Annotated in this window: 54 protein-coding genes and 1 pseudogene (1 of these 55 only partly in view); 46 read left to right on the forward strand and 9 right to left on the reverse strand. The window is 36.8% G+C overall.

Features of this window, described 5'->3' with window-relative positions; translation table 11 throughout:
- The 39 genes and pseudogenes from KQI21_RS14500 to KQI21_RS14690 form a co-directional block, all read left to right on the forward strand.
- Positions 1-504, forward strand: partial view of a TIGR01440 family protein gene (locus KQI21_RS14500; protein WP_216484952.1) — the 3' portion only. 45 nt of this gene lie to the left of the window's left edge; 504 of the gene's 549 nt are visible here — the last part of the coding sequence; its start codon lies off the left edge, out of view; the stop codon is at positions 502-504.
- A gap of 367 nt (positions 505-871) precedes the next feature.
- On the forward strand, positions 872-2,116 hold the full coding sequence (glyA, locus tag KQI21_RS14505) for a serine hydroxymethyltransferase (protein ID WP_216484953.1): 1,245 nt from the start codon (positions 872-874) through the stop codon (positions 2,114-2,116).
- A gap of 462 nt (positions 2,117-2,578) precedes the next feature.
- Positions 2,579-3,208, forward strand: a complete 630-nt coding sequence (gene upp / locus KQI21_RS14510) for a uracil phosphoribosyltransferase (RefSeq protein WP_216484954.1) — start codon at positions 2,579-2,581, stop codon at positions 3,206-3,208.
- Between the two features lie 168 nt (positions 3,209-3,376).
- Entirely contained in the window at positions 3,377-4,495 is a 1,119-nt protein-coding gene (wecB, locus tag KQI21_RS14515) for a non-hydrolyzing UDP-N-acetylglucosamine 2-epimerase (RefSeq protein WP_216484955.1), read from the forward strand.
- A gap of 570 nt (positions 4,496-5,065) precedes the next feature.
- A complete protein-coding gene (locus KQI21_RS14520) occupies positions 5,066-7,273 on the forward strand; it encodes a S8 family serine peptidase (protein ID WP_301281760.1) in 2,208 nt (735 codons plus the stop codon).
- Positions 7,274-7,731: 458 nt separating this feature from the next.
- A complete protein-coding gene (locus KQI21_RS14525) occupies positions 7,732-8,118 on the forward strand; it encodes an ATP synthase subunit I (protein WP_216484956.1) in 387 nt (128 codons plus the stop codon).
- A 5-nt stretch (positions 8,119-8,123) separates the two neighbouring features.
- Complete coding sequence (gene atpB, locus KQI21_RS14530) at positions 8,124-8,846, forward strand: F0F1 ATP synthase subunit A (RefSeq protein ID WP_216484957.1); 723 nt, start codon at positions 8,124-8,126, stop codon at positions 8,844-8,846.
- Between the two features lie 50 nt (positions 8,847-8,896).
- A complete protein-coding gene (atpE, locus tag KQI21_RS14535; RefSeq protein WP_216484958.1) occupies positions 8,897-9,109 on the forward strand; it encodes a F0F1 ATP synthase subunit C in 213 nt (70 codons plus the stop codon).
- A gap of 113 nt (positions 9,110-9,222) precedes the next feature.
- Positions 9,223-9,750, forward strand: coding sequence for a F0F1 ATP synthase subunit B (gene atpF, locus KQI21_RS14540; RefSeq protein WP_216484959.1), 528 nt, complete (start codon positions 9,223-9,225; stop codon positions 9,748-9,750).
- The gene (locus KQI21_RS14545; protein WP_216484960.1) at positions 9,747-10,292 is read left to right on the forward strand and encodes a F0F1 ATP synthase subunit delta; all 546 of its coding nucleotides are present in this window, start codon (positions 9,747-9,749) and stop codon (positions 10,290-10,292) included. Before atpF ends, KQI21_RS14545 begins: the two co-directional genes overlap by 4 nt.
- An 18-nt stretch (positions 10,293-10,310) precedes the next feature.
- Positions 10,311-11,825, forward strand: a complete 1,515-nt coding sequence (atpA, locus tag KQI21_RS14550; RefSeq protein ID WP_216484961.1) for a F0F1 ATP synthase subunit alpha — start codon at positions 10,311-10,313, stop codon at positions 11,823-11,825.
- A gap of 50 nt (positions 11,826-11,875) precedes the next feature.
- The gene (atpG, locus tag KQI21_RS14555; protein ID WP_216484962.1) at positions 11,876-12,745 is read left to right on the forward strand and encodes an ATP synthase F1 subunit gamma; all 870 of its coding nucleotides are present in this window, start codon (positions 11,876-11,878) and stop codon (positions 12,743-12,745) included.
- 44 nt (positions 12,746-12,789) lie between these two features.
- Positions 12,790-14,199, forward strand: a complete 1,410-nt coding sequence (gene atpD / locus KQI21_RS14560) for a F0F1 ATP synthase subunit beta (protein ID WP_216484963.1) — start codon at positions 12,790-12,792, stop codon at positions 14,197-14,199.
- A 101-nt stretch (positions 14,200-14,300) separates the two neighbouring features.
- Positions 14,301-14,705, forward strand: a complete 405-nt coding sequence (locus tag KQI21_RS14565; protein ID WP_216484964.1) for a F0F1 ATP synthase subunit epsilon — start codon at positions 14,301-14,303, stop codon at positions 14,703-14,705.
- A 484-nt stretch (positions 14,706-15,189) separates the two neighbouring features.
- On the forward strand, positions 15,190-15,429 hold the full coding sequence (locus tag KQI21_RS14570; protein ID WP_216484965.1) for a hypothetical protein: 240 nt from the start codon (positions 15,190-15,192) through the stop codon (positions 15,427-15,429).
- Positions 15,430-15,990: 561 nt separating this feature from the next.
- Positions 15,991-16,221, forward strand: a complete 231-nt coding sequence (locus KQI21_RS14575) for a DUF1146 family protein (RefSeq protein WP_216484966.1) — start codon at positions 15,991-15,993, stop codon at positions 16,219-16,221.
- A gap of 93 nt (positions 16,222-16,314) precedes the next feature.
- Positions 16,315-17,034: a YwmB family TATA-box binding protein gene (locus tag KQI21_RS14580; protein WP_216484967.1), complete on the forward strand. Its 720-nt coding sequence runs from the start codon at positions 16,315-16,317 to the stop codon at positions 17,032-17,034.
- Positions 17,035-17,068: 34 nt separating this feature from the next.
- Positions 17,069-18,397 (forward strand): UDP-N-acetylglucosamine 1-carboxyvinyltransferase, encoded by a 1,329-nt coding sequence (murA, locus tag KQI21_RS14585; protein ID WP_216484968.1) that lies wholly within the window; start codon positions 17,069-17,071, stop codon positions 18,395-18,397.
- Between the two features lie 959 nt (positions 18,398-19,356).
- Complete coding sequence (dppA, locus tag KQI21_RS14590) at positions 19,357-20,181, forward strand: D-aminopeptidase DppA (protein ID WP_216484969.1); 825 nt, start codon at positions 19,357-19,359, stop codon at positions 20,179-20,181.
- A gap of 12 nt (positions 20,182-20,193) precedes the next feature.
- Positions 20,194-21,126, forward strand: coding sequence for an ABC transporter permease (locus KQI21_RS14595; protein ID WP_216484970.1), 933 nt, complete (start codon positions 20,194-20,196; stop codon positions 21,124-21,126).
- A gap of 1 nt (position 21,127) precedes the next feature.
- On the forward strand, positions 21,128-22,087 hold the full coding sequence (locus KQI21_RS14600) for an ABC transporter permease (protein WP_216484971.1): 960 nt from the start codon (positions 21,128-21,130) through the stop codon (positions 22,085-22,087).
- Positions 22,088-22,095: 8 nt separating this feature from the next.
- The gene (locus tag KQI21_RS14605) at positions 22,096-23,100 is read left to right on the forward strand and encodes an ABC transporter ATP-binding protein (protein ID WP_216484972.1); all 1,005 of its coding nucleotides are present in this window, start codon (positions 22,096-22,098) and stop codon (positions 23,098-23,100) included.
- Positions 23,101-23,119: 19 nt separating this feature from the next.
- A complete protein-coding gene (locus tag KQI21_RS14610) occupies positions 23,120-24,757 on the forward strand; it encodes a peptide ABC transporter substrate-binding protein (protein WP_216484973.1) in 1,638 nt (545 codons plus the stop codon).
- A 51-nt stretch (positions 24,758-24,808) separates the two neighbouring features.
- Positions 24,809-25,726, forward strand: coding sequence for a S66 peptidase family protein (locus KQI21_RS14615; RefSeq protein WP_216484974.1), 918 nt, complete (start codon positions 24,809-24,811; stop codon positions 25,724-25,726).
- An 18-nt stretch (positions 25,727-25,744) separates the two neighbouring features.
- On the forward strand, positions 25,745-26,836 hold the full coding sequence (locus KQI21_RS14620; protein ID WP_216484975.1) for a dipeptide epimerase: 1,092 nt from the start codon (positions 25,745-25,747) through the stop codon (positions 26,834-26,836).
- Positions 26,837-27,301: 465 nt separating this feature from the next.
- A complete protein-coding gene (locus KQI21_RS14625) occupies positions 27,302-28,258 on the forward strand; it encodes a C40 family peptidase (RefSeq protein ID WP_216484976.1) in 957 nt (318 codons plus the stop codon).
- Entirely contained in the window at positions 28,255-29,214 is a 960-nt protein-coding gene (locus KQI21_RS14630) for an ABC transporter ATP-binding protein (protein WP_216484977.1), read from the forward strand. Before KQI21_RS14625 ends, KQI21_RS14630 begins: the two co-directional genes overlap by 4 nt.
- Before the next feature lie 697 nt (positions 29,215-29,911).
- A complete protein-coding gene (spoIID, locus tag KQI21_RS14635) occupies positions 29,912-31,129 on the forward strand; it encodes a stage II sporulation protein D (protein ID WP_216484978.1) in 1,218 nt (405 codons plus the stop codon).
- Positions 31,130-31,433: 304 nt separating this feature from the next.
- Positions 31,434-32,315, forward strand: a complete 882-nt coding sequence (gene spoIIQ, locus KQI21_RS14640) for a stage II sporulation protein SpoIIQ (RefSeq protein ID WP_216484979.1) — start codon at positions 31,434-31,436, stop codon at positions 32,313-32,315.
- 432 nt (positions 32,316-32,747) lie between these two features.
- Entirely contained in the window at positions 32,748-33,029 is a 282-nt protein-coding gene (gene spoIIID, locus KQI21_RS16290; protein WP_309245563.1) for a sporulation transcriptional regulator SpoIIID, read from the forward strand.
- A gap of 561 nt (positions 33,030-33,590) precedes the next feature.
- Positions 33,591-34,592: a rod shape-determining protein gene (locus tag KQI21_RS14650; protein ID WP_077318492.1), complete on the forward strand. Its 1,002-nt coding sequence runs from the start codon at positions 33,591-33,593 to the stop codon at positions 34,590-34,592.
- 416 nt (positions 34,593-35,008) lie between these two features.
- Positions 35,009-35,812 carry a flagellar hook-basal body protein gene (locus KQI21_RS14655; RefSeq protein WP_216484981.1) on the forward strand — a complete coding sequence of 268 codons (804 nt, stop codon included), beginning with the start codon at positions 35,009-35,011 and terminating at the stop codon, positions 35,810-35,812.
- 13 nt (positions 35,813-35,825) lie between these two features.
- On the forward strand, positions 35,826-36,656 hold the full coding sequence (locus tag KQI21_RS14660) for a flagellar hook-basal body protein (RefSeq protein WP_216484982.1): 831 nt from the start codon (positions 35,826-35,828) through the stop codon (positions 36,654-36,656).
- A 694-nt stretch (positions 36,657-37,350) separates the two neighbouring features.
- Entirely contained in the window at positions 37,351-37,701 is a 351-nt protein-coding gene (locus tag KQI21_RS14665) for a DNA-directed RNA polymerase subunit beta (RefSeq protein WP_216484983.1), read from the forward strand.
- Between the two features lie 266 nt (positions 37,702-37,967).
- Positions 37,968-38,387, forward strand: a complete 420-nt coding sequence (gene fabZ / locus KQI21_RS14670) for a 3-hydroxyacyl-ACP dehydratase FabZ (protein ID WP_216484984.1) — start codon at positions 37,968-37,970, stop codon at positions 38,385-38,387.
- A 111-nt stretch (positions 38,388-38,498) separates the two neighbouring features.
- On the forward strand, positions 38,499-38,843 hold the full coding sequence (locus tag KQI21_RS14675) for a protein rep (protein ID WP_216484985.1): 345 nt from the start codon (positions 38,499-38,501) through the stop codon (positions 38,841-38,843).
- Position 38,844: 1 nt separating this feature from the next.
- A complete protein-coding gene (locus KQI21_RS14680; protein WP_216484986.1) occupies positions 38,845-39,081 on the forward strand; it encodes a hypothetical protein in 237 nt (78 codons plus the stop codon).
- A 61-nt stretch (positions 39,082-39,142) separates the two neighbouring features.
- A pseudogene (locus KQI21_RS14685) lies at positions 39,143-39,310 on the forward strand (protein rep); the annotation flags it as partial.
- 216 nt (positions 39,311-39,526) lie between these two features.
- A complete protein-coding gene (locus KQI21_RS14690) occupies positions 39,527-39,790 on the forward strand; it encodes a hypothetical protein (RefSeq protein WP_216484988.1) in 264 nt (87 codons plus the stop codon).
- Between the two features lie 212 nt (positions 39,791-40,002).
- Here KQI21_RS14690 and KQI21_RS14695 read toward each other — a convergent pair whose 3' ends face one another.
- The gene (locus KQI21_RS14695; protein WP_216484989.1) at positions 40,003-40,194 is read right to left on the reverse strand and encodes a YjfB family protein; all 192 of its coding nucleotides are present in this window, start codon (positions 40,192-40,194) and stop codon (positions 40,003-40,005) included.
- A 315-nt stretch (positions 40,195-40,509) separates the two neighbouring features.
- Between KQI21_RS14695 and KQI21_RS14700 the strand changes: the two genes are divergently transcribed.
- The 6 genes from KQI21_RS14700 to KQI21_RS17105 all read left to right on the forward strand — a co-directional run bounded on the left by KQI21_RS14700 (position 40,510) and on the right by KQI21_RS17105 (position 47,920).
- A complete protein-coding gene (locus KQI21_RS14700) occupies positions 40,510-41,022 on the forward strand; it encodes a competence protein ComK (protein WP_216484990.1) in 513 nt (170 codons plus the stop codon).
- Positions 41,023-42,768: 1,746 nt separating this feature from the next.
- Positions 42,769-43,626: an efflux RND transporter periplasmic adaptor subunit gene (locus tag KQI21_RS14705; protein ID WP_216484991.1), complete on the forward strand. Its 858-nt coding sequence runs from the start codon at positions 42,769-42,771 to the stop codon at positions 43,624-43,626.
- Positions 43,627-43,629: 3 nt separating this feature from the next.
- Positions 43,630-46,707, forward strand: coding sequence for an efflux RND transporter permease subunit (locus KQI21_RS14710; RefSeq protein ID WP_216484992.1), 3,078 nt, complete (start codon positions 43,630-43,632; stop codon positions 46,705-46,707).
- A 77-nt stretch (positions 46,708-46,784) separates the two neighbouring features.
- Positions 46,785-47,189: a helix-turn-helix domain-containing protein gene (locus KQI21_RS17095; protein WP_301281761.1), complete on the forward strand. Its 405-nt coding sequence runs from the start codon at positions 46,785-46,787 to the stop codon at positions 47,187-47,189.
- Positions 47,186-47,308: a helix-turn-helix domain-containing protein gene (locus KQI21_RS17100; RefSeq protein WP_309245565.1), complete on the forward strand. Its 123-nt coding sequence runs from the start codon at positions 47,186-47,188 to the stop codon at positions 47,306-47,308. The genes KQI21_RS17095 and KQI21_RS17100 overlap by 4 nt, the downstream gene beginning before the upstream one ends.
- A gap of 402 nt (positions 47,309-47,710) precedes the next feature.
- Positions 47,711-47,920 (forward strand): IS3 family transposase, encoded by a 210-nt coding sequence (locus KQI21_RS17105; protein ID WP_444972198.1) that lies wholly within the window; start codon positions 47,711-47,713, stop codon positions 47,918-47,920.
- Between the two features lie 220 nt (positions 47,921-48,140).
- Here the strand turns inward: KQI21_RS17105 and KQI21_RS14720 are convergent, their stop codons facing one another.
- From KQI21_RS14720 to KQI21_RS14730, 3 genes are all read right to left on the reverse strand, one after another.
- Positions 48,141-49,133 (reverse strand): metal ABC transporter solute-binding protein, Zn/Mn family, encoded by a 993-nt coding sequence (locus KQI21_RS14720; RefSeq protein WP_253291535.1) that lies wholly within the window; start codon positions 49,131-49,133, stop codon positions 48,141-48,143.
- 534 nt (positions 49,134-49,667) lie between these two features.
- Positions 49,668-50,507: a metal ABC transporter permease gene (locus tag KQI21_RS14725; protein WP_216485107.1), complete on the reverse strand. Its 840-nt coding sequence runs from the start codon at positions 50,505-50,507 to the stop codon at positions 49,668-49,670.
- A gap of 20 nt (positions 50,508-50,527) precedes the next feature.
- On the reverse strand, positions 50,528-51,271 hold the full coding sequence (locus KQI21_RS14730; protein ID WP_216484993.1) for a metal ABC transporter ATP-binding protein: 744 nt from the start codon (positions 51,269-51,271) through the stop codon (positions 50,528-50,530).
- Between the two features lie 985 nt (positions 51,272-52,256).
- Here KQI21_RS14730 and KQI21_RS14735 point away from each other — a divergent pair.
- Positions 52,257-52,562 carry a hypothetical protein gene (locus KQI21_RS14735; protein ID WP_216484994.1) on the forward strand — a complete coding sequence of 102 codons (306 nt, stop codon included), beginning with the start codon at positions 52,257-52,259 and terminating at the stop codon, positions 52,560-52,562.
- A 625-nt stretch (positions 52,563-53,187) separates the two neighbouring features.
- On the opposite strand, the gene zwf is transcribed toward KQI21_RS14735, so the two are convergent.
- The 5 genes from zwf to KQI21_RS14760 form a co-directional block, all read right to left on the reverse strand.
- Positions 53,188-54,660 carry a glucose-6-phosphate dehydrogenase gene (gene zwf, locus KQI21_RS14740; RefSeq protein ID WP_253291537.1) on the reverse strand — a complete coding sequence of 491 codons (1,473 nt, stop codon included), beginning with the start codon at positions 54,658-54,660 and terminating at the stop codon, positions 53,188-53,190.
- Positions 54,661-54,725: 65 nt separating this feature from the next.
- Positions 54,726-55,169 (reverse strand): threonine/serine exporter family protein, encoded by a 444-nt coding sequence (locus KQI21_RS14745; RefSeq protein WP_216484995.1) that lies wholly within the window; start codon positions 55,167-55,169, stop codon positions 54,726-54,728.
- A 138-nt stretch (positions 55,170-55,307) separates the two neighbouring features.
- Positions 55,308-56,054: a threonine/serine exporter family protein gene (locus KQI21_RS14750; protein ID WP_216484996.1), complete on the reverse strand. Its 747-nt coding sequence runs from the start codon at positions 56,052-56,054 to the stop codon at positions 55,308-55,310.
- Positions 56,055-56,092: 38 nt separating this feature from the next.
- Positions 56,093-56,794: a chitin disaccharide deacetylase gene (chbG, locus tag KQI21_RS14755; RefSeq protein ID WP_216484997.1), complete on the reverse strand. Its 702-nt coding sequence runs from the start codon at positions 56,792-56,794 to the stop codon at positions 56,093-56,095.
- A gap of 126 nt (positions 56,795-56,920) precedes the next feature.
- Positions 56,921-57,643, reverse strand: a complete 723-nt coding sequence (locus KQI21_RS14760; protein WP_216484998.1) for a GntR family transcriptional regulator — start codon at positions 57,641-57,643, stop codon at positions 56,921-56,923.
- Positions 57,644-57,671: the final 28 nt, after the last annotated feature.

The following is a 57,671-nucleotide window of genomic DNA, read 5'->3' on the forward strand; positions in this document are numbered from 1 at the left end:
GAATGGCTGCAATCTAATTACTTAAAACAAGGAGAACTATTTATAGTTGGCTGTTCCACAAGTGAGGTAGCTGGAGAGAGAATTGGGACAGCTGGTAGTGAAGAAATCGCAGCAGTAATTTATAATGAATTAATGAAGCTGCAAAAAAAATCTGGTATTCAGCTTTGCTTTCAATGCTGTGAACATTTAAATCGAGCAATTGTAATGGAAAGAAGTATGATGGAGCAGTTTCATTTAGAAGAGGTGACGGTTATTCCCGTTCCAAATGCTGGGGGAGCAATGGCAGCTTATGCCTTTAAACAACTTGAGAATCCAGTTGTAGTCGAATCGGTAGTTGCCCATGCAGGTATGGATATTGGTGAAACAATGATTGGTATGCATTTAAAATCAGTAGCCGTCCCCCTCAGATTTACGGAACGTTTTATTGGAAACGCCCGAATTACTGCAGCCTATACACGACCTAAACGAATTGGCGGAGCTCGTGCTGTTTATCCTAAAGCTTAATTTGAATTATTTCTAGAGGGTGTTCAAAAAAATCGTTCAAAATCATAGAGCTCAATTGAAAGAAAAAACACTTTTCCTACGTGGGGTAGGGTTTCGAGGAAGCCAACTTAATAGCTCATTTATCTAATAACATACATACACTTGCTACTCGACACTACGCTGCTTAAAACTTCGACTCGACAGGACGTGCTAGTCTCGGCGTTGCAATTAGACGGATTAAGCAGTAATCTCAATTTTTCAAGGAAGTTGATCATAGTTGACCTCGGTCTAGTAATCCTTTTTTTGAATACACCCGGGAACGAATAAATTTGTCCTTAAAACGAAATAACGATAAAATGAAATTATTACATACGAGGAGGTATTAACGATGGAACATGTAAAGCGGACAGATGTTGAATTATACCAAGCAATCCAAGCAGAAAAAAAGCGGCAGCAAGATAAGATTGAATTAATTGCCTCGGAGAATTTTGTCTCTGAAGCAGTTATGGAAGCAATGGGCTCCGTACTGACGAATAAATATGCAGAAGGTTATCCTGGAAAACGATATTATGGTGGCTGTGAGCATGTAGATGTTGCAGAGAATTTAGCTCGAGATCGTGCAAAGCAGCTATTTGGTGCTGATCACGCTAATGTACAGCCTCATTCAGGGGCACAAGCAAATATGGCTGTCTACTTTACCGTATTAGAACCTGGTGATACGGTGCTAGGTATGAATCTTAGTCATGGTGGTCATTTAACTCATGGCAGCCCTGTTAACTTCAGTGGTACACTTTATAATTTTGTTGATTATGGCGTAGATGAAAAAACAGAAAAGTTAGACTATGATGCTGTTTTACAAAAAGCTAAGGAAGTAAAGCCAAAATTAATAGTTGCAGGAGCTAGTGCCTATTCACGAATTATTGATTTTGCAAAATTTAAAGATATTGCCGATCAAGTAGGAGCCTATCTAATGGTTGATATGGCGCATATTGCTGGTTTAGTCGCAGCTGGTTTACATCCTAATCCAGTACCATATTCAGACTTTGTAACAACAACTACCCATAAAACATTACGTGGTCCACGCGGTGGTATGATTTTATGTAAAGAAGAATATGCAAAAAAAATCGATAAAGCAGTATTTCCTGGTATGCAAGGCGGACCACTTATGCACATTATTGCAGCGAAGGCTGTTTCTTTCAAAGAAGCTTTATCGGATTCATTCAAAACGTATTGTAAGAAGATTATTGAAAATGCTGATGCTTTAGCTAAAGCTTTACAAGCAGAAGGAATTCGTATTGTCTCTGGCGGAACGGATAACCATCTTTTATTACTCGATGTTACTCCACTTGGATTAACTGGCAAGATAGCCGAGCAAGTACTTGATGATATCGGAATTACTGCGAATAAAAATACGATTCCTTTTGATAAAGAAAGTCCATTCATCACTAGTGGTCTTCGTATTGGAACGGCAGCAGTAACCACTCGCGGTTTTGGAAAAGAAGAAATGAAGGAAATAGCAAACATTATTTCACTTACATTAAAAAATCATGAAGATGAAAATATGTTAACAACAGCTGAACAACGTGTAAAAGCATTGACAGAAAAGTTTCCGCTTTATACCGTATATGCTTAAAAAACAGAGATGCTCAGGACAAGGGCATCTCTTCTTGCGTACAATTAACAGGAGAACCTAATTTAACATATCATAGAATACGCATGTAACCGGCAGTAAGACCGCTATTTCAATGCTGCGGAGTGAAAACGAGGAGGATAAGTTGGGGAACTGCAAGGCAAATACCCGATTCTGTTTAGAGACCTTTAGGTCATACCCTTCGCGGTACTACCAATTAGTAGAGATAAAAGAAAACCCCACTGATTGAAGATTCAGTTCTAAATATAGTTTTTTGCACTATAGGAAAGTATAAAACTTTATGGTTTATAGTATAAGAAAAACGATAGCTTTCGTCATAAAGACTTGGCGACAAGCCAAGTTTTTCTAATATCTATTCTCGAGATTTCGGCATAACTTGCAAGCAAGTCTAATATTGAGTACAATTTTAAAGATGCAACTTAAATTAAAGGAGTGAACGGCAACATGGGAAAAGTTTTCGTACTAGACCATCCATTAATTCAGCATAAACTAACGTACATAAGAGATATAAATACTGGCACGAAGGAGTTTCGTGAGTTAGTTGATGAGGTTTCTATGCTGATGGCGTTTGAAATTACTAGAGATTTACCACTTCAAGAAAAAACAATTGAAACACCAGTTACGAAAACGACCTCGAATGTACTGGCTGGTAAAAAAATAGGATTAGTTCCTATTCTTCGGGCTGGGTTAGGTATGGTAGATGGGATGCTGGATTTAATTCCTGCAGCAAAAGTGGGACATGTCGGTCTTTATCGTGATCCCGAAACACTGAAACCAGTAGAATATTATATTAAATTACCTTCAGATATCCATGAACGTGAATTAATTGTGCTTGATCCAATGTTAGCTACAGGAGGATCGGCGAATGATGCGATTCACTCATTAAAAAACAGAGGCGCTAAGCATGTTCGCTTAATGTGTTTAATTGCAGCTCCTGAAGGTGTAGAGGTAATTAAAAAAGAGCATCCGGATGTTGATATCTATTTGGGAGCATTAGATGAAAAACTAAATGAAAAAGGATATATTGTTCCCGGTTTAGGTGATGCTGGAGACAGGCTTTTTGGTACAAAATAACGTTATTTTCATTAATGAAGAAACTACCAGTTTAACAAACCGGCTGATACGTGTGTGAAATAAATTTTTAAAGGTATTTATACTTTTAAAACAATCGACTTACGATTGGTAGCTTATTTCCCCGAAGTTAGGGACAAAGTAAAAATTATGGGTCCTGGAGTGAAAAAAATGAGTAAACGAATTAAAGTAATGACGATTTTTGGTACACGACCGGAAGCAATTAAAATGGCTCCACTTGTACTTGAATTAAAGAAACGCTCAGAGGAATTTGCATCGATTGTTACCGTTACGGCACAACATCGTGAAATGTTAGATCAAGTGTTGCAAATATTTAACATTACTCCGGACTATGATTTAAATATTATGAAAAAGCAGCAGACTTTAGCACAAATTACCACTCGTGCTTTAGAAGGCTTAGACGATGTAATGAAGGAAACGAAACCAGATATTGTGCTAGTTCATGGAGATACAACGACAACTTTCGCTGCTTCCCTTGCCGCTTATTATAATCAAATTGCGGTTGGACATGTAGAAGCTGGACTAAGAACCTGGAATAAGTATTCGCCTTTTCCTGAAGAAATGAATCGGCAGTTAACAGGGATAATCGCTGACTTGCATTTCTCTCCTACTGAAAAATCGAAACAAAATTTATTGCAGGAGAACAAGGCAGAAGAAACAATTTATGTAACGGGTAATACGGCGATAGATGCACTAAAAACAACTGTGGATTCCTCCTATAATAACCCTATTCTAGAACGGTTAGGTTCAAAGCGATTAGTTTTAATGACTGCTCATCGGAGAGAAAACTTGGGAAATAATATGCAACAAATGTTTCGTGCCATTAAACGCTTAGTTGAGACACATCATGATATTCATGTTATTTACCCTGTTCATCTCAACCCAGTTGTTCAGCAGGCGGCTCAAGAAATTTTAGGAAATCACGATCGTATTGATTTAATTGAACCTCTAGGGGTTGTAGATTTTCACAATTTCGCCTCACATGCATATTTAATTTTAACAGATTCTGGCGGGGTGCAAGAAGAGGCGCCTTCATTAGGAGTTCCTGTTCTGGTATTAAGAGATACAACAGAACGACCAGAAGGTATTGAGGCCGGAACATTAAAATTAGCTGGTACGGATGAAGAGACAATTTACAATTTAGCAAATGAATTATTATCAGATAAAGCTGCGTATGAAAAAATGGCAAAAGCGTCTAATCCCTATGGTGATGGACAAGCGTCCCGTAGGATTGCCGATGCGATTATCGATTATTTTAGACTTGACTAATCGTAGGAAAGAGGCTTGGACAAAAGTGTTTTAGTCAAAGAAAAATCCGAACGCTGATTCAAAATTCTTCAGTTAGAATTCGAATTAGTTCGGATTCTCTTTTTATACTATAGGAAAGTATAAAATTTTAGGGTTTATAGTATAAGAAAAACTACAGCTTTCGCTAAAGACTTGGCGACAAGCCAAGTCTTTCTAATAAGCTTCCTTATACCGGTAAAAATTCGTATTTAGAGTTGATCTTTTTAATAATGTCCCACTCTCTTTTATTGTCTAGGAGATTTGTTCATCAAGTTTAGTATGTATTTATCCACATCCCGTTTCAGCGTCTAGCTAGCCCCTCGAGGTCGCTTCACTCTTCTACAGCCTTTTTGTCGAGAAGCTTTTCGCTTTTTGTAGTGAAATAGGTGATCAAAGTTTTCTGCTTGTAGAATTACATCTGGAACCATAAGAAGCTAGAACTAAAGCCATAATGAAATTAGATGAGATATTTTTTGCTTTGAACATCTTTTTATAAGGTGTATATTTTTTCCTTCACCTTCAAAAGCTAGTTGGAGAAAGGGGGACAATGTTATGCGTACCCGTACTTGCCTTCTGTTTTTTATATTGCTAGCAGTTATCATGATCCCATCTCACGTTCCTAGCTTAGCCTTGCAGCATATGAAAGATAATGACGAGCTTCATTCGTTAATTATTGAAGTAGAAGGAGATCCGAAAAAGCATAAAGACTATCTGGAACAGTATCATCCTTACATTGAAGTTGTAGCAGTTTATACGAAACTATTTCAAGGACTTGCGTTACAAGGTGAACCAAAGCGGTTAGAGCGTTTGGAAAACTTAGAGTTTGTGAAAAATGTTCATCAAGTACAAACCTATCAAACCCCTAGTTTTCACCATGTAAAACGTATTGAAGATAATTCAAATATCGTGTTTCCTTCAGAGTTGAATAAAACAGATTACACAGGAAAAGGTGTAAAAGTTGCAGTGATTGATACAGGGGTCGATTACCGACATCCAGATTTAGAAAAAAATTACCAAGCTGGCCGAGATTTAGTCGACTTGGATAATGATCCAATGGAAACAAAGCCTGAGGAAGGATTACCTACAATTCATGGTTCACATGTTGCAGGGATTATTGCAGCCAATGGTCAGTTAAAGGGTGTTGCTCCTGACGCAGAACTTTACGCATATCGTGCTTTAGGGCCAGGGGGTACAGGTACTTCTATTCAAGTGATTGCAGCGATGGAGCAAGCCATCAAGGATGAGGTAGATGTAATTAACCTTTCTCTAGGTAATCGTGTCAATGGACCTGATTATCCTACAAGTGTTGCTGTAAACAAAGCAGTAGAAATGGGAGTAGCGGTTGTTATCGCAAATGGAAATGATGGTCCCGGTGATTGGACAGTTGGTGCACCGGCAACAGCAAATAAGGCTTTATCTGTAGGAGCTGTAAGTAATGAACAAAAAGTGCCTTACTTATATGAACGGTGGGCTGATAAAAAAATTGAAATGGTAAACATGGCCGGTTCTATTCCTTGGGAGCTAGATACGTTTTATCCAGTCGTAAACGCAACAGAAACCATGGACCTGAAAGGAAGTATAGCACTATATCAACGTGATGAAATACCATTTATTGAAAAGGCCAAACAAGCTCAAGAAAATGGTGCAAAAGCAGTAATCATTGCTAATAATGAGGATAAACTTTTTCAGGGAGATATTTCCTCCGTTAACGAACAACTTGATATTCCGGTTGCATCGATTTCCGAAGATGATGGACAATGGCTAATAAATAAATTAAAAAATGAGGAACAATTGTTGTTGGAAACAATATACGAGCACCAAGAAGAAGCGGTTGCAAAGTTTAGCTCTAGAGGGCCAGTGACTGTAAACTGGAATATTAAACCGGATCTTGTAGCACCAGGGACACGAATTATTAGTACAGTACCTGGTGGCTATCAGGTTCTTCAAGGAACTAGTATGGCGGCTCCTCATGTTGCCGGTGTGATTGCTTTAATAAAAGAAGCAAGGCCAAATTGGTCTAATCAGCAAATATATGGAGCTTTGAAAACAACAGCTCTACGTATGGAGTTAGACGGTAAGCCTATAAAGTCGACAGATCAAGGTATGGGAATGGTTCGACCACAAGAAGCGATTCAAACGGATACGATTATTAATGATCCTAAGTTAACATTTGGTTTAGTTGATTCATATAGCAGCACGAAAGAAAAAGAGATTACGATTGAAAATATGAGTGATCACACACAGACGTATTATTTTGATATTCCTTCTATACAAAAAGGGGTAAGCTGGCAATTACCAAGATCATTTACTTTAGCCCCACATGAAAAAAAGAAACTAACGATAGGAGTAAAACTAAACGCTCAACAATTAGATAAAGGCGTGCATCAGGGTTGGATGACTCTCCATCAAAAAGATAAAACATATTATTTGCCTTATTTATTTATCAATGAATCTGCAGATAATCCAAAAGCAATGGGATTAGAATTTGTTCTTAAACCACTTTCAGACCGCATATTTAATTATCGGTTTTACATGGCAGAGCCAGCGAAGAAAGTAGAAGTGGATCTATATAATCCAGATACGTTAGTTTTTGAACGCAATTTATTCCTCAATAAGGATGTAAAGCGAGGAGTAAACGAAGGAGAAATAGAACGGAGCGAAGCTGGTTCTCCGGGGGTTTATTTAGCTATTATTACAGCTCACTTAGAAAACGGGGAGATAGTTAGTTATGAATCAATGATCCATATTCCCCCAGTTTAAAAACGTAATTCACAAAAACATAGACTATCCTTTGTTCACAAAGTTGTCGTGATTTGGACAAGAAAAATCCACTATACCATTAATTAGTGTTTTTCTTGTCCATTTCCATATGAAATTTTATTTTTTAATTTGGTAAATCATTCCTTAAAATCATGCTAATTATGCATGAAATCAATTGACATTAAATGTTTGCTAATGTAAACTTGCTTAGTGTGGAATAGTAGTGGTTTGTATCATATTTTAAAATTAACTTCATTATGATAACTACCTGTTCATTTGTTCACATAATCTTCATAGTAAAGTTAAAACGATTATTATATACTAAGAAGATAGAGCTTTTTTACTATATACGGACTCCACGATTACTTTCTTTTTTTAGGCATGGTTATTACCTAAAGGCATGTCGGTTCTTGTCTAAGTGTATACATGCTTTATCATTTACAAGGGAAGAGGGAATTATGGCGGAATATAAAAAAATGGTCGATCGCCAACGGAAATGGATGTTCTATCTTCTTGCGGTTTTTGTTTTAGGAGCTGGATTTACACCGTATGATCGAATTTTTCTTGGATTGTTACTGGGGGCCACTATCAGTTTTTATAACTTATATTTACTCCAGAAGAAGGTGACTCTATTTGGGGATTTAGCAGCAAACCAACAGAAGATAAAAACGTTGGGAACGCTATCACGAATAGCGGCTGCTGTCCTGGCAGTGTTAATTGCAATTCGATTTGAAAATTATTTTCATCTCATTGCTGTAATTTGTGGATTAATGACATCTTATATCGTCATTATGATAGATTTTGCTCTAAGTAACTTTATACAATCGAGCAAGAAAGAGGGGTGAATAACGTGGAACATACTGCACCGATAGTGGAAGACATATTTGGTATTTCCTGGTTAGATGTCAATTTAGCAAATCTCCTTATGATAGCTGTTGCTTCAGCCATCGTGTTTATACTTAGTGTCATAGCAAGTCGCAATTTGAAAATGAAGCCAACAGGATTACAGAACTTCATGGAATGGATTGTCGAATTTGTTAGAGGTATTATTAGCGATACGATGGACTGGAAAACTGGTAAAATCTTTCTGCCGCTTGGTTTGACCCTGATAACGTATATACTTGTAAGTAATTTATTAGGTGTAGCAACTGTGGGGGTAGTTGGACATGATTTATGGTGGAAATCTCCAACAGCTGATGCGACACTAACATTGACGTTATCTGGTATGATTATTTTATTAACTCACTTTTATGGGATTAAAGTTCAAGGGATGAAGAATTATTTAAAAGGATATATAAGCCCTGCACCAATTATGCTCCCATTTAAAATTATTGAAGAGTTTACGAATACATTAACGTTAGGTCTTCGTCTATTTGGTAATATTTATGCAGGAGAAGTGTTGCTCGGGTTACTTGTATCCCTTGCAGGTTCAAATCCATTTGGCTTTATTGGAGCAGCTATACCAATGCTCGCATGGCAAGGTTTCAGTTTATTTATTGGTGGTATCCAGGCATTTGTATTTACGATGTTGACAATGGTGTATCTGTCTCATAAAGTGAGCAGTGACCATTAAATAAAAAACATAAATTAAAAGGTTTATTATAAAAAAGGAGGAAGTATTAAATGGAAGCTTTAGCAGCAGCAATAGCAATTGGATTGGCAGCGTTAGGCGCTGGTTTTGGTAACGGAATGATCGTTAGTAAAACGGTGGAAGGAATTGCTCGTCAACCAGAATTAAAAGGTTCACTACAAGGTACTATGTTTATTGGGGTAGCACTAGTTGAAGCGATTCCAATCATCGCAGCCGTTATTGCATTTATGGCTATTTTTATGTAAACCTTCATAAGTTAAGATGGCGAGGATCAGCTTTAGAGTCTTCGCCATTACTTTATGTGATTAAATAACAATTTAATTTCAGCATGTTAACGATCACGAAAGGAGTGAAGTTCATGTATTCATACATCGACGTATTAACAGTTGGTGCAAGCGTTGGTGGGTTAAGAGTAGGCGACATGTTAATCCAACTCTTCTTTTTCCTACTTTTATTATATTTAGTAAAAAAGTTCGCTTGGGGCCCTGTCATCAATATGATGCAAAAACGTGAAGAATATGTTGCTGATGAAATAGAAGCAGCAGAAAAAAGTCGGGCGGATGCAGAAAAGGCATCAAAAGAGGCCGCAGAACGGTTGAAGCAAACGAAACAGGAAGCACAAAAAATCATTGAGGATGCGAAAGAAGCGGGGCAAAAACAAGAACAGTTAATTATTAAAACAGCTCGTGAAGAGGCTGAGCGCTTGAAAGAATCCGCTCAAGCTGACATTCAAAATGAAAAAGAAAAAGCGTTACAGGCATTACAGGATAAAGTTGCTTCACTATCGGTATTAATTGCAACGAAAGTAATTGAAAAAGAAATTGATGAAAAAGATCAGGAGAAACTGATCAATGAATACATTAAAGAGGTAGGAGAAGAGCTATGAGTCATGTAACGGTAGCAAAGCGTTATGCAGATGCTCTTTTCCAACTTGGTAAAGAAACGTCAACATTGGATTCACTTGCTCAAGAGCTGACAGCGGTAAAGAAAGCTTTTGAAGAAAATAAAAATGTGTACACATTTTTAACACACCCTCGCATAAGTAAAGCGAAGAAGCAACAAATTCTAGACGATGTTTTTAAAGATGGTCAGAAAGAAACGCGTAATACGTTAAAACTTCTCGTAGAACGCCATCGGATTGAATTGCTTCCCGCTATTGTTGATCATTTTATCCGGTTAGTAAATGATGCGAAGGGTATTGCGGCTGCAACGGTCTATTCCGTTCGAAAATTAACGGATGAAGAGTGCCGACAGTTAGAGGCTACTTTCGCGAAACGTTTTAATAAACGAGCGATTCAACTTACTAATGTTGTTGAACCCTCACTGATTGGAGGCATGAAGATCCGTGTTGGTAACACGATCTATGATGGTTCCGTTAGTGGTATGTTAAAACGAATGGAACGAAACCTTGTAACTGCAAACAAATGAAGATAGGGGTGAAATGGTATGAGCATCAAAGCTGAAGAAATAAGTAGCTTGATTAAGCAGCAAATAGAAACATTTGATACAGATATCGAAGTTAGCAATGTCGGTACAGTTATTGAAATTGGTGACGGTATTGCACGTGCTCACGGTCTTGATGATGTTATGGCTGGTGAGCTGCTGGAATTTTCAAACGGTGTAATGGGATTAGCCCAAAACCTTGAAGAAAGCAATGTTGGGATAGTTATCCTTGGTCCTTATTCGGAAATTAAAGAAGGCGATGAAGTTCGTCGCACTGGGCGTATTATGCAAGTACCTGTTGGGGAGGAATTAATTGGACGAGTAGTAAACCCACTAGGCCAACCATTAGATGGGCAAGGAGCAGTGGAAACAACAAAAACTCGCCCAATTGAAGCGCCCGCACCTGGGGTAATGGATCGTAAATCCGTTGATGAACCGTTACAAACAGGGATTAAAGCAATTGATGCCCTTGTTCCAATTGGTCGTGGTCAACGTGAATTGATTATCGGAGACCGTCAAACAGGGAAGACAACTGTAGCAGTTGATACAATTCTAAACCAAGCGGATCAAGATATGATTTGTATTTATGTCGCTATTGGTCAAAAGGATTCGACGGTACGAAGCACTGTTGAGACTTTCCGTCAATATGGTGCATTAGATTATACAATTGTTGTATCAGCTGGTGCATCTGATCCAGCACCACTATTATACTTAGCCCCATATGCAGGTGTAGCAATGGGAGAAGAATTCATGTATAACGGCAAGCATGTACTTGTTGTTTATGATGATTTATCTAAGCAGGCAGTAGCTTACCGTGAACTTTCGTTGCTATTGCGCCGTCCTCCTGGTCGTGAAGCATTTCCTGGAGATGTATTCTACATCCACTCACGTTTATTGGAAAGGGCAGCTAAATTAAGCGATGCAAAAGGTGGCGGTTCTTTAACGGCTCTGCCATTTGTGGAAACACAAGCTGGAGATATTTCAGCATATATTCCAACAAACGTAATTTCGATCACAGATGGTCAAATATTCTTACAATCAGATCTATTCTTCTCCGGTGTTCGTCCGGCGATTAATGCTGGTCTATCAGTTTCTCGTGTTGGTGGTTCGGCTCAAATTAAAGCAATGAAGAAAGTTGCTGGTACGTTACGTTTAGACCTTGCATCTTATCGTGAACTTGAAGCATTTGCCCAGTTTGGCTCTGATCTTGATAAAGCAACACAAGCGAAGCTAAATCGCGGAGAGCGCACCGTAGAAATTCTAAAGCAAGGACTTCATAAACCATTACCAGTTGAAAAGCAAGTAATGAGTCTTTATAGTTTAACAAAAGGTTTCCTTGATGATATTGCAGTTGAAGACGTACTTCGCTTTGAGGAAGAAATGAATACATGGATGGATAATAACCGTAAAGAATTATTAACATCTATTCGGGAAACTGGACAATTGCCAGATGAGTCAGAGATGAATGAAGCAATTGAAGCATTCAAAAAAACATTTTTGCCATCTGAAGACAAATAGTTCTATGTTTCGTAACACGTAACCTTTACCGGAAAGGGCGGTGAACAAGCTTGGCATCACTTAGGGATATTCAAAGTAGAATTAACTCTACGAAGAAAACAAGAAAAATAACTTCTGCTATGCAAATGGTATCTGCATCTAAAATGGCAAAGGCAGAGCAAAATACAAAAGCTTTCGAGCCATATAGCAAAAAAATTCAAGAAGTAGTAGCTCATATTGCCAGTTCTGCAACGGATGCAACTCATCCAATGCTTGAGAAACGTGAAGTGAAAAAAACGGGCTATATGGTAATAACAGCAGATAAAGGTTTAGTTGGCGCTTACAATAGTAATATTTTAAAAAGCCTTTATCATAAAATTCAAGAACGTCACCAATCCAAAGAGGATTACACCATTATTACGATTGGTCGAAAGGGTTATGAATTTTGTAAAAAAATGGATCTGCCAATAGCTCAAAGTATTATTGGTATTGGAGATCAACCTGATTTTGCAGATATAAAACAAATCGCATCAGAAACTGTTCAATTATATGCAGATGAAGAAATCGATGAGCTATATATCCTATATAACCATTATGTTAGTGCCATCTCTCAGCAGGTGACGACAACTAAATTGTTGCCAATTACTGATATAGAAGAACATAGTAACAATACAAGCTTTCATGATGAATATGAATATGAACCAAATGAGCAGCAAATCCTCGAAGTACTTTTACCGCAGTATGCTGAAAGTCTTATTTATGGAGCGATATTAGATGGTAAAGCGAGTGAGCATGCGGCAAGTATGACAGCGATGAAGAGCGCCACAGATAATGCTGGTGAACTTATTGATAAACTAACATTGACTTATAACCGCGTGCGTCAAGCTGCAATTACACAGGAAATTACAGAAATTAGTGGTGGGGTAGCTGCACTGGAGTAGCTTCCTCAAGATCATTTCTGAAAGTACGTTAGGAGGGAAATTCGATGAGCAAAGGACGTATTACACAAGTAATGGGACCTGTCGTTGACGTTAAATTCGAAGACGGTCAGTTACCAGATATACACAACGCTCTTGTTGTTAAAGCTGCCGATGGAGCAGTTAATACAACATCAGAGCTTACTTTAGAAGTTGCTCTTCATTTAGGTGATAATACGGTTCGTACAATTGCTATGTCATCTACTGATGGCTTAAAGCGCGGATTGGAAGTAGAAAATAAAGGAAGACCAATTTCTGTTCCGGTTGGAGATGTTACATTAGGTCGAGTATTTAATGTACTTGGTGACAATATTGATTTAGAACAGCCGTTACCAGCGGATGTTCGTCGTGACCCAATTCATAGAAAGTCACCGGACTTTGAAGACTTAACAACCAAAACGGAGATTTTAGAGACAGGTATTAAAGTTGTAGATTTACTGGCACCTTATGTAAAAGGTGGTAAAATTGGTTTGTTTGGTGGTGCCGGTGTTGGAAAAACGGTACTTATTCAAGAACTGATTAATAATATTGCACAAGAACACGGTGGAATTTCTGTATTTGCCGGTGTTGGTGAACGTACACGTGAAGGAAATGACCTTTACTTTGAAATGAAGGATTCAGGGGTTATTTCTAAAACAGCGATGGTATTTGGGCAAATGAACGAACCACCTGGAGCACGTATGCGTGTTGCATTAACGGGATTAACAATGGCAGAATACTTTCGTGATGAAGAAGGACAAGATGTATTGCTATTTATTGATAACATTTTCCGTTTTACGCAAGCAGGTTCCGAAGTGTCTGCATTGTTAGGACGTATGCCTTCTGCGGTTGGGTACCAACCAACTTTAGCAACGGAGATGGGACAATTACAAGAGCGAATTACGTCAACAAAAAAAGGTTCTGTTACATCAATTCAAGCTATCTATGTTCCGGCTGATGACTATACAGACCCTGCACCAGCAACAACGTTTGCTCACTTGGACGCTACAACTAACCTTGACCGTGGCTTATCAGAACAAGGAATTTACCCAGCGGTGGATCCATTAGCTTCTACATCTCGAGCACTAGATCCTGAAATTGTTGGAGAAGAGCATTATCAAGTAGCAGTAGAAGTGCAAAAAACACTTCAACGTTATCGTGAATTACAGGATATTATTGCTATCTTGGGTATGGATGAATTAAGTGATGAAGATAAACTTGTAGTTGCTCGTGCACGTCGTATTCAATTCTTCCTATCCCAGAATTTCCACGTAGCTGAACAATTTACTGGGCAAAAGGGATCTTATGTCCCAGTAGAGGAAACAGTTAAAGGATTTAAAGAAATATTAGAAGGAAAGCATGATGATTTACCTGAAGATGCGTTCCGTTTAGTTGGTCGCATCGAAGAAGTTGTAGAAAAAGCAAAAAGTATGCAATAAGTGACATAAAAGGTGAAGCAGCAAATTACAATTGCCGAAACGGTTGATGAATAGTTTTTTATTCATTGGCCGCCTTTATATTAAGTGGAGGAGGGGTTACTTTGAAAACACTAACTGTAAGTGTTGTTACTCCTGATGGACCAGTATTGGAAGACGATTATGAAATGGTAAGCTGTAAAGCAGAGAGCGGAGAGCTAGGGATTTTACCTGGACATATTCCGCTTGTTGCTCCACTGTCAATTAATGCTGTACGTCTAAAGCGTGGTAATACTGAGGATAAATTGGCGGTTAACGGCGGTTTCATGGAAGTCCGACCAGACAAAGTGACAATTTTAGCACAGTCTGCTGAAAAGCCTTCAGATATTGATATTGAACGAGCAAAACAAGCAAAGGAACGCGCTGAACGCCGACTCCAATCTAGGCAGGATCATATTGATATGTTAAGAGCGGAATTAGCACTACGTCGGGCGTTAAATCGTTTAAATGTCAGTAGTATCAGCAGGTAGTCAAAAAGTCTCTTATAACAAGGTTATAAGAGACTTTTTGCATATATAAAAACATATAATGCATGCTTAGAATTGAAGTGAAGTGACGGTTTTATATTTTCATTATAAGCAACAGTAAACAAGTCATCTGCGGGAAAGATTTACGTTTACCAATTTCCCTGTCTAGAAAAACCTTTCCTTTTTTATATGGTGACTATCTTTTTTTGAAAATAGCTTCGTCGTCTAGGTTCAACGCTCGAGCGTCTAGCAAACTTCGATCTCCTTCCTACGATAAGTTACCATCGCCTCGAATCTAAAGGAAGGCCGACTAAAAGCGGTTTCCGCTAAGGCGTCGGCATACCCTGTTACAGGGACATGTTTCCTTTATCCCGGATGTAAGGATCTGTTTTTTCTCATTTTAAAATCTGCTTATTATTTTGCGTAATGTTGAGAAAAACGGATCCTAAATCCCGATTCGTTTGGGCGACAGGACAAGGAAAGCTTTTTGAATAAGCATTGCACGCAAAAAAGTGTTTTTCTTTTCAAGGACAGAGTATACTTCGACAGCAATACATCGCACGCAGAAAAAGCGTTCTTCTTTTTCAAGGACAGAGTATGCTTCGACAGCAATACACCGCACGCAGAAAAAGCGTACTTCTTTTTCAAGGACAGAGTATGCTTCGACAGCAATACATCGCACGCAGAAAAAGCGTTCTTCTTTTTCAAGGAGAAAAGCACTCCTTGAATGAAGTTTTACTTTATCTTGTCAGAAGTTTTCCGGGTTGTTCGATGCGATCCGTCGATCACCGGGGCTTTTGTGCTTACATATTTTTAGTTACTCCATCTAAAATTACTTCAATTGACTATCCTTATCAAACTCTTTGCTTTCTAGAACTTATTAAACTTAATATTAAATCTGATTTAATATATTTCTCTCTGAAATGAATGGGTATTCATTTTTTCCTTTGTTTATTGGATTTTTGTCGATATTTCCCGGGAAATGAAGAAGATACCGATATAGTTTTGTTATGTTTTTGTCATCAAGATCATATGTAAGATGTAAGAGAAAATTAGGAAAATGAAAAATATGATTAGTATGAAAGGGGGCTTAATAAACAACATGCAAAAACGCACATTGACTTTTTTTTGTATTCATGGCAAAGTACTAATAGTATGTGTTTTTAAAAGAGAGTAAATATGATCGAAAAGCTCGCGGCGGAGAAGTTTCAGCTGCCAAACAAGCTGCTCTGTCATTTTTGTTTACTTCTTGAACATCTTCTAACAGTAAAGATTAAAGGTGGTTTGTATGTTTTCGATAGGTCAACAAGCGATTATTGGCATCATATCACATCTATTGTTTATTTATTTAACATGGCGATTAATGATGTCGATTAATTTTGAACCATTAATTAGGAAAGGAAGAGCGAAAGAAGCTCAAATTTTGATTTTGTTTTTGACGATTGTAATAGGTTCAGGAGTAAGCCGATTCTTCTTAGAAGTTTTACAATGGTCTAGAGACTTAAATCATTTATTTTAATATCTAAAATTTTGTCGCCATTTGTACTGTATGACTTTATGTCTCCCTGATCATACTATAGATAGACTATGTGTGAAAATGGGGGATTTTATTATGAGGAAATCTATTATTCTATGTATCCTATTATTACTTATATCAAATAATGTGATGGCTCTGCCTGCAGAAGCATATACCGATGAGTTGACAGATATGGCTTCGTTTGTAGTCAATAATCAAGTAGAAATAGAAAATTGGCAAACTACATGGAAAGAATCATTTTCACATCAAGAAGCAGAAGCACTCATTAAAGCATTGAGTGCTAAGTATGACAAAACAGTGACAAAACATAAAAAAATAATAAAAATTTCATTTAAAAACAGTCGCATTATTAGAAACATAGACGTATCTTATAATGTGATCCTACCGCGCCAGAAAAAACTATCTGCAGAACTAGTAGTTGTTATTCAAGGAAGTAGTTGGAATCACATTATTGCACAAGAATATAGAGAAATCATCAACTCCAGTGTAGATAATTATTTTTCAGCTAAGGCAAAGAGATTTTCTTGTCTGGTGACTAAAGAAAATGATATAATTAATGGTGACTATTTTTTAAACACGCTCATAAATTATTTTCAAGTTGAACAAATACAGACACAATTCGATACAGTTGAAAAATCCGTGCATAAAAAAATTATATACGGGTATACACCATTATGGAATCAAAAGATTTCAATCGACAGTGTTCCCATGAATTTTCAAATTGCAGTAACAGAAACTGGATCGGACAATCCTACATACATGATAGGAACACCTATCCTAATAAATGAATATTAATATAATGAAATTGGATCTGAAGGAGATTTGGAATATGGAAAAAATCATCGTAAGAGGCGGACACCAATTAAAAGGCACTGTCAAAATTGAAGGTGCTAAAAATGCTGTGCTTCCTGTCATTGCCGCTAGTCTTATTGCTAGTGAAGGAAAAAGCGTTATAAAAGATGTTCCTGAACTTGCTGATGTATATACAATAAACCAAGTGTTAAGGAGTATAAATGCTAACGTACATTTTGAAAGTAATACAGTAACAGTAGATGCTTCCAGTCAATTGATCACAGAAGCCCCATTTGAATATGTTCGGAAAATGCGTGCCTCTGTCCTTGTTATAGGACCTCTATTGGCACGCTACGGTCATGCAAAAGTTGCTATGCCGGGGGGGTGTGCCATCGGTTCAAGGCCTATAGATTTACATCTAAAAGGTTTTGAAGCAATGGGAGCAGAAACTCATGTTGGTAACGGGTTTGTTGAACTAAAAGTCAACAAACGTCTTAAAGGTGCAAAAATTTATTTAGATATGCCTAGTGTCGGTGCAACTGAAAATATTATGATGGCAGCAGCATTGGCTGAAGGAAAAACAATCATTGAAAATAGTGCAAAAGAGCCTGAAATTGTTGACTTGGCAAATTACCTCAATAAGATGGGTGCCAAAATAGTTGGTGCAGGAACAGAAACGATCCGTATTGAGGGTGTTGAAAAGTTGCGCGGCGTGGAACATTCAATTATACCTGACCGTGTAGAAGCGGGAACGTTCATGGTAGCAGCAGCAATTACACAAGGGAATGTGTTGATCCAAAATGCAGTTCCTGAGCATCTGCGCTCCGTTATTTCAAAATTAGAGGAAATGAATGTAAAGGTTATCGAAGAAGAAAATGGACTGAGAGTTATTGGACCAAAGAAATTGAAAGCTACAGACATTAAAACATTACCACATCCTGGGTTTCCTACAGATATGCAATCGCAAATGATGGCTTTAATGCTGGCAGCAGAAGGTACAAGTGTAATTACAGAGACAGTTTTTGAAAATCGATTTATGCATGTTGAAGAATTCCGACGCATGAATGCGAAAATGAAAATTGAAGGTCATAGTGTAATTATTGAAGGGCCTAGTAATTTACAAGGAGCAGAAGTAGCAGCTACAGATTTGCGTGCAGCAGCAGCATTAGTATTAGCTGGATTAGCCGCTGGCGGAGTGACGAGAGTAACAGAATTAAAACATCTTGACCGCGGTTATGTTAACTTTGCTGGCAAATTAAAAGCCTTAGGGGCAGATGTGGAAAGGGTAGATGATAATGGGAATACTGTCGTTCCGTTTATGCAAGTCGAACATTTAGACAAAACGATTGCGGCAGAGCTGTCTTAATAGTTTACCTATCTCTTCGTAATGCCTGTAAGTAAAGAATTCAGATTGTGAAATGAATCATTTGGAATTTATAATTATATACAATTCTATTTCATTTTTGTCAATTTGGCTTATATATTCCATGTTTTATTCTAAATCACATTCAATTAATAGATAGTATAAAAACAGATGAAGAATTGTATCATCTGTTTTTATTTGTTATTTGGTATATATGATTCATATAAGGAATTTGTGAGGAAATTAACTATAAATTTTAATTTATGTATGAGTATAGTTTACATGTTGGATTGCCAAAGGCTTTTCGTTGCTAGCAAAATAATATATTAGTTTACTTGAAAGATGGCCTTGATATAGGGCTAAATTTGCTTCAATGAAAAACCGTGTTCATTTTTATCCGTCCGATTAGCCTGTGAAAAAACTTTTATTTTGATGGAATTTCCGTCACTATATCCTTTCTTATCAACTACATGAAAGTTTCACTTTATCCCGGATGTAAGGATCCGTATTTTTCTCATTTCAAAAATATGCTAATGATGTTGCGAACATGATGAGAAAAACGGGTCCTAAATCCCCGATTGGTTCATCTAACATTTCTTGGGAAAAGCATTCCAAGAAATGAAGTTTCACTTTATCCCGGATGTAAGGATCCGTATTTTTCTCATTTCAAAAATGTGCTAATGATGTTGCAAACATGATGAGAAAAACGGGTCCTAAATCCCCGATTGGTTCATCTAACATTTCTTGGGAAAAGCATTCCAAGAAATAAAGTTTCACTTTATCCCATCAGAAGTACTGCCGTTTGTATGCCGCTAACCGAGCATTTTTAGCTTTTTTATGTTTATACATAGAAAATTGAAATATAATTACAGTTTTGAACATAATAATATGCACTTTTCTTTTCATTCTCTATATGGTAAAATTTAAGAAAATTTAAACATTAGAGGAGTGCTTGTTCAATAATGAAATTATATATTTCTGCAGATATGGAAGGGATAACGGGCTTGCCGGATGAATCATTTGTTAAATCTAATATGCATAATTATGAACGATCAAGAAAAATCATGACAGAGGAAATAAATTGCGTGATTGTTGCTGCTTTAAAGAATGGATGTACAGAAGTACTAGTTAATGATAGTCATTCCAAAATGAATAATATACTTATTGAGCATTTGCATCCAGAAGCAAAACTGATTACCGGAGATGTTAAGCCATTTTCTATGATGGAAGGTTTGGACAGTACATTTGATGGAGCAATGTTTATTGGTTACCATGCACGTGCCGGTCAGTTTGGGGTAATGTCACATACCATGATTCATGCTGTAAGAACAATGTATATTAATGATCATGAAATTGGAGAAATGGGATTTAATGCATATCTTGCAGGTTTCTATGATGTACCAGTTTTAGCCGTTACTGGTGATGATCAAGCAGCTCAAGAAGCAGAAGCGCTTATTCCTAATGTCACTGCTGTAGCAGTAAAAAATACGATATCTCGATCTTCTGTATACAGCCTTACACCAACAAAAGCAAATGAGGTATTATCTGCCAGAATAAATGATGCGATGGAACAACGTCATTATGTTCAAGCACTTATACCTCCAAAACAACCAGTGCTGCGAATTGAATTTGCAAACTATGGTCAAGCAGAATGGGCAAATTTAATGCCGGGTACGTACATAGAGCCAAATTCAACGATTGTTACATTCAAAGCAAAAGATATTTTAGAAGCGTATCAAGCGATGCTTGTTATGACGGAACTTGCTATGAATACGAGGTTTTCATAAGGAGGGAAGTCCATGCTTCGTTACATATTAAAGCGCTTACTCATCATGCTGGTAACTTTGTGGATAATAGTCACATTGACCTTTATTCTGATGGTTACCATCCCAGGATCACCGTTTAATAGTGAAAGAGGGACTAATGAAGTCGTACAGGCTAATTTAGAGGCGCATTATAATCTGGATGAAACCTATATTGTGCAATACTTTTTATATTTAAAGTCGATTGTAACTCTCGATTTTGGGCCATCAATAAAGCAGCCGTCGCAAACAGTGAACGATATGCTAATGCGCGGTTTTCCAATTTCATTTGAATTAGGGATTATAACCATTATTGTTGCTGTTTTATCTGGAGTAACACTGGGGATTTTTGCAGCATTAAAACATAATCAAATCATTGATTACTTAGCAATGGGATTTGCTGTTTTAGGTATATCGATTCCAAATTTCGTACTAGCTACACTTTTAATTCAGCAGTTAGCTGTTAATATTGAACTTTTTCCTGTAGCCAGATGGCTGAGTCCTGCCCATATGATCTTACCAATTACTGCACTTGCTACTGGACCAATGGCTATTATTGCCAGATTGACAAGGTCAACTATGCTAGAAGTATTAACACAAGATTACATAAAAATGGCTCGAGCAAAGGGGTTATCTCCATGGAAAATAGTCATTAAACATGCATTAAAAAATGCATTAATGCCGGTTGTCACAATTATGGGGACGCTCTTAGCAGGAATTTTGACAGGAACATTTGTGATAGAAAAAATATTTGCAGTTCCGGGCATGGGTAAGTATTTTGTAGAAAGCATAAATCAGCGTGATTATCCAGTTATTATGGGAACAACCGTATTTTATAGTGCATTCCTCATTATCATGTTATTTCTCGTTGATATTGCATACGGACTTTTAGATCCGAGAATTAAGTTGCATAAGAAGGGAGGAAAATAAGATGAATTTGGCAGAAAAATCAACAAAACAACTTCCTTCTCCAGCAAATATTCCGGATGCTTGGTTTACTTGGAAAGAAAAGGATAAAGCGGAAATGCAGTCTGTATCCAGACCATCCTTATCTTATTGGATGGATGCTTGGAGGAGACTTGCCAAGAATAAGCTTGCAATGACCGGTCTCATCTTTTTAGTTATCCTTACTATTTTTGCAATCGTTGGGCCAATCCTATCACCTTATGATGTAAATAAACAAGATTTGCCTAATCAATATCAGCCCCCATCCAAAGCGCATTGGTTTGGAACAGATAATGCAGGACGTGATGTGTTTACTAGAACTTGGTATGGGGCGCGAATATCATTGTTTGTCGGATTTATGGCAGCGCTCATTGATTTTACGATAGGAATAGTTTATGGCGGTATAGCCGGTTATAAAGGAGGTCGAACCGATAATATAATGATGCGGATTATTGAGGTTTTGTACGGTCTTCCATATCTGCTCGTCGTTATTTTATTATTGGTTGTCTTAGGGCCGAGCTTAACGACTATTATTATTGCCTTAACGGTCACTGGTTGGGTAGGCATGGCCAGAATTGTCCGGGGGCAAGTATTACAAATTAAAAATTATGAGTTTGTTCTAGCCTCTAGATCATTTGGTGCAAAAACATCAAGGATTATCCGCAAAAATTTATTACCAAATACGATGGGTCCAATTATTATACAAATGACTTTAACCGTCCCTAGTGCTATTTTTGCAGAAGCATTTTTAAGTTTTTTGGGGCTGGGTATTCAAGCACCGTTTGCGAGCTGGGGTGTGATGGCGAATGATTCCCTAGGTGCAATTTTATCCGGTCACTGGTGGACATTATTTTTTCCAGCCTTTTTTATATCCTTTACAATGTTTGCATTTAATGTATTAGGTGACGGGCTTCAGGACGCACTAGATCCGAAACTGAGAAAGTAGGTGAGCAAATGGAGAAATTACTTGAAGTAAATGATTTACATGTTACATTTTCCACCTATGGCGGAACTGTTAAGGCGGTTCGCGGTGTTGACTTTGAAATACATCAAGGAGAGACATTAGCGATTGTTGGTGAGTCTGGTTGCGGTAAAAGTGTTACTGCTAATGCGATTATGAAGCTGATTCCCGACCCGCCTGGAAAAATAACAAAAGGGACGATTACATTTAAAAATAAAGCATTGACAAGTTTATCGGAAAAGCAGATGCGATCTGTTCGCGGAGTCGATATTTCCATGATTTTTCAGGATCCGATGACAGCATTAAACCCAACGCTAACCATCGGAACACAATTAATTGAGGGTGTGCGCGAACATCAGAAACTTAGCGCCGGCCAGGCAAAAGCAAAAGCATTAGAAATGCTGCAATTAGTTGGCATCCCCAATCCAATAGAACGTTTAAAGCAATATCCTCATCAGTTTAGTGGTGGGATGAGGCAGCGAATTGTAATTGCAATGGCCCTCATTTGTGAACCAGAATTATTGATTGCTGATGAGCCGACAACCGCGTTGGATGTAACAATTCAAGCACAAATTTTGGAGTTGTTTGAAAAGATTCAGGCAGCAACTAAAGTAGCTATTATTCTAATTACGCATGATTTAGGCGTTGTTGCCAAAATAGCAGATCGAATTGCTGTTATGTATGCAGGCAAGATCATAGAGGTTGGGTCTAAACGTGAGATTTTTTATCAAGCGCAACATCCCTATACAAAAGGTTTGTTAAATTCAGTTCCTCGCCTTGATGTAAAGGGGGAGAAGCTCAAGCCAATTGATGGATCCCCACCTGATTTATTCTCCCCCCCACAAGGCTGTCCATTTACTGCGAGATGTCCACTAGCAATGGAGGTGTGTGATAAAGTTTACCCGAATACGACTGACAAGAGCAAATCCCATAAGGTGAATTGCTGGATGCAGGATAAACGGGCACAACAGCTGTTAAAACTAACAGCAATTAAATAAAACATAAGGGGGAGAAAGTATGAAGAAGTGGTTAGTAAGTATGGTCATCATTCTTTTTGTTGTCGCTTTAGCAGCATGTACTGCGAAGAAAGGAGCTGGAGAAGAATCGAAAGATAACGGTAAACAAAACGCAACAGAGGAAAGTGTTGATAAAAAAGTTTTAAAATTAAATAATGGCCGGGAACCAACATCTTTTGACCCGGCAATCGGATTTGATAATGTTTCGTGGAATGCTTTAAATAATTTGATGGAAGGGTTAACTCGCTTAGGAGATGATCATCAACCACAACCAGCAATTGCAGAGAAGTGGGACGTATCCGAGGATGGAAAAACGTACACATTTTATTTACGAAAGGATGCAAATTGGTCAAATGGAGATCCGGTTGTAGCAGAGGATTTTATTTTTGCTTGGGAAAGATTATTAAATCCGGATACGGGTTCTGCCGCAGGATTTCTTGGTTATTTTATTAAAGGTGGCGAAGCATTTAACAACGGTGAAGGCTCTAAAGATGATTTAGGCCTTACCGCAGTAGATGAGAAAACATTTGAAGTAGAATTAGAGAGTCCAACAGGCTTTTTTCTGCATTTAATAACAAACCCGGCTTTTTTCCCGGTAAATCATAAAGTTGCTGAAGAAAATCCAAAATGGCACGCCGAAGCTAATACATTTGTTGCGAACGGACCATTTAAGTTAGATACTTGGAAGCATGATAATGAAATGGTGTTTAGTAAAAACAAAGAATATTGGGATGCAGAAAATGTACTATTGGATGGTGTGCATTGGACAATGATTGACGATGTAAATACAGAATATCAAATGTTTGAAAGAGGGGAATTAGATTCAGCAGAAATTCCAGCAGAATTATCCGATCAATTGATTGATGGGGAAAATGTACGAATTGTTGAGCGAGGCGGGTTGGATTTTTACCGGTTTAATGTGACAGAGGAACCGTTTCAAAATATAAAAATTCGGAAAGCATTTGCTTTGGCAATTGATCAAAAAGAGATCGCAGAATTTGTAGTGAAAAACAAAGTAGAACCAGCTTCCGGTTTTGTATCACCAGGATTTATGAACCCGGAAGGAAAAGATTTTAGAGATGTTAATGGGGATCTTATTTCTTTTAATCCGGAGGAAGCAAAAGCATTATTGGAAGAGGGAATGAAGGAAGAAGGGTATGATGAACTTCCTAAAGTAACATTGTCATATAATACGGATAATGTTAATAAAGATGTAGCAGAAACATTGCAAGGAATGATCAGCGAACATCTTGGTATTAAAGTAGAACTGGAAAATACGGAATGGAATGTGTTTCTAGAGGATCAAAAAGCATTAAAACATCAATTGTCACGAAGTTCTTTCTTATATGACTATGCTGATCCAGTTAATTTCTTAGAAAGCTTCATTACCGGTTCTTACATGAATCGAACTGGCTGGTCAAATGAAAAATATGATGAATTAATTGCAAATGCAAAGTCAGCAGTAGACGAAAAGAAACGCTGGGAATATATGTATGAAGCAGAAAAGTTATTAGCTGAAGAAATGCCGATTTTTCCAATTCGTTACTACAACCAAGTAGAAGTTTTACAGGAAGGAGTTACGAATATTCTCCGTCACCCAGTTGGTTACCTAGATTTAAAATATGCTGATAAACAATAGGTTAACAGGGGCTCATAAATCAGCCCCAGTTTCTAGGAAAGAAGGGATCAAATGATTTATCCTCCTAGACTTCACCAAGGAGATACAGTTGGTATTCTTGCACCTGCAGGTCCACCAGATAACAGCAGGTTGCAGCAAGGAATATTGTTTTTGGAAAAAATGGGACTGCGGGTGCGGCTAGGGGAACATGTAGATAAAGTGGATGGCTATCTAGCAGGGAACGACAGAGAACGACTGGAGGATTTCCAAAGAATGATCGTGGATCCGTCAATTAAAGCAATCATCTTTGCTAGAGGAGGATATGGAACGGCACGGATAGCATTACAGCTGCCTTATAGCTGGATGAAAAAGCAACCAAAAATCATTTGGGGATACAGTGATATAACATATTTACATACAGCCATTCGTCAACGAACGGGACTTGTTACGTTTCATGGTCCCATGCTTTCCTCTGATATTGGAAGAGAAGATTTTGATTCTATATCTGCAGTGATGTTTGAACAGTTATTCCAACCAATGACGTATACTTTCACAGAAGAAATCGCTCCTTTATATGTTATTGCTAACGGAGAAGCGACAGGAATGCTGGTAGGGGGAAATTTATCTATCTTAGTAAGTACACTAGGTACCCCGTTTGAAATCGATACTACAAATCGAATCGTTTTACTCGAAGACATTGGAGAAGAACCTTATAAGGTGGATAGAATGTTGAATCAATTAAAACTCTCCGGAAAGCTTCGTAGTGCAGCTGGAATTGTATTAGGCGATTTTGCTGAGGCTTGCCCAAAGATAGTTCCGTCTTTAACATTGGATCGCGTTTTTAATGATTATTTGTCTAATTTAGACATACCTGTATTAGCAGGCTTTAAAATAGGTCATTGCATGCCAAATATAGCTATTCCTTTAGGGACAGAAGCACAATTATCGACGAAACAAAAAACATTGAAAATTCAGCCGGGTGTATACTAGTAGAATGGGGGATAAAACATGGTCATAAAAGAGATAAAAACATTTCGTGCAGCAGTGCCTTTACATACTCCATTTAAAACAGCATTACGTACGGTTACTACAGCTGAAACAGTAGTTGTCAAGCTTGTATGTGATAATGGAATAACTGGTTGGGGAGAAGCTCCACCAACACATGTCATCACTGGTGAGAGTTTGTCTAGTATTGAGTTTAGTATTCATCATGTGTTTAAACCATTACTGCTTGGGAAGACATTATTATATCGAGAGCGCCTATTCGTAGCGCTTCACAAGAGTATGGTTGGAAATTCAAGCGCTAAGGCTGCAATTGATATGGCTTTATTTGATTGTATTGCTCAAATCACTAATTTCCCACTTGTTAACTTTCTAGGCGGCTATAAAACAAAACTCATAACTGACTACACAGTTAGTGTTAATAGTCCTGAACAGATGGCTAAAGATGCAATAGAATATATGAATAAGGGTTTTTCAATTTTAAAAATAAAAGTCGGAAAAGATGAGATACAAAAAGATATAGAACGGATAGAAAAAATTCGTGAACAAATAGGCTTAGAACCCGTACTTCGATTAGATGCGAATCAAGGGTGGACGCCAAAGGAAGCAGTTCAGGCGATTAAAAACATGGAAGAACGGGGGCTGAACATAGAGTTTGTTGAGCAGCCAGTTAACGCGAATGATCTAACAGGTCTACAGTATGTTACGCAACATACCAATACCCCAATTATGGCGGATGAGGCTGTATTTACAATTAACGATGCACAACAAGTTTTAGAATGTCGAGCTTGCGACTTAATAAATATAAAGCTAATGAAAACTGGTGGCATTTATCAGGCATTAAAAATCGTTAATCTTGCTGAAGCATATAACGTACAGTGTATGGTTGGCAGCATGATCGAAACAAAGCTTGGAATAACTGCAGCCGCACATTTTGCAGCAAGTCAACCAAATGTTATTGCATATGATTTCGATGCACCGCTTATGTTAAAAGGTGATTTAGTTTGTGGAGGAATTATTTATAATCAACAGGAAATCCACATGGGAAAAGGAAATGGTCTAGGGATAAAAGGTATTCAACACTCATTTATCGTTTAGCGGTCTACTCTTCAAATAGCAGTTCATATTTACTGTAAGGTGCCATAAGAATCTCCCTTCAAGAAGGTTAAGAATCAAAGAAGTCTAAATAGGAGCCGTTTTTTTATAAAGTTGCAACATGATAAGCAGATCTTTGAAATGAGAAAAATATGGCTCCTTGCATTCGGGATAAAGAAAACATGCCCCTAAAACAGAGGTATCCGACGCCTGAGCGGAAAGCCCGCTTTTAGTCGGCCTTCCTTTAAATTCGAGCCGATGTTAACTTATCGTAGGAAGGAGATCGAAGTTTGCTAGACGCTCGAACGCTGAAGCTAGACGATTGATACTCTTTTCAAAAAGTTATTCATCATATAGAAACGGATATAACTTCTTAGAATACAAGGAAAAAACCTCACTTAATGAAGTTGATTTTATGTTTATTAAGTTTAGTAAATTAAAAACGAGCTATAGAAAGGAGCACTATACATGAGTAGACAAAAGCCGGCGCAAAATGATCATGATCTTTGGGTTACAAGTGTTCCAGTGGCTACGGTATGGACAAACCCCGAATCACCGAGGAGTATAGATTTTCCGGGTATTACAAATCCAACCAATTTGGATACGTGGATCAATCAATTAGATAACACAGCTAAACTGGCCTTATGTGAAGAAAATCGAATTCAAACGCAATTACTATATGGCGAGCAGGTGGTAATTACAGAGCAAGTAGGGGATTGGGTACATATTGTTATCCCTTCACAGCCTTCTGCTAAAGATGAAAGAGGGTATCCGGGATGGGTGCCATTATGTCAGTTAGAAACGGTAAACCGAAAAGAGTGGCAACAGCAAATATTAGCTATTATTCGAAGTGATAAAGCATGGCTGAAATTAGTAGATGAGCAAAAAATAAAACTAAGCTATTCAACTATTCTTCCAGTAAAAGATTATGATGAAAGTGAAGTTATGGTATGCACTCCTCATGGGATTGGTTATTTAAACGTACATGATGTGGAACTTTTTTCTCGGGAAAAGGGGCTTTTACGTGGTAATGGAGCTGCGATCTTAGGTTCGGTGAAAGGTTTTGTTGGATTAGCTTATTTTTGGGGAGGGATGAGTTCTTTTGGTTATGACTGCTCAGGACTATCATATACAGCTCATAAAGTAAATGGATATCAGATTGCTAGAGATGCCGTAGACCAGTCGAAAGGTGGTAAGGAAATCACCTTTTCGCAAGTACAACCAGGAGATTTACTGTTTTTTGCGTATGAAGAAGGAAAGGGACGCTTGCATCATGTCGGCTTATACTATGGTAAGGGGAAGATGCTTCACTCGCCGCAAACTGGAAAGGGAATCGAAGTCATCCAGTTAAAGGGTACCATCTATGAAAAAGAGCTATGTGCTATTCAACGCTATTGGCGTGATGAAGGGTGCGAATCTATATGACAGAAGAAATCTTACAAGTAAATAAACTAACGAAATATTTTAATGTTGGCAAAAACCAAACTTTACAGGCAGTTAATGATGTTTCATTCCGTATTTATAAAGGAGAAACATTTGGTCTTGTTGGAGAATCGGGTTGTGGGAAATCGACGGTCGGCCGAACTATCCTTGGTTTATATGATAAAACAGCCGGAGAAGTTATTTACGATGGGAGAGATATTCACACGTTAAAGGAAAAAGATAAAAATCAATTATACCGGCGCATACAGATGATTTTTCAAGATCCTTATGCATCTTTAAATCCGCGTTCGACTGTCAAAGACATCATATCTGAACCGATGGAAGTGCATGCATTGTATAAAACGAAGCAGGAACTGCAGGAACGTGTGTATCAGTTGCTTAAGGAAGTCGGACTAAATCGTGATCATGCCAATCGCTATCCACATGAATTTAGCGGAGGACAGCGACAACGAATCGGAATTGCAAGAGCTTTGGCATTAAATCCTGATTTTATTATCGCAGATGAACCTATCTCTGCTTTAGATGTCTCTGTACAAGCTCAGGTTGTTAATCTATTGAAGGAGTTACAAATGGAGAAAGGGTTAACCTTTTTATTTATTGCCCATGATCTATCCATGGTCAAACAAATTTCCGATCGGATAGGAGTTATGTATTTAGGGAATTTGGTTGAATTAACTAACAGTGAAGCCCTCTATGTCAATCCGCTTCATCCGTATACACAGGCTTTACTCTCCGCCATTCCCATTCCCGATCCAGATATAGAAGAGAAAAGAGAACGAATAATTTTAAAAGGAGAATTACCAAGCCCCATTTATCCACCAAGTGGTTGTGTATTTCGAACTAGATGCTCCGCAGCTATGGAAATTTGTGTTAGTCAAAAACCGCAATGGCAGGAAGTAGAACCAGGACATTATGTAGCTTGTCATCTTTACCAATAATAAAAACATAGTTAAAAATCCTATGTCTTTAGAAAAACTTGGCTTGTCGCCAAGTCTTTAGCGAAAGCTGTAGTTTTTCTTATACTATAAACCCTAAAATTTTATACTTTCCTATAGTACAAGTAAATTATCCCTTTATTAAGGTATAGCTTATAAGTGGCTAGGATTTTTTTAATTCTCAAGAAACGGTATCCAATTTCTAGTGGATATCTTTTTTGCAGATAGCTTCGCCGTCTAGCAAACTTCACTTTTCTTCCTTACGATAAGTTAACATCGGTTCGAATCTAAAAAGGAAGGCCGACTAAAAACGAGCTTATCGCTCAGGCGTCGTATACCCCTGATATAGAGGCATGTTTCCTTTATTCCGTATTTAAGGTCCGTAAGATTCCAGCTTCAAGCGTTAGAGAGACTAAAAATCTAGGTGTGGGATAACAGCGCACCTAAATGTCCGATTGGTTCGGTAAACAGGATAAGGAAGGCTTCTTGAATAGGCACCGCGTGAAAGAGCTCTTTCTTTTTTGGTTCATTTTAATTCTCTTTTGAATGCAAATTTGATTAAAAAAGTAAAAGTTCCAGGTGTATTAAGTGAATTTTTACAGAATGAGTTTTCCTTTATATTTTAAGTTCTATTGTTTTCTTACAATGTATACATATATTAGTAGGAATGCTAGATTAAATAAACCGAAGGAGGAAAGGAATGAAACCAGGTAACTATTCAAAAAAGAGTGGTTCAAAAGCATGGAAGAAGCGAAACGCCATGCTGTTAAAAAAGATTAAGTCAAAGCAACAATCACCCTTTCAACAACAGAGTATTTCAAAAAAACCATCAGGTAACAAACAACTGTTTTTAAAAACGAAAAAACCTTATTACTTACAAAAGTCACCAAAGCGCCCATCTGTTTGGAAAGTTCCGACCTCACTTCTATTAGCTAGTTTAATTGCCATCCTAGTTATACCAACTATGATTGTTGTTCCATACACTAAAGCTGATAAACAGGAGGAAAAAGCAATATCACATGAGGGCGATAAGGAGGAAGTGGCGAGTGAAACAGAATTAGGTGCTTCGCCATTCTCTGTGTCTGTTATGCGGACAGCATCTGATAAGGTGGAAGGTATACCATTAGAAGAATATGTTGTAGGAGTGGTAGCATCTGAAATGCCAGCTGATTTTGAAAAGGAGGCATTAAAAGCACAATCTCTTGCTGCAAGAACGTATATTGTAAACCAAAAACTTCATGGAGAAACGGCAAAAAAAGAATCTGATGTTACAGATACTGTTCAACATCAAGTATATAAAGATGAGTATCAGCTACAGAAAATATGGGGCAGTGATTTTGATTGGAAGATGAAGAAGGTGAAGGAAGCTGTTGCAGAAACAAAAGGGGAAATTTTAACATATAAGAAAGCGCCAATAACCCCAGCATTTTTTTCTACTAGCAATGGATATACGGAAAATTCAGAGGATTACTGGGAAAATGAGCTACCTTATTTAAGGAGTGTAGAAAGTCCGTGGGATAAGTCATCTCCTAAATATTTGGATCAAAAAACATTTTCCCTTGAGCAGTTAGAGACAGCGTTAAAAATGGATTTGCCAGATCAGTTTCCATTGCCAATTGAGATAACACATACGGACAGCAAACGAGTAGAGAAGGTAAATATTGCTGGAAACAGCTTTTCAGGTAGGGACATACGAGAACAGCTTAAATTACAATCTAGTGATTTCACCATTAAACAAAAAAACAATCATTTTATATTTACTACCAAAGGGTTTGGTCATGGTGTTGGAATGAGTCAATACGGAGCAAATGGAATGGCAAAGGAAGGGAAAAACTACAAAGATATTGTTGGCTACTATTATAAAAATGTAGAAATTAGCAAGGTTAATGATATCGCTAAAACTCTCGTCGCAAAATAGGCGGGAGTTTTTTATCGCTATAGGAAAGTATAAAACTTAAGGCTTTATAGTATAAGAAAAATGATAGCTTTCGCCATAAAGACTTGGCGACAAGCCAAGTTTTTCTAATGCGCTTCTAGATTTTGTGCTTAGACTCATTTCATGAACAAAAGTGTTTGTCCAAAATAAAGTCTGGCTTTATCCTAGTAAATCCCCTTAATTTACCCTTCTTTTTTAAAAAAATACAATAAACTGTAAAATATTTTTTGAAAGATGTATATAAATACCTTTTTCTGATCAGAATGGTTGTTGAGGTGATGTTCTAATGAATGAAGAAAACAAAGGGACTTCAAAAAATAAGTGGAGTCGAATTTTTCGTAAAAAGTGGTTTTTCCCTGCTGTCTATTTAACTATTGCTGCTGTATTGTTATCAGTAGTTGTTTGGTATCAAAATAATGATAGTCAGGTTCCGGATGCTCAGGATAAAGGAAATGAATATACACCAGCACAACATGGTGAACGAGCGGAGCCTGTAATGGAACAGCAAGAGACAATTAAAATGCCAATAGCAGACGAAGAAGAAGCAGAAATTGTAACTAAATTTTATGATTACAACGCTGATCAAAAAGAGCAAGAGCAAGCATTGGTCTTGTACAACAATAAGTACTACGAAAGTGATGGTGTAAATATTGCTTCAGCAAGCGGTAAGTCATTTGCTGTTGTAGCTGCTCTAAGTGGTGAGGTTACCGAAGTTAAGGAAGATCCATTGCTTGGAAATGTTGTTGTACTAGAACACGATGATGAAGTCACAACATACTATGCTAGTTTAGAAGAGGTTAATGTCAAAGCAGGAACAGAAGTGAAGCAAGGCGATAAATTAGGAGTAGCGGGAAAAAACGTTTTTGGAAAAGAGAGTGGCACACATGTTTATTTTGAATTGCGCAAGGATGGAAAAGAGGTTAATCCTGAAGAATACTTTAACCAGCCTGTAAGCAGTCTGAATAGTGTGACAGAGGAAGCGTCTGAAAAAACTGAATCACAAGAAAAAGAAGCAGCTCCGTCTAAAGAGGATGAAGCTGCAGAAGAGTCATCTACTGAAGATCAATCACATGACGAAGGTCAAGAAGACAAGTCTGACGCTGATGAAATAGAAGGTCAATTAAATGAGCAGTCTGATAGCTCGACAAAATCTTCTAAAGATGAATAATTGGTCAAGCTCCCTTAGTAATCATAACTGAGGGAGTTTTTACCATTATTACGTCACTAACCGTTCGATATTACTTTTAAAATTATAGAGCTTTTTTAAAAATTTGCCTGTCCCACTGACGCAAAGATGCTTTTTTAAGCATAAACCACATCTGATCATAATAAACTTATACAAACTAATCATTCTAAGATGTCTGAGGTGAGAGCATGTGGGGCTACTTTTCAATTGATAAGGATAGAAAGCGTCCTAAGTATAAGAATAAAATACAGAATATTATTAATGTTAAACGTATTTAGTTGTGAATTAGGTAAACAACTACATATTGTTGCACTGATATTTTCAGTCAATCATTTTATTACAAACTATTCCATACATGAAACACCTGTCTCAAACTACCACCTCGGAAATATACAACTCAGGGAGGCGAACGGTGTGCACGACTACATCAAAGAGAGAACAATCAAAATAGGAAATTATCTTGTGGAAACGAGAAAAACAGTTCGTGTAATAGCAAAGGAATTTGGCGTATCTAAAAGTACGGTCCATAAAGATTTGACAGAGAGATTGCCCGAGATTAATCCAGAGTTAGCAAGCAAAGTGAAAGGAATATTGGAACATCATAAGGCCATTAGGCATTTACGTGGAGGAGAAGCAACGAGAAAAAAATATAAAGTCGATGCTTCAAAAAAAACGGAAGCAAAGCCAGTAGGGTAAGTGGAGTCTAGAGCATCTTCTATTTACCCATCGATAATCCAAACCCATCAAACTATATATATACGAATAAAAGCTTTTTTTAACATAGGGTTAAAAATAGTCATCCAAAAAAATCGTTACCATAAATAAGTCATTTTATCCAGCATCTAAGGTACCGTAAAACTCTCGCTTCAATAATGATAGAGAATAAGCAAAAGTCCAAGTTTTTCAAGGACAAGAAGGACTACGACAGCGATACATCGCACGCAGAAAAAGCGTTTTTCTTTTTTAAGAACTTCTGTGATTTTAGCATTTAATTCTACTTCTCTCAGTAGTAGATGAAGGAAAAGCCCTACAGAATGAAGTTTCATCTTATTAGTAAAAAGCCTTCTGCTAAAAATAGAGGCGGGAGGTTTTTTCTGTTTTTGTATAATACTTGGGAAAGGTTTACATCCAATTATATTTTCCTTAACAAAATTTAAATAAAATGCAGTTAAATGTAGAGATTTGTGGTAAAATATTATATTAGTAGCAGTATGGACAAAAATAATACATAGTAACTAATTAGGAGGATTTGAGCCCATGTTTTCAAGGGATATCGGTATTGATCTTGGGACAGCAAATGTATTGATTCATCTTAAAGGAAAAGGAATAGTTTTAAATGAACCAGCTGTTGTCGCCATGGATCGTAATACAGGAAGAGTACTGGAAGTCGGTGAGGCTGCTAGAAAAATGGTTGGTCGTACACCAGGGAATATTGAAGCTATTCGCCCGTTAAAGGACGGTGTAATTGCCGACTTTGATGTTACAGAAGCGATGCTAAAACATTTTATTAATAAAATAAATGTAAAAGGTTTTTTATCCAAACCAAGGATTTTAATTTGTTGCCCGACAAATATTACCAAAGTTGAACAAAAAGCGATTAAAGAGGCTGCTGAAAAATCAGGTGGAAAAAAGGTTTACTTAGAGGAAGAACCAAAAGTAGCAGCAATTGGTGCAGGTATGGAGATTTTTCAACCTAGTGGTAATATGGTTGTCGACATTGGTGGTGGTACAACAGATGTAGCTGTACTATCCATGGGGGATATTGTAACGTCAGAATCCATTAAAATGGCTGGGGATAAATTTGATGCGGAAGTCCTTCAATACATAAAGAAAAAATACAAACTTTTAATCGGAGAAAGAACAGCAGAAGACATAAAAATTAATGTGGCTACCGTTTTTCAGGGTAGTCGTGATGAACAAATGGAAATTCGTGGTCGGGATATGGTTTCAGGATTACCACGGACTATCTCCGTAAATTCCCAAGAAATAGGAGAAGCATTACGGGAATCTGTCTATCTGATCGTTCAAGCAGCAAAATCCGTGTTAGAGCGTACACCGCCAGAATTATCAGCAGATATTATTGATCGTGGGGTAATTTTAACAGGTGGCGGGGCATTAATTCATGGCATGGATGAATTGCTTGCTGAGGAGTTAAAAGTTCCTGTGTTTATTGCAGAAGAACCTATGAACTGTGTAGCAAAAGGAACAGGTATGATGTTGGAAAATATTGACAAAGTTGATCGAAAAAAGATCATTTAATTGTATTTAAAAAGAAGATAGAGGCTAACCAAGACCAAGATCGCAACATCTTAAATGGCGATGTGCCGCTGTTGAAGTTTTCCTTGTCTTTTAAATGCAGAAGTGCTTTTTCTCGTGCGATGTGTCACTAAAGTAGCTTTTCTTGTCCTGTTGCAAAGTTGACACTGATGTCCCGTCTAGTCGAAGCTTCCAGACGGCGCAGTTTCTAGTAGTGAAGTGTATCGTTACAACAGAACGATTAAATTAAGGGAATAAAGAAAAACTAGGTGTACAGAAATTGGCTAAAATTTTTATTCTCTTCGTTTTAACTTCAACGCTTTTAACAGCAGATATTTCGAGGTGTCATGTTTACCAGACTTTTTAAACATTCTCTTTGATTGAATTAAAGGAAAAAATTATAAAAGGAGGGGAATTCGTTGTTAAGAGGTTTTTATACAGCTGCCAGCGGAATGATCGCTCAGCAGCGTCAGCAGGAGGCTTTTGCAAATAATATTTCCAATGCAAACACCCCGGGCTATAAAGCAGATCAGACAGCTTTGCGAGCTTTTCCAGAAATGTTAATGAATAGAATGGGGGGAGAAAAACTCCCTACTCAACATTCGCTTAGCGTAAGAAAACAAGAGCCAATAGGGTCCTTGAATACAGGCGTGTATGTACAAGAAACGATTCCAACATTTACGCAAGGGGATGTTCGTCAGACAGGAATTTCTACTGACCTTGCGCTTATTGATGGGCAGTTACCTGATGATACAGGAAGGCTTTTTTTCACTGTGCAGAACGCTGCGGGAGATGTTCGCTATACTAGAAATGGTAATTTCACGGTAGATGGCGAGGGATACTTAGTTACAAATCAAGGCTATTATGTTTTGGATCAAGCAGGTGAACCAATTCAAACTGATGGATTGGAATTTACTGTAACCTCTGATGGCTTATTACAAACAGCTGATGCTACTATTCCGTTAGGCATTGCCTATGCTGCTGATGCCAATGAGTTAGTAAAAGAAGGAGATAATTTATATGCTGGGGATGCTGTAGCTGTACCAGCCGGAGCAACTTTTTCTATTAAACAAGGCTTTTTGGAACGTTCAAATGTGGATGCGATGCAATCAATGACCCAAATGTTGGAATCGTACCGTATGTTTGAAACAAATCAGCGAGTTTTAAAGGCTTATGATGAAAGTATGGGTAAGGCAGTAAGTGAAATTGCTCGTTTAGTGTAAAGGAGAGATTAGCATGTCAAGAACAATGATCCAAGCTGCAGTTACAATGAATCAATTACAAAACAAGCTCGACGTGATCGGAAACAATCTGGCAAATAGTCAAACAACAGGTTATAAAAACAGGCAAGCTAATTTTTCCTCGTTACTGTTTCAACAGATGAACAATTTAACGGATCCTAGAAACGCAGAAGGTAGATTAACTCCGGATGGTCTCCGTATCGGAACAGGAGCAAAGCTTGGGGCAATTAATTCAAATATGCAATTAGGTGCATTGCAAAACACAGACAGGGCATTAGATACGGCATTGCTAGATGCAAGTCATTTATATCAAGTTCAAGTAATTGAAAACGGAGTAACCGAGACGCGTTATACACGAGATGGTGCATTTTATTTAAGTCCAGTTAATAACAATCAACAAGTAATGCTTACAAACAGTGATGGAAATCCGGTACTTGGTATAAACGGCCCGATCGTTATTAATGAAGGATTTGATGACATTACACTACTACCTAATGGGGAAATTAGAGTGACACGTGGAGCAACAACTGAAATAGCCGGGAGAGTTGCTGTAGTTGAAGCAGTTCGTCCTCATTTGCTAGAAGCAACTGGAGAAAATTTATTCCGTTTACCTAATGTAGCAGAGCTCGGCTTTAATATAGCTGAAATTATTCAACCGGTGGGAGAGAACGAACAAATTTTAAAAGGTGGCACATTGGAGGCATCGAATGTCGATATGTCTCAAGAAATGTCAGAGTTAATTATGACACAGCGTGCCTATCAATCTAATGCAAGAACGATATCTATGAGTGATCAAATGCTTGGTCTTATTAATCAATTACGCTAAATACCAATTTATTGCCTAGAAGAGGTAAAAGATCTGAGTTCGGCTAGATCGGTAACGTTCAAAAAAACATGTGTATCATTACCGGAGTGTTCCTTACTGCTTAGGGAATTATACAATTTTTTTCATTGTAGGATAATTTTTTTTGAAAAGTAGCTTCGTCTAGCTTAAGCGCTCAAGCTGTAGCAAACTTCGAACTTCTTCCTACGATACGCCAACATCGGCTCGAATCTAAAGGAAGATTCGACTATAACCGGGCTTGCCGTAAAGCGTCGGCATCCCCTGTTTTAGAGGCATGTTTTCTTTAAGGATATAAGGAGCCATATTTTTCTCATTTCAAAGATTGCTTATCATGTTGCAACTTTATGAGAAAAACGGCACCTAAATGCCCGATTGGTTTAACTAACATTCAAGGAGAAAAGCACTCCTTGAATGAAGGTTCACTTTATCTCGTCAGAAGATCTGCCGTTTGTACGTCGCTAACCAAGCGCTTCTACTTGATAAACCCTGAGTGTATTGCTGTTGAAGCTTACTCTGTTCTGTAAATACTGCTGACAGTAGCATGTCCTGTCGAGTTCAAGAGACTGTACGAGCAGTAGAGTATGCAAATTTACAACAGATAGAGTCACAAGCTACAAGGAATTCGATGTGTCATTTTACCGTAAACAACCTCTAGAAGTAAGGAGAAACAAAAACTATGTTCCTAAACCAGAATCTCGTCAAGGGAAAAGGCTCTACCAAAGCTTTAGAGGAAGATGGTACTAAATTAATCTATCGTTCCCAACAAAAGGCTGATTCAAGTACTGCTAAATTACGACAAAGAAGTGAAAAACACCAAAAGCAGCGAGCAGGGACAACGAAAAAACGCCCGAGACTACGCATTTTTCCTATTTGGTTAAGGATTATTGTCGTTTCACTTCTATGTATAATTGCCTTAGTGATTGGACTAATGGTCGGCTATGGAGTCATTGGTGATGGCACGCCTATAGACGCTTTAAAAAAAGAGACATGGCAACATATTATAGACATTGTTACGAAAACAAATTAAGTAAAGCATCTAAGTCCATTGTCGACTGAGATGCTTTTCATTTCAGTTACCATATCATATAAAGTGAAATTTCATTCAGTGCGGGGAATCCTTCATCCGCCACTGAATGTTAGTCCCACAAGGGTATGACCTAAAGGCCTCCCGAACGAATCGGGTATTCAGGTCCGTTATCTCCCCTTAGACTTTTACTTACTCTCAATCATTCTTGAAGTAGGATTCTTACTGCACTTTAGATGCGGGATAAAACAAGAAAAGAGGCTGATAAAATGAATATTGAACAAATAAAAGAGATAATTCCTCATCGTTATCCGTTTCTGTTAGTCGATCGTGTAACAGAATTAGAAGAAGGAAAACGAGTTACAGGTTTGAAAAACGTTTCTGCAAACGAACCATTTTTTCAAGGCCATTTCCCTGAATATGCTGTTATGCCGGGTGTTTTGATTTTGGAGGCGCTGGCACAGCTGGGTGCGATTGCCATGCTTGGCCTAGAAGAAAATAAAGGAAAAATTGGATTTTTAGCTGGTGTGGATAATTGTCGTTTTAAACGGCAAGTTCGCCCTGGTGATCAATTGCAAATGGAAGTGGAGATACTTCGATTAAAAGGTCCAATCGGTAAAGGAAAAGCAGTTGCTAAAGTGGAGGGAAAAACAGCTTGTGAAGCAGAAATTTTATTTGCTATAAAATAAGCTTTGCAGGATGTACAATATCTGGCGAAAATGTCATAGCTAATGTTCTTGCAGGTTAGGAAAATTTTTATGCTGAAGTTAAGGTGATATAGTTATTGTTCGACGTTATAAATGAAATTGGACTATGATCCAAGCGTTAAAATTTCAGTTGTTAGACCAAAAAACAAGGATAAAGATGAAATCCAATCGGCGATTGATGAAACGGCAAAGTATCCCGTAAAGGATACGGATTTCATGACAGGTGATGAACAAAAAAACTTGAAACGTTTATCGAATTTGGAAGAAGGACTTTATCGAAAAAGATTAATTTCTTATGGCGGTTTGCTGAAGGAAATACATAAAAAATTAAATCTTGATGATGTCAAAAATGGCGATTTGATTCATACTGATGATGATGGCTATTCCATCATTGCCATGTGGAACTGGGAACAAAATTATTTTATAAAGGGGCGATAAAATGAAAGCTGTGGTCGATAGAGGAGTGATAATTATGCAAAAAACAAAAGAAAATAACGTATTAAGAGCATTCATGATTTCTCTAATAATAACTTTGATTGTCTTTTTTGTTGGAGACAGCTCAAAATCTAATACAGCGGTTTATTTAATTTTTGTAGGAATTTCTTCATTTGCAAGCCTGAACATTTTATTTTTAATCACTTCAAAGGCATATGAGAAATTTTTGAAGGAAAGTTAAATTTATTTCAAAACTTCACAAAGACGATAAAATTTTATTTTTGCTGAGTACGGTTTTCGGTGATTTTATGACAGACGATGAAGAGAAAAACTTGCAACGTGTGGCTGATTTAGAAAAAGGACTATACCGTAAACGGTTAATTTCTTACGGTGGATTGTTGAAGAAGATACACGCTGAATTGAATCTTGATGACGCTGAGGATGGCGATTTAATTCATATAGCTGATTAGAAAATCAATCTTAATTAGGTTTTCAGGTTACATAATAATCATTCAGCTTGCCGAAACCGCCTCGAATTTTCCGACCCTTTTTAAACCTTAAAATCAATGATTATAATTAAAAAATCACTTCATCTTTCAACTTTAGGAAAAATTGGATAAAAAATTGTATGACTTCTCTTGATTTGGTTATGCTAAAAGCGAACGAATACAAAAGGAGGCATTACAATGAAATCAAAACTTCTTATGAAATTTGGAGCATCTATTTTAATGTTATCATTAATTGCCGCTTGCGCAACAAATGATGATCAAAATCCTGCAGATAATAATGATACACCATTAGAAGATCAGGGGGATAACAACGATCGTCCTGCAGATGACAATGGCATCGATCAGAATGATAACGATCTCCAAAATGAAGGAGATAATACTGACACTTATAATAACGACGATAATAGGATGGACGATGATAACAACCAAGGAAATCAATAATGGTTTAATTTTTTTCGCTCCATACTTAAAAGGGGCAGAACATCACAGTATGTTCTGCCTCTTTTCACATTAAAAAAGCATAAAATTTAGTACGAGCTAAACCGGTAGTGAAAATTTTAGACCTTAAGAGGAAATTTAAAAAGTTCGGCGAAAATGTAGCTGATTTTAACGTACGTTAGAAAGTATCAAATTTTAGTGCAAAAGTTAATATCTTAACTCATTATATCGATCTGTCTGCCAAGTGTGGGATGAGTTATTTTAGAAACAGAGGAATCCGCAATCATTTTTTGTAGCTGTGCGCCTTGAGTTTCCATTACTCTTATTGTATTTTTCATCACCGCTATACCTGCATTAGTTCGTATTTGCTGATTAGCTAAACCAATTGATAATGCAGCTATATCCATCCAAACATCAACTCCTTAACTCGTTTAAAATTAGGTATATTATAACATAGCATGACAACAAAAATTGAAATTGAATGAAAGATTTCTGTAATTAAGGTAAAAGGGACTACATATCCGATGATCATCCACCACAAAGTTTAGAGAAGAGCTTTAATGTAAAAATAATATGCAGGATAAGATGAATTACTTCTGAAGTAAAAGTCTTTCTTCATCTTTTCATTGTTGAAACTAATTGTCGTTAAGTAAAGACAAAATATAGACAAAATAGTAGAATTAATGTTAAAAGTCTAATAATTATCAGAGGAGGAGACTACGTTGAAGCAAGGAATTACATCAGTGTATATTGTATCAATAAAAACAAAAGCGATATTTTGGAGTGAATACACTTATTATCGTTCGCTCATTTTAGAAGATGATGTTCAGAGGAGATCATTGCATCGACCAGAACAAATTATTGATTATAGTTGTCTGTTATATGGATCTACCTTAGAGGGCAGGAGGATGGCTGTAAAAGACGTATTACATTCATCCAGCAAGCTCCCAATTCCGGTCATACCTGAACAAGGTGTTTACATGATGCCAACAGCCTCCATTAAAAATAAAAGCAATGCTTGGATCGCTTATCACCACATATATCGATATGAAAAAAAGAACTCCGGCACATACGTTACGTTTTATGATGGGAGCGGCTGTTATGTAGAAATATCTTTAAATGCATTTGATCTACAATATAAGCGAACAAGTCAATTAATCGTACATCTAAATCGTCCTGTTTTGTTTGGACAATCCAGATTTCCTGCAATGAAATTATTTCACCAGCATTTATAACTATGTTTTACTTGAGAAATTTTATGAGTAAGATATAAAGGAAAAATAGCAAGTTTTATAAGCAGTATGAATTAAATTAACTGTTTTATCTTCAATAATCGATAAAGTGTGAATCATTAATTAAGTACCAATTATTGAAAACGGTAATTAATCTTAAAGTATTTTTACTTGTTTTTCAGATGGTTAGCTTGTTATTATGAATACGTTCAAAAATACTTGTATCTACAAAGGCTTGATATTACTTTAACAAGTAGTAACTTTCAATCATCTAAAAATCTAAATCAAACAATAGAAAAGTGAAAGTGATTAATTTTCCATAAGACAAGGAATACTTTATCGTTAGAAATACATCCTAAGTCGTAGTTAGTTATATTACCTTAGCCAGTTATCAAACAATGATATAATCTATACAATAAGGTTAGACATAACTGGAACAGATACGGAACTATCGTTTTAAATTAGAAGCGTATAAAATAAATGACAGACGTTAATTTAATTAAAGTGAGAATAATTATGTCCAAAAGCATACTAAAACTTTATTTAATCTAAACATACAGTGAAAATTAAGGTGTATCTGTACTAGTTTTTTTAACTGCCTAGAATATTAAGTATTTCGCTTGTACATTACCTTATATAATACTTTATGGTTAGCAAATGAAAAGATTTAAAAGTTAAAGCTAGGTTCACATTCGGAAATACTAGATCAGTCATGTTTGGGATTTGATTTTTTGCAGTAACTATCCTGTACTATAGAGGAGAAAATTGTGTAAAATTAAAGCAAGCGTGTTAGTTGGCTAACTAATCTCGAATCTAAGGTGATTTAAGACCACTACTTCAAAAGTTATAGAGAATACAAAAGTCTAATGGGAGATAACGGCACTTAAATAACTGATTCGTTCAGATAAGAAAAGCTTCTTCTTGATTAGGCATCCTTAAAAAATGCCCTACTTTTTTAAGGATGTCAGAAATTTTAGGTTTTTTTCTACTTCTATCTGTATGTGATGAAGGAAAGTCAACATAAAATGAAGTTTCACTTTATAGCCATCGGCAAAGATATGGAAGTCCCACGAAGATGGATAAAACGAATAAGTGTTAAGGAGTCAATTTTCTACAGTGGGTTAAGAATCACATTTGTAGGGAACAAGAAAAACCACCACGCGTGCAATTTGGCCGTGTATAATTTATGTATTTCATGAAACAAATGCTTAACTAAGTACGTATATACTGATAATGAGAAGATAGCCTAAATTCAATAGAGGGGAAAAACGTGTAGTTTTTTACCTGTACGTTAAAAGCAAGTTTTAAAAGACATATACATAGTTTTTAGAATACTGAATACGAAGCCTATCAAGTTAGATATTTAACTAAAAATATCTACTACTAGAATAGTCTTCAAGAGCTGGTAGCAATAGATCGTTTTCCAAGAAAATACGTTAAATCCAAATATTCAGCAGCGCTCTATTGCTAGCAAACTTCGATCTTCTTTCTACGATAAGTCAACATCGGCTCCTCGTGGAGGTTTCCCTTTATCTCGTCTGAAGCTCTTCAGTTTGTATGTCGCTACCGCCTTCTAGTTTTAGTTCTATTTGCTCAATTAGATATACCGCTCCATTTATAAAGGGTTAAAAGATAAAATCAGATTTACATCATTGCTATGTAACAATTATTTGCGGTTTACCCAGGTTCTATAAATGAATCCATTAGTGAAAAGCATTCAATAGTAGATAAGAGAGGGGCATTATTTAAGTGAAAAAAATTTATGTTAGCTTAGCCATTATCGTCATAGCATTAATGCTTGCTGCATGCAATGAGGAAGATGATAAAAAAGTAAAAAATGAAGAACGTGTTATCCCTGTTGAAACAAAGAAGATAAAAGAAGGAGATATTGTTATTGAAAAAAGCATCTATGGCAGAACAGAACCAACAGGGGCCATGCCCGTAATGGTTCAAAACCCAGGTGAGGTTAATCAAGTAGAAGTTAAAACCGGGGATAAAGTCGAGAAGAATGATCCAATAGCAATCATTCAGTCTCCAGTTGGTAAGCAAACAATTCGTGCTCCTAAAGATGGAAAAATAACTCAGCTTAATGTTAGTGAAGGAGAATTGGCTTCAACTGAAGATCCGTTAGCGATTATTGCTGATTCCGACTCGTTAAAACTGACCTTTACCGTCACGGATGACGATCGTAATCTGCTAGAGGTAGAGGATGAGTTTGATGTATCCATTGATAATAAAAAATATAGAGCCAAGATAACATCAGCTGATGCAATGCCAAACGACACTGGATTATATCCAATCAAGGCATCCGTAAAAAATAAAGAAAACAAATTACTACCTGGTATGATAGCAAAATTACAAGTTCCAGAAACAAGAATAAAAAAAGCGTTAATCGTTCCCACTCAAGCTGTTGAGGAAGAAGGGAATGAATCGTTTATCTATGTGGTAAAAGATAATAAAGCGGTCCGTACTGTTGTTTCCATAAAGGAATCTCAATCGGACCAGACAGCTATTGAGGGAGACATCAAAGCTTTCGATACAGTTATCGTAAAAGGACAACTATCTCTATCGGACGGTAGTAAGGTTAAAGTTGTGAAAGGGGAATAAGACTTGAAGCTAATCAAAACATCTGTAAAACGTCCAGTAGGCGTTATTATGATAGTCCTTGCAATACTCGCTCTTGGTGTAGTTTCATTGCGCAGCTTAACTGTTGATCTTTTCCCAAAAATAGATCTCCCGGTGGCTGTGGTGGCAACATCATATGAAGATGCAGCACCACAAGAAGTTGAGAATCTAATCAGTAGACCAATTGAGTCGGCTGTAAGCACTGTAGAAGGGATAGAAACTGTCCAATCTCAATCTCAATCAGGATCATCCTTAGTTATTATGATGTTTAGTAACGGAACAGACTTAGATCAGGCTTTACTTGATGTCCGAGAAAGTGTTGACCAAGTAAAGGGGATGTTGCCTAGTCAAGCAGGCGATCCGAATATTATGCGATTTAATCCGGACCAGTTGCCGGTGATATGGGTTGGCTTAACTGGAGACGACACAGCTTCCTTAACGGAAATAGCTGATGATCAATTGGTACCATTTTTTGAACAGCAAGGTGGAGTGGGATCTGTCAGCGTCGAAGGTGGTAAAGAAAGAGAGATTCAGTTAGTTCTCAATGAAGCCAAATTACAGCAATATGGTGTTACAACGCAAACAATTATTCAATCATTAAACAGTGCCAATCAGTCAGCTTCAGTTGGGACAGTTGAAAAAGGCGATAAGGATCTTCAACTGCGTGTGACTGGTGAATTCAAGTCAATGAAAGATATTAAACAAACGCTTGTTCAAACGGAAGCAGGCGCAACTGTACAAGTAGAAGATTTAGCAGAAGTAAAAGATGCTTATAAAGACGAATCTGGATTGACGTTAGTAAATGGAAAACCTTCCGTAGTTTTATCTATACTAAAAAAAACCGACAGCAATACGGTGGAAGTAGCAACAAATATTAAAGAGAGTATGAAAGAAATAGAACGGGATTTGCCAAAAGATGTTAATTTAAATGTAATTATAGACACATCAGATTTTATTCAAATGTCAATTGATTCTGTGGGGCAAAACATTTTAATTGGTGGCATCATCTCAATCTTTATTTTGTTGTTATTCCTAAAGAGTATTCGCGCAACCCTTGTAATAGGCTTGTCAATTCCTATTGCGATCATTACCACTTTCATTTTAATGTACTTCACAGGAGAGACATTAAATATTTTAACCTTGGGCGGGTTGGCATTGGGATTAGGAATGATGGTGGATAGCTCAATCGTTATTCTGGAACATATCTATTCTTATCGCCAACAAGGATACAATTTAAAGGAAGCGGCGATTAAAGGAGCGAGTGAGTTGGCTCCTGCTGTAATTGCTTCAACAACAACTACATTGGTTGTATTTTTACCGATTATTTATGTAGAAGGAATAGCATCCGACATGTTTACGCCACTTGCATTAACCGTATCTTTTTCATTAATTACTTCGCTTGTGGTAGCTATTACATTAGTCCCGATGCTTTCTTCCAAGCTCCTGCAAAAAGCAATAAAAGATAGTGGCAGACGTTATTGGTTTGATCGCTTCTTAGGTTGGTTAACGAATGGGTATAGAAATAGTTTAAAATGGGTGCTTGGTCATCGTAAAACAACTATTTTTGCAACCATTTTAGCGATTGTTGCCAGTTTGATGCTTACACCGTTTATCGGAGCGGAGTTTGTTCCTTCTGCTGATCAAGGGCAATTAGAAGTACGTGTAGAAACACCTTCAGGAAGTTCATTACAATATACAGAGAAACTTGTTGAACAAGTAAACAAGGAATTAAAGGAATTTACACCATTGATTGAAACAAATTATGTAAATATTGGTAGTGGAACCTTTACTTCCGGAGGAGGAATTAGTAATAGTAATGAAGCTATTTACACGATTCAGCTCATTCCTTCTGGAGAACGCGAAAAAACAACCGTCGATGTTGTTAAAGAAATGGACGATAAATTAAAAGAGATTGCCGGTGCAGAAATAACCGTTAATTCCATGGATTCAGGAATGAATATGGGTGATCCAATCCAGATACAATTAAACGGACCAGAACACGAATTGTTAAAGGAACTTGCTGGCGAAGTTATTAAGGAAATTGATGATGTAAATGGGGTTTATAATCCGGAAACCTCTGCTTCGGAAGGTGTTCCGCAACTGAATATTGAGATCAATCAAGACCGCGCTGCCATGTATGGTTTAAACCATGAACAGATATTGGGACAAGTTCAAATGCAGTTTACTGGTCAAGTAGTTACACAATATCGAGAAGATGGTAAAGAAATGGATGTTACATTAATTTACCCTAAGGAACAGCGTAGCAAAATAGCCGACTTGCACGATATGAAAATACAAACTCTACAAGGTACAACTATTTCACTAGATGAAGTAGCAGAATTTAAGCAAATGAGTGGACCTGTTAGTCTACAACGAGAAAATCAGCAGCCACAAATAAATGTCGGCAGTCAAGTTGTTGACCGTGATTTAGCAAGTACCACAGCTGATGTAGAATCCGTATTAGATAATATGAACTTTCCGGAGGGCTATAGCTATCAAATTGGGGGACAAGCACAAGACATGACAAAGTCATTTACAGACCTTGCTATTGCGCTAGTTTTCTCGATTTTCCTGGTCTATGCAGTAATGGCTGTTCAGTTTGAAAACTTCTTATTCCCGTTCATTATTATGTTCTCAATGCCAGCAACTGTTATTGGAGTAGTGCTAGGGTTATTTATCATGGATATCCCGTTAAGTATACCAGGCTTTATAGGAATAATTATGTTGGCGGGAATTGTCGTTAACAACTCGATTGTGTTAGTAGACTATATTAACCTTTTACGGCGAAAAGGAATGACGCGTTATGAAGCAATATTAGAAGCAGGGAGAAGCAGACTCCGTCCAATTTTAATGACAACTTTAACCACTATTTTAGCTATGGTGCCATTAGCTCTAGCATTAGGTGAAGGTGCAGAAATGCAACAGCCATTAGCAGTAACGATTATTTTTGGTCTGGGCATTTCAAGTATATTTACACTGTTATTAATCCCAGTAGTTTATACGTTGTTTGATGACTTAACTGCAAAGTTTACAAAAGGAAACAAAGGTAAAGAAAAGGCATAATTAAAAATTTGATATGCTCCCCTTAAGGTAGACAGATTAAAAAATAAAAATCTGTTTTCCTTAAGGGGAGTTTTTGTATGTCCAAAAGATCTCATTCAAGTAAATTAAAATATGAAGTAATAAAGGCTTATAAAAATGAGGATTATACAATGAATGAGTTATGTTCAACGTATAAAATTAATAAATCAACTCTATATAGATGGATTGAAAAATTTGAGAATGAAGGAATACGTGGTTTAGAAGAATCGAAAACATGGAAACCGTATTCTCAAGAATTAAAAGAAACAGCCGTAAGAGATTATCTTTCAGGTGAATATTCCTTACGTGAGGTTATAAGAAAGCATGGTATATCTGATACAAAAGTTCTCCGTAAATGGATAAAGAAGTATAATAGTCATAGAGAATTAAAAGAGACGGGAAAAGGAGTTCGCTCTATGACTAAAGGAAGAAAAAAACGAATTGGAAAGAACGGATTGGAATAGTACAGGACGCTTTATCCAACGATAAAAATTATCAAGAAACTGCGGAAACTCATAAAGTATCTTATCAACAAGTATATCAATGGGTGCGTAAATATGAAGCTGATGGATGGGATGCATGAAAGGATAGACGGGGTCGTTGTAAAAGTGTAGAAGAATTAACTCCGGAAGAAAAAATGAAGTTAGAGATTCAGAGAATAGAAAAAGAGAATGAACGTTTACGTGCGGAGAATGCATTTCTAAAAAAGTTAGAGGAGATCGAAAGGAGGCGAAAATAAACCAAGTAAGATTTGAAGCTAAATATATCGCAATAAAAGAATTACATGTAGAAGAAGAAAGTATGTCCATTTCCCTTCTTTGTGAAATCGCTGGGGTCGTACGATCCTCTTACTATAAATGGTTAAATAGAACACCTTCTAAACAAGAACTTCAAGGAACATCCACTTATTCATAATGATCGAGGATTTCAATATACTTCACATGGATTTAAACGTAGGATAAATAAGATTGAGATGACACACGGTATGTCGCGAGTTGGTAAATGTATGGATAACGGACCAATGGAATCTTTTTGGGGAACACTCAAAAGCGAAAAGTATTATTTACATAAGTATGAGACATTTGAGGAGCTATCTAAAGCGATGAATGAGTACATATATTTTTATAATCATGATAGATATCAAGAACGATTAAACGGCCTCAGCCCTATAGAATATAGAACTAAAGCCGCTTAAATCATTTTTATTATTTCCACTGTCTACTTGACAGGGGCCAGTTCATTTTGCAATTGAGGTGGGGAATTTTTAACCAAAGTAACATAGGTTAATTTTACAACATTGCTTGTTAATGATAATGCGTGAATAAAGCTAGTTGTTGACGACCTGGTACGTAGAGAGAGGGTCTGAAAAAATACTCCAAGAAACAATATATTTATAATGGTCCGAAATGTTTCAACTATTTTTTACTTGTTAGTCCTTCATAAATCTTATCAATGTTATATTGCAAGTATTTTATATACGTATCTCCTTCTTCGCCAGGTTTACCAATTTCATCTGAGTAGAGTTCGCCATATATTTCAACACCGGATTCTTTTGATACAGTCTCCATCGGTCTTGGATCTACGTTTGTTTCTACAAATAAGACTGGTGGATCATGTTTTTCTATAAACTTAAGCAATGAAGTGATTTGTTCTGGTGAACCATTTTCCTCTGTATCAATGGCCCAAATGTATCCTTCTTTTAATCCATAACGTTTTGTCATATACTGATAGGCTTGCTCGCTTGTGATAAACACGCGATCTTCTTCGGGAATTTCATTGATTTTAGTTTTATATTTTTCATCAATTTCTCTTAATTGATCTAAATATTTTTCGGCATTTTCTTTATAATACTCTTTGTTATCGGGATCAATTTCGATTAGAGCATCACGTACATTTTCAGTCATTTGTATGCCAACAATAGGATCTAAAAACGCATGGGGATTAACTTCCTCCTCTTTTTTATCGCCAGAACCTGATGTTACATACATTGGTTCTACCCCTTTTGTCAGTTCAAAAGCATTATTCCAATCTTGACTAACCGATTCCATCATTTTTGCAAACCAGCCATTATCGCCACCTTCTAAGTTCAGCCCGTTATAAAATAAAACATCAGCATCTGTCGCAGCTTTAATATCTTCTGGCAGCGGTTCATATTCATGCGGATCTGTTCCTGTTGGTACAAGATTATGCACGTTAACACGATCTTTACCGATTTCCTTAACCATATCCTCAAGCAATGTAAAAGAGGTTACAGCGAGGACTTTATCCCCGTTACGAGTTGTTTCTGTATTTGCTTTACTAGTTTTACTTGCACTATCTTTTGCTGTTTCATTATTTTCATTTCCACACGCTGCTAATACAATGAGTGCCATCAATACAACAGTCATTAATTTAATAATCTTTCTCATAAAACAAATTCCTCTCCTTTATTATATTGATAAATTATTTTTGTATTATTTTTAACACATAAAGAACATTTATCCTGTATCTAAGGTATCGAAAGACTCCTTCTTCACGAGCTATAGAGAATAATCAAAAGTCTAAGTAAGAGGTTTTTCAACGACACCTGAAATGATAGCCTTTGTTCTATTTCTATCAGTAGGGGATGAAGGATTAGCCCTATTGAATGGAGTTTTACTTTATAAAATCGATAATTATTATCAATTATCAGTTTCAAAAAAGAGCTCTCCAATTATTTTCAAAAAATGGCTAAAAGGGATATTTTTAGTCGTTGCTAATCGTTTTAAATCTTTTCCTTGTCTATTCCCCGTATTGGGACAGTTCCTTTTGTAAAAGTCTATGATTAAGTCATTTCCCATCATTTTTGTTTATAATTTAAAAACCATGTTGAATTTTAACACTTGATCCATTTCCATCCTTTGTTTGTCAAACTATAGTGTTGATTGTAATTTTCTTGATTGATTAAGGGATGTAATACTACATTAATGTTCCATAGCAGTACGTGATTTTCTTGATCGTAGTGACCGCCATAATACTCCTTGTTTTGGAGAAAAAATAAAGACTAGGATAAATAAAGCAGTTGCAGTTAAAACAATGACAGCACCAGATGATAAATTATGTTTAAAACTAATATATAACCCTATCACTGACGACAGTGCGCCAAAGAAGGAAGACAATATGAGCATTATCCAAAACCGATTTGTTAATAAGTATGCAGTCGCCGCTGGAGTAATAAGCATTGCAACAACCAGTACAACTCCTACAGTTTGCAAAGATGCAACAGTTGCCAATGTGAGTAACACCATAATCCCATAATGAATTAATTTCGTTGGTAATCCATAAGCTGCCGCCATTGTTTCATCAAATGTACTTACTAATAATTCTTTGTAGAAGGCAGTGACAGCAAAAATGATAATTGCACTTGTTATCAATGTCATAATCATGTCCGAATTTCTGATTGATAGCACATTGCCAAATAAAATTTGGGTTAAATCTGTAGCCGTTTGGGCTTGTGCTATAAGGATAATGCCTAAGGAAAAAAATGCTGTAAAAACAATTCCAATCGAAGAATCATTTTTGATTCGACTATTCTGACTGACAACTCCGATACCAATAGCTGTTAATATTCCAAATGTTACAGCACCGTAAAAATAATTGATTCCAAGCATGTATGAAATTGCTACTCCAGGAAGTACAGCATGGGATATAGCATCTCCCATTAATGCCATTCCTCGTAAAATGATAAACGAACCAATAATACCGCAAATGATTCCTACTGCAATAGAAGTTATTAACGCCTTCTGCAGAAATTGATAGGTCATAATATCGGTTATAAAATCCACTATACTTCGACCCCCATTTTATGAAGTAAATGAAAGTCCATTTTGTATGCTCTTGTCATTAATTCAGGTCGGATCACTTGCTGTACAGGTCCAGATTCAATCAATTCTTTGTTCATTAAAATCAATTCATCAAAATACTCTTTCACTTTTGTTAAGTCATGGTGTACAACAAATATTGTTTTCCCTTCATCTCTCAAAACTTGTAAAATATCAATAATCATTTTTTCACTAGCAACGTCAATCCCTACAAAAGGTTCATCCAAAAAGAAAAAACTTGCTTTTTGTGCTAGTGCTCGCGCGAGAAATACTCGTTGTTGCTGTCCACCTGATAATTCTCCAATTTGAGTTTTACTGTAATTTTGCATTCCTACTTTTTCCAAGCAGTGATATGCCCACTCTTTATCAGATTTTCTTGGTTTCTGAAATAGTCCAAGTTTCGGATAAGTTCCTAATAGTACTGTATCCCGAACTAAAATTGGAAAATCCCAGTCAATGTTACTTCGTTGTGGAACATAAGCAATATTTTTTTGGCTCTCCTTTATTGGTTTACCACAAATTTCAACTCTTCCACTATCACGTGGAACTAACCCTAATACAGCTTTCATCAAGGTCGATTTTCCAGCACCATTGGGACCGATAATTCCTATTAGATTACCAGTTTTAAAGGAAAAAGAAACATTTCGAACTACTTCTTTCCCATAATAGGAAACACTTAGATTGTTAGCATTTACTAAACCATTCATTATTTCACACTCCCACAAATATTATGCTATTAATAAAAGTTTTACTCGCTTCTACTATTTTTACCTAATACAAAAATTATTAATAATAGTCTACTACATAATATTTTGTTTGTAAACAAGAAGGGATAATTTATTTTGTATGCTTTTTAATACAAATCAAGGAGAGATAAAAGGCAAGTGGTAATCAATTGCCCATAAAATCTTTTACTAAATTAACTATGGAAAGATAACAGCAAGTCCAAGAATGGTTTTAGATGATAAGTTCAAATACTTAAACTGAAATAGCCTTAAAGTCGAACATATTTCTAAATCTGAAATATGGCTGTTTTTTGGAATTACATAAAAAGTAAATTCTAGTAGAGTGGAGTAAGTATAAGGTTATTCGAAGCAGTTAGGAAATTCAGGTTTGATCAGTAAAAACATGTTGGAATTTAACGTGAAAATGAAGTTATAAACCTTATGTGATTTTTTGTGTTGTTTGTAGTCATTAAAACAGCAGATTGTTAATAATTTGGATATTAATATGCCTGTTAAAAACCACATAATAATGCCAAGGTTCTAGCAATACAAGCCTTGGCATTATCTTTCATTTTCGAGGAGAATATATCCATTTCTGCATTGTGGATAATCTTTTTCGAAAAGTAGCATTGTCTAGCTTAAGCACTCGTGCTGCTTGGGAAACTCCGATTTTTCCTATGATAGGTCAACATCGGCTCGAATCTAGCGGGCTTGCCGTAAAGCATCGGCATACCTCTATTGCAGGGCATGTTTTCTTTATCAGTCAGAAGATCTCCAGTTATGATCGCTAACCGAGTGCTTCTAGCTTTTGTTTTTTAAGTATCACGAATTTAATCATCATAAGTACGAAGTATAGACAGGATTTGTCTTACACGTGAAGTAAAGCATGATTTTATAGTAATACAATATGTTTTAATTGAGCAAAATAGGATAAATTATAATTGAAATTAATTTGGAGGTGAAGCTGTTGTCCATATCACAAATTTTGAAATGGATCACAGGAATTTTTGAAGGCTTACTTGGTTTTCCTATTCTTGGAGGAGTATTTATTGTTTCGAATTTATATACACCATTATTTGTTATGCTTATCCTTCATATCATTACATTAATTTTAACGAAGAGAGACGAAGGAGCAAGTGCAGGCAGTATTTTAGGGATTATTACATCCTGTATAGGCTGGATTCCGATTGTAGGAATGATTATGCATATAATTACAGCAATTGTATTAATTATTACTGCATTTATGCCGGACAGAAGGAGTTGGATTTCTTAAGACTTATCCTTGTTGTCTAGGAAATTAAATCTGTTTCTGCATAATGGATATCTTTTTGAAAGGCGAAGTTCAATCTGTAGTAAACGTAGTTAACCGGACACTTCTAGTTGTTTTTCTTTTCGGTAGAAGGTATAGGTGGTTGTTGCAATAATGAAGTATGGTTAATTGGTAGCTGTTTTTATGAAAATTTGTATGTCTAAGCAGAATTTATAGAACAGAAAAAACGATACTGCTCTTAAGTCACACCAAACCTTGTCTAACTTTCACTTATTATAGAATAAAGCAACAGCCTTTCATAAGATAAATCAGCCTTTACACTAAATTTTTATCCCGCATGTAAGGTGCCGTAAGACTCCCACTTTAAGAGCCTGAGTTGGTACAAAAGGGTCTAAGTTGGAGAAAACGGCACCTAAATGCCCGATTCGTTCAAGGGCCTTTAGGTCATACCCTTCTAGGTACTAACATTCAGTAGGAGATGGAAGAAAACTCCTACTGAATGAAGTTTCACTTTATTAAAGTAAAGCCGAGGCTTTTCATCAATTGATAGCCTCAGCTTTTTAGATGGCAGTAGGATTTTTTTCTTTGTACATCAATTATAATGGTGAAGGTGAAAGAAAACTTTGTCTTAGCCTATAATTGGCCACCAGTGGAAGCCGTCTTTTTCTAACAGATGGTTTGCTGCTTCAGGTCCCATGGAGCCAGCTGAATAGTTAGGGAAGTCTGGTTCTTTTTTCGACCAAGCATCTAATACAGCATCGACAAATTTCCAAGAGTAAGCCACTTCATCCCAATGTGTGAAATTCGTTGTATCGCCAATAATACAATCATAAATCAATTTCTCATACGCCTCTGGTGTATTAATACCATCTATGCTACTGTGCGTATATGATAATTGTATAGGCTGAGCAATTGATCCTACACCTGCTTTTTTAGCATTCAAATGAAGAGTGATTCCTTCATTTGGCTGAATGTTAATGACCAGTAAATTTGGATGTTTTTCTGCTCTATGCTTATAATAAAGATTCATTGGTATATCTTTAAATTCAACGACAATTTTAATCGATTTTTCTTTCATTTTTTTACCAGTTCGAATATAAAAAGGTACTCCAGCCCAACGATAATTATCTATCATGACTTTTCCGGCAACATACGTTTCAGTAGTTGAATTCTCTAATTCCGGGGCTTCTTCCCGATAGCCTTTTCCTAAGCTGCCAGGACCGTATTGGCCACGGACAAAATAATCATCTACTTGTTCATGCTCAACAATTCGCATAGCACGAAGCACTTTTACCTTTTCGGAACGAATTTCATCCGGGGTAAGCTTAATGGGTGGTTCCATTGCTAAAAGAGCGACCATTTGCAGCATATGATTTTGCACCATATCTCTTGTAGCGCCAGACCGATCATAGTAACGTGCTCGATCCTCCACACCCAACTTTTCACTGGAGGTTACTTGAATATTAGAGATAAACCGGTTGTTCCACAAATGTTCAAATATTCCGTTTGCAAAACGAATTACCTCAATATTTTGCACCATTTCCTTGCCAAGATAATGATCAATTCGATATATTTGATCCTCATCGAATGCTAAACGAATTTGATTATTTAATTCTTTGGCTGATTCAAAATCGTGTCCAAAGGGCTTTTCAATGACTAACCTTGTCCAACCGGCTCCGTCCTTCAATCCATTGCGTTCAATTTCTTTAGCAATGGAACCAAAGTATTCTGGCGCCATAGCTAAGTAGAAAATGCGATTGCCATCTGTCTCATATTGCCCTTCCAACTTATTTAGTAAAGTGTTTAAATGATCGTAGGAGGAAGTATCAGTTACATCAAATGGCTGATAATAAAAATGGGATGCGAAAGCTTGTAAATCATTTTCTTTCTCTTGATCAGATACTTGAACAGATTCACAAACTTTTTTTCGAAATATATCATTCGTCCATGGACGGCGAGCAAGACCAATTACAGCAAAATCCTTACCAATTTTTCCACTTTGATAAAGACGATAAATGGAAGGGAATAATTTTCTTTTAGATAGATCCCCTGTAGCTCCAAATATGACAATAACGACGTTTGGTTTATCTATAGTTTTCAATAAAACCCTCTCCATCTGTAGTGTAGTAACAAAACTATCATATAAGGTTAAAAACGGAAAAGCAACTATTCGGGACGTAACCAATTCCATGTTTTCTTCAGCAACTGATTAGCCACTTCGGAAAACATTAATCCGATAGCGATCCCACCAGCTAGCAACATAACCTTTGCTGAGAGTTGAACAGCGTTGTAGTAATCATTTTCCACAAATTTACGCATCGCATCATAAGCCATGCCCCCTGGTACTAGTGGAATGATACCTGATACATTAAAGATAATAATCGGTGTTTTATATAATTTTGCAGAAAGCTGACTCAGAACAGCTACTAGCATGGAACCGAAAATTGTAGCAGGAACGATATCCATCCCTTGGTCGGCTAAAATATAATAGACAATCCAACCAAACATACCTACCATTCCACATTGAACTAACGTATTTCTTGGAGCATTAAAAATAATGCCAAATCCAAGAGCAGCAATAAAGCTTGTAATAAGTTGAGCAAGTACCATTAAGATCAACTCCTATATTTTAGTACATACTCTAAAAAGCCGAGATCAAGATACAGCATTGATGATAAATTAGTTCTATTTAGAAATAAACTGTATGGAGCTATATGTGTGTAATCTCAGAATTATGTAACGTCTTATTTAGATAAAGGCGAAAACTACAGCAACACCAGCTCCAATTGCAAAAGCTGTTAAACATGCTTCCACACCTTTAGATACGCCGGATACAAGGTGGCCTGCCATTAAGTCACGAACAGCATTTGTAATATGCAGCCCAGGAACGAGCGGCATCACTGCACCAATAATAATTTTATCCATTTGTACACCTATTTCATACTGAATTGCTAGTACAGCCATAACAGCAATAATAAATGAGGCGATAAATTCAGCAATAAAGCGAATTTCTAATAACTTTTCAAACCAGATCATCGCTGCATAACCAGCTGCACCAGCAATGGCAGATGGTAAGAGATCACTCCACATGCCACCAAACATAATGGTAAAGCTACCACTTGCTAAAGCAGCAGCAACGAGCTGTAACCAGAAAGGAAATGTTTCACTTGAATGCTGTACCCCTTTTAATAATAATAGCGCTTCTTTAACATCAAGTGCTTGAGCAGTTATTTGTCGCGAAATGTGATTTACATCTGCAATTTTTTGTAAATCATTAGAGCGATTGGAAATTCTCCGAAAATAAGAAGCCTCTCCTTCAGTAGAAAACTGAATTCCGGTAGGGGTAGCATAACTTTCCGCATTTTCTAGGCCAAAAGCTGTGGCAATCCGGTTCATCGTATCCTCAACTCGATATGTTTCAGCTCCATTCTCCAGCATAATTTTTCCCGCCAGTAAACAGACCTTTGCAATTGATCGTGAACTACTATCACTCATCTGCGTCCCTCCGTTCGCCGATAAAATAAGTGAGTTTGCTAACTGTTCAAGTTTTTCACCCAGTTAGGCATCTTTAAGGAACAGAGTAAATCTAATTCCTCTTTTCGCTTATCTGTGTAGGAACTTATTTTACGCAAATCATCATCTACAAAGCCAGGATGAGTCATTACTTCTACGCTATTTGCAGAAAGATGTTTGAGCTTTGAAAAAAGATCTTCATTTACAGCGTCCCCATAAAAATCTAACCAAATGTCCTCCGTTAATAAAATATCTGGCTCCGATCGCAATGATTCAGTAAATCGAACGGGTACATTGTATTTTTTAGCTAGTTGAGTAATTACCGGCCTTAATGGCTCCCAACCGTGAACATGATGGTGACTGTCAATATGGTGAAGTGGTAAACCTATTGATAAAAAAGCTTCTAATTGGGTCTGCCATTCTATTTTTATTGCCTCTATATCTGTAGCCAAAAGCTGGGAGTCTTGTTTAAATTTAAAAAAGCCATCTCGGTCTGTTAACTCTGTTACATGTTTGTTCATTGGTTTTCCCCATGTTAACACAAGATGGATTCCAACCTTTAGACTAGGATGTTTTTTCGCTTGGGTTACAGCGTAATCAGTAGCATTTCCATTCATCATTAATGTTGTAGACTGTACAATACCATCTGTATGAGCTTTTATAATACCATCTGTGACCCCTTTTGTTAATCCAAAATCGTCTGCATTAATTAAAATTTTCAATTTTATACCTCCCAAAGCGTCTTTGATTTAAATTTTTAAAAAATACGGGCGAAAAAGACATGTCGAATACTTTTGGTTGTGCTTCTTAGTGGATAAAGAAAAAGCCTACTGAATAGAAATTTCACTTTATAAAGGATAATTTCGTTCAATTACAAAGTTTGTTTTGTCTCCTCTAAAATAGGCACGGGAGTATTCTATTTTTTCTTTTTTTTCATTTTCAGCAATTGTTTCAATATGAAAACAAGGCGCGTTTAGTTCACAATGAAGATGTTTAGAACAGCGTTCATCGGCAAGTGTTATTTCAATATGCTCGACGGTCCTTGCAATATGCACATTAAAATCATCTTTTAATGCTGCATAGAGCGATGTTTTGGCCTGTTTTTCTGTTATCCCGGGTGCAATGTTCCAAGGAATATAAGAAATTTCGTACTGAGTTACATCTCCATTAGCCTTTCGCACTCTGTCAATTCGTTGGATCGGATCATTTAACGTGACATCCAGTTGATTCATTAAATAATCGTCTGCAGGGATAACAGTAATAGCAATTACCGTTATTTCAGCTTCTTTACCTTGTATAGCAACTTGATCACTATACCGTTTGACTGTTTGAGTTAATGTTTGTTTCACTTTTTGATCAGCTACAAATGTGCCTTTTCCTTGTTTACGCACCAAATAACCTTCAAGTGTTAGCTGGTTTAAAGCAGTTCTAACCGTTGTTCTGCTTACGCCAAAATCCTTGCATAATTCAAGCTCTGGAGGGATCTTATCGCCAGGCTGATATTTATTAGCTTTAATTCGATTTAATAATTCTTCTTTAATATATGCATGTAAAGATTTGTTTTTGTCCATTTTTGTTTCCTTTCGTAGTTATTTTGAA

Source organism: Virgibacillus proomii, assembly GCF_018916875.1.
Classification (GTDB): Bacteria; Bacillota; Bacilli; order Bacillales; family Amphibacillaceae; genus Virgibacillus; species Virgibacillus proomii_B.

Coding starts and splice junctions, on each gene's coding strand:
- KQI21_RS14545 (WP_216484960.1), top strand. CDS start 9,747: ATGAGTCATGTAACGGTAGCAAAGCGTTATGCAGATGCTCTTTTCCAA.
- spoIIQ (WP_216484979.1), top strand. CDS start 31,434: ATGAATGAAGAAAACAAAGGGACTTCAAAAAATAAGTGGAGTCGAATT.
- KQI21_RS14720 (WP_253291535.1), bottom strand. CDS start 49,133: ATGAGAAAGATTATTAAATTAATGACTGTTGTATTGATGGCACTCATT.
- KQI21_RS14760 (WP_216484998.1), bottom strand. CDS start 57,643: ATGGACAAAAACAAATCTTTACATGCATATATTAAAGAAGAATTATTA.
- KQI21_RS14630 (WP_216484977.1), top strand. CDS start 28,255: ATGACAGAAGAAATCTTACAAGTAAATAAACTAACGAAATATTTTAAT.
- wecB (WP_216484955.1), top strand. CDS start 3,377: ATGAGTAAACGAATTAAAGTAATGACGATTTTTGGTACACGACCGGAA.
- KQI21_RS14610 (WP_216484973.1), top strand. CDS start 23,120: ATGAAGAAGTGGTTAGTAAGTATGGTCATCATTCTTTTTGTTGTCGCT.
- KQI21_RS14625 (WP_216484976.1), top strand. CDS start 27,302: ATGAGTAGACAAAAGCCGGCGCAAAATGATCATGATCTTTGGGTTACA.
- KQI21_RS14680 (WP_216484986.1), top strand. CDS start 38,845: ATGAAAGCTGTGGTCGATAGAGGAGTGATAATTATGCAAAAAACAAAA.
- KQI21_RS14695 (WP_216484989.1), bottom strand. CDS start 40,194: ATGGATATAGCTGCATTATCAATTGGTTTAGCTAATCAGCAAATACGA.
- fabZ (WP_216484984.1), top strand. CDS start 37,968: ATGAATATTGAACAAATAAAAGAGATAATTCCTCATCGTTATCCGTTT.
- glyA (WP_216484953.1), top strand. CDS start 872: ATGGAACATGTAAAGCGGACAGATGTTGAATTATACCAAGCAATCCAA.
- KQI21_RS14730 (WP_216484993.1), bottom strand. CDS start 51,271: ATGAATGGTTTAGTAAATGCTAACAATCTAAGTGTTTCCTATTATGGG.
- KQI21_RS14750 (WP_216484996.1), bottom strand. CDS start 56,054: ATGAGTGATAGTAGTTCACGATCAATTGCAAAGGTCTGTTTACTGGCG.
- KQI21_RS14620 (WP_216484975.1), top strand. CDS start 25,745: ATGGTCATAAAAGAGATAAAAACATTTCGTGCAGCAGTGCCTTTACAT.
- KQI21_RS14615 (WP_216484974.1), top strand. CDS start 24,809: ATGATTTATCCTCCTAGACTTCACCAAGGAGATACAGTTGGTATTCTT.
- dppA (WP_216484969.1), top strand. CDS start 19,357: ATGAAATTATATATTTCTGCAGATATGGAAGGGATAACGGGCTTGCCG.
- upp (WP_216484954.1), top strand. CDS start 2,579: ATGGGAAAAGTTTTCGTACTAGACCATCCATTAATTCAGCATAAACTA.
- KQI21_RS14675 (WP_216484985.1), top strand. CDS start 38,499: ATGAAATTGGACTATGATCCAAGCGTTAAAATTTCAGTTGTTAGACCA.
- atpD (WP_216484963.1), top strand. CDS start 12,790: ATGAGCAAAGGACGTATTACACAAGTAATGGGACCTGTCGTTGACGTT.
- KQI21_RS17095 (WP_301281761.1), top strand. CDS start 46,785: ATGTCCAAAAGATCTCATTCAAGTAAATTAAAATATGAAGTAATAAAG.
- KQI21_RS14650 (WP_077318492.1), top strand. CDS start 33,591: ATGTTTTCAAGGGATATCGGTATTGATCTTGGGACAGCAAATGTATTG.
- KQI21_RS14580 (WP_216484967.1), top strand. CDS start 16,315: ATGAGGAAATCTATTATTCTATGTATCCTATTATTACTTATATCAAAT.
- KQI21_RS14525 (WP_216484956.1), top strand. CDS start 7,732: ATGGCGGAATATAAAAAAATGGTCGATCGCCAACGGAAATGGATGTTC.
- KQI21_RS14690 (WP_216484988.1), top strand. CDS start 39,527: ATGAAATCAAAACTTCTTATGAAATTTGGAGCATCTATTTTAATGTTA.
- KQI21_RS14725 (WP_216485107.1), bottom strand. CDS start 50,507: ATGACCTATCAATTTCTGCAGAAGGCGTTAATAACTTCTATTGCAGTA.
- KQI21_RS14520 (WP_301281760.1), top strand. CDS start 5,066: ATGCGTACCCGTACTTGCCTTCTGTTTTTTATATTGCTAGCAGTTATC.
- KQI21_RS14575 (WP_216484966.1), top strand. CDS start 15,991: ATGTTTTCGATAGGTCAACAAGCGATTATTGGCATCATATCACATCTA.
- KQI21_RS14660 (WP_216484982.1), top strand. CDS start 35,826: ATGTCAAGAACAATGATCCAAGCTGCAGTTACAATGAATCAATTACAA.
- atpF (WP_216484959.1), top strand. CDS start 9,223: ATGTATTCATACATCGACGTATTAACAGTTGGTGCAAGCGTTGGTGGG.
- atpE (WP_216484958.1), top strand. CDS start 8,897: ATGGAAGCTTTAGCAGCAGCAATAGCAATTGGATTGGCAGCGTTAGGC.
- spoIID (WP_216484978.1), top strand. CDS start 29,912: ATGAAACCAGGTAACTATTCAAAAAAGAGTGGTTCAAAAGCATGGAAG.
- KQI21_RS14605 (WP_216484972.1), top strand. CDS start 22,096: ATGGAGAAATTACTTGAAGTAAATGATTTACATGTTACATTTTCCACC.
- KQI21_RS14745 (WP_216484995.1), bottom strand. CDS start 55,169: ATGGTACTTGCTCAACTTATTACAAGCTTTATTGCTGCTCTTGGATTT.
- KQI21_RS14665 (WP_216484983.1), top strand. CDS start 37,351: ATGTTCCTAAACCAGAATCTCGTCAAGGGAAAAGGCTCTACCAAAGCT.
- KQI21_RS17105 (WP_444972198.1), top strand. CDS start 47,711: ATGTCGCGAGTTGGTAAATGTATGGATAACGGACCAATGGAATCTTTT.
- KQI21_RS14600 (WP_216484971.1), top strand. CDS start 21,128: ATGAATTTGGCAGAAAAATCAACAAAACAACTTCCTTCTCCAGCAAAT.
- atpA (WP_216484961.1), top strand. CDS start 10,311: ATGAGCATCAAAGCTGAAGAAATAAGTAGCTTGATTAAGCAGCAAATA.
- KQI21_RS14595 (WP_216484970.1), top strand. CDS start 20,194: ATGCTTCGTTACATATTAAAGCGCTTACTCATCATGCTGGTAACTTTG.
- murA (WP_216484968.1), top strand. CDS start 17,069: ATGGAAAAAATCATCGTAAGAGGCGGACACCAATTAAAAGGCACTGTC.